General features: G+C 67.7%; 53 protein-coding genes, 1 pseudogene and 1 riboswitch (2 of these 55 cut by a window edge). Of the genes and pseudogenes, 24 read left to right on the forward strand and 30 right to left on the reverse strand.

Annotated features, from left to right (window positions below; genetic code table 11):
* A protein-coding gene (locus tag F5544_RS15665) for a VOC family protein (RefSeq protein ID WP_167473874.1) crosses the window boundary here: on the forward strand, nucleotides 1-63 show its 3' portion. 348 nt of this gene lie to the left of the window's left edge; only the last 63 of its 411 coding nucleotides appear in the window; its start codon lies beyond the left edge, outside the window; the stop codon is at nucleotides 61-63.
* 1 nt (nucleotide 64) lies between these two features.
* Here F5544_RS15665 and F5544_RS15670 read toward each other — a convergent pair whose 3' ends face one another.
* The 9 genes from F5544_RS15670 to F5544_RS15710 all read right to left on the reverse strand — a co-directional run bounded on the left by F5544_RS15670 (nucleotide 65) and on the right by F5544_RS15710 (nucleotide 9,718).
* Nucleotides 65-457 (reverse strand): DUF2076 family protein, encoded by a 393-nt coding sequence (locus F5544_RS15670; protein WP_167473875.1) that lies wholly within the window; start codon nucleotides 455-457, stop codon nucleotides 65-67.
* A 54-nt stretch (nucleotides 458-511) separates the two neighbouring features.
* Nucleotides 512-1,444: an extracellular catalytic domain type 1 short-chain-length polyhydroxyalkanoate depolymerase gene (locus F5544_RS15675; RefSeq protein ID WP_167473876.1), complete on the reverse strand. Its 933-nt coding sequence runs from the start codon at nucleotides 1,442-1,444 to the stop codon at nucleotides 512-514.
* Between the two features lie 90 nt (nucleotides 1,445-1,534).
* Complete coding sequence (gene acs, locus F5544_RS15680) at nucleotides 1,535-3,460, reverse strand: acetate--CoA ligase (RefSeq protein WP_167473877.1); 1,926 nt, start codon at nucleotides 3,458-3,460, stop codon at nucleotides 1,535-1,537.
* A 57-nt stretch (nucleotides 3,461-3,517) separates the two neighbouring features.
* Entirely contained in the window at nucleotides 3,518-5,155 is a 1,638-nt protein-coding gene (locus F5544_RS15685; RefSeq protein WP_167473878.1) for a solute symporter family protein, read from the reverse strand.
* Nucleotides 5,152-5,496, reverse strand: a complete 345-nt coding sequence (locus F5544_RS15690) for a DUF485 domain-containing protein (RefSeq protein WP_167473879.1) — start codon at nucleotides 5,494-5,496, stop codon at nucleotides 5,152-5,154. Before F5544_RS15690 ends, F5544_RS15685 begins: the two co-directional genes overlap by 4 nt.
* 149 nt (nucleotides 5,497-5,645) lie before the next feature.
* A complete protein-coding gene (locus F5544_RS15695; RefSeq protein WP_167473880.1) occupies nucleotides 5,646-7,394 on the reverse strand; it encodes a cation acetate symporter in 1,749 nt (582 codons plus the stop codon).
* A 1-nt stretch (nucleotide 7,395) separates the two neighbouring features.
* The gene (locus F5544_RS15700) at nucleotides 7,396-7,764 is read right to left on the reverse strand and encodes a hypothetical protein (protein ID WP_238847261.1); all 369 of its coding nucleotides are present in this window, start codon (nucleotides 7,762-7,764) and stop codon (nucleotides 7,396-7,398) included.
* Nucleotides 7,761-8,537 (reverse strand): LytR/AlgR family response regulator transcription factor, encoded by a 777-nt coding sequence (locus F5544_RS15705; protein ID WP_167473881.1) that lies wholly within the window; start codon nucleotides 8,535-8,537, stop codon nucleotides 7,761-7,763. The genes F5544_RS15700 and F5544_RS15705 overlap by 4 nt, the downstream gene beginning before the upstream one ends.
* A 20-nt stretch (nucleotides 8,538-8,557) precedes the next feature.
* Nucleotides 8,558-9,718: a sensor histidine kinase gene (locus F5544_RS15710; RefSeq protein WP_167473882.1), complete on the reverse strand. Its 1,161-nt coding sequence runs from the start codon at nucleotides 9,716-9,718 to the stop codon at nucleotides 8,558-8,560.
* A gap of 276 nt (nucleotides 9,719-9,994) precedes the next feature.
* On the opposite strand from F5544_RS15710, the gene dnaE reads away from it, so the two are divergent.
* Nucleotides 9,995-13,546, forward strand: coding sequence for a DNA polymerase III subunit alpha (dnaE, locus tag F5544_RS15720; protein WP_167473883.1), 3,552 nt, complete (start codon nucleotides 9,995-9,997; stop codon nucleotides 13,544-13,546).
* Nucleotides 13,547-13,606: 60 nt separating this feature from the next.
* On the opposite strand, the gene F5544_RS15725 is transcribed toward dnaE, so the two are convergent.
* The 3 genes from F5544_RS15725 to F5544_RS15735 all read right to left on the reverse strand — a co-directional run bounded on the left by F5544_RS15725 (nucleotide 13,607) and on the right by F5544_RS15735 (nucleotide 16,103).
* Nucleotides 13,607-14,785 carry a Cmx/CmrA family chloramphenicol efflux MFS transporter gene (locus tag F5544_RS15725; protein WP_167473884.1) on the reverse strand — a complete coding sequence of 393 codons (1,179 nt, stop codon included), beginning with the start codon at nucleotides 14,783-14,785 and terminating at the stop codon, nucleotides 13,607-13,609.
* 84 nt (nucleotides 14,786-14,869) lie between these two features.
* Nucleotides 14,870-15,442, reverse strand: a complete 573-nt coding sequence (locus F5544_RS15730) for a TetR/AcrR family transcriptional regulator (protein WP_167473885.1) — start codon at nucleotides 15,440-15,442, stop codon at nucleotides 14,870-14,872.
* 43 nt (nucleotides 15,443-15,485) lie between these two features.
* A complete protein-coding gene (locus tag F5544_RS15735) occupies nucleotides 15,486-16,103 on the reverse strand; it encodes a class I SAM-dependent methyltransferase (protein ID WP_167479230.1) in 618 nt (205 codons plus the stop codon).
* Between the two features lie 26 nt (nucleotides 16,104-16,129).
* Between F5544_RS15735 and treZ the strand changes: the two genes are divergently transcribed.
* Entirely contained in the window at nucleotides 16,130-17,869 is a 1,740-nt protein-coding gene (gene treZ / locus F5544_RS15740; protein ID WP_167473886.1) for a malto-oligosyltrehalose trehalohydrolase, read from the forward strand.
* Between the two features lie 122 nt (nucleotides 17,870-17,991).
* Nucleotides 17,992-19,212 (forward strand): serine hydrolase domain-containing protein, encoded by a 1,221-nt coding sequence (locus F5544_RS15745; protein WP_167473887.1) that lies wholly within the window; start codon nucleotides 17,992-17,994, stop codon nucleotides 19,210-19,212.
* 1 nt (nucleotide 19,213) lies between these two features.
* Here F5544_RS15745 and ilvA read toward each other — a convergent pair whose 3' ends face one another.
* Together ilvA and F5544_RS15755 are read right to left on the reverse strand one after the other, a co-directional pair.
* A complete protein-coding gene (ilvA, locus tag F5544_RS15750; RefSeq protein WP_167473888.1) occupies nucleotides 19,214-20,569 on the reverse strand; it encodes a threonine ammonia-lyase IlvA in 1,356 nt (451 codons plus the stop codon).
* Nucleotides 20,570-20,620: 51 nt separating this feature from the next.
* Nucleotides 20,621-21,055 carry a nitroreductase family deazaflavin-dependent oxidoreductase gene (locus F5544_RS15755; protein ID WP_167473889.1) on the reverse strand — a complete coding sequence of 145 codons (435 nt, stop codon included), beginning with the start codon at nucleotides 21,053-21,055 and terminating at the stop codon, nucleotides 20,621-20,623.
* A gap of 83 nt (nucleotides 21,056-21,138) precedes the next feature.
* On the opposite strand from F5544_RS15755, the gene F5544_RS15760 reads away from it, so the two are divergent.
* Entirely contained in the window at nucleotides 21,139-21,336 is a 198-nt protein-coding gene (locus F5544_RS15760; protein ID WP_167473890.1) for a hypothetical protein, read from the forward strand.
* Between the two features lie 153 nt (nucleotides 21,337-21,489).
* On the opposite strand, the gene F5544_RS15765 is transcribed toward F5544_RS15760, so the two are convergent.
* Entirely contained in the window at nucleotides 21,490-24,180 is a 2,691-nt protein-coding gene (locus F5544_RS15765; RefSeq protein WP_167473891.1) for an ATP-binding protein, read from the reverse strand.
* A gap of 19 nt (nucleotides 24,181-24,199) precedes the next feature.
* Entirely contained in the window at nucleotides 24,200-24,367 is a 168-nt protein-coding gene (locus F5544_RS45960) for a hypothetical protein (RefSeq protein WP_203217728.1), read from the reverse strand.
* Here F5544_RS45960 and F5544_RS15770 point away from each other — a divergent pair.
* The 3 genes from F5544_RS15770 (at nucleotide 24,357) to F5544_RS15780 (ending at nucleotide 26,512) form a co-directional block, all read left to right on the forward strand.
* Entirely contained in the window at nucleotides 24,357-24,605 is a 249-nt protein-coding gene (locus F5544_RS15770; protein WP_238847262.1) for an inositol monophosphatase family protein, read from the forward strand. The two genes, F5544_RS45960 and F5544_RS15770, sit on opposite strands and share 11 nt — an antisense overlap.
* Before the next feature lie 77 nt (nucleotides 24,606-24,682).
* Nucleotides 24,683-25,291 carry an MspA family porin gene (locus tag F5544_RS15775; protein ID WP_238847263.1) on the forward strand — a complete coding sequence of 203 codons (609 nt, stop codon included), beginning with the start codon at nucleotides 24,683-24,685 and terminating at the stop codon, nucleotides 25,289-25,291.
* Between the two features lie 96 nt (nucleotides 25,292-25,387).
* Nucleotides 25,388-26,512, forward strand: coding sequence for a DUF2235 domain-containing protein (locus F5544_RS15780; protein WP_167473892.1), 1,125 nt, complete (start codon nucleotides 25,388-25,390; stop codon nucleotides 26,510-26,512).
* On the opposite strand, the gene F5544_RS15785 is transcribed toward F5544_RS15780, so the two are convergent.
* Both F5544_RS15785 and F5544_RS15790 read right to left on the reverse strand, forming a co-directional pair.
* Nucleotides 26,425-27,663, reverse strand: coding sequence for a M20 family metallopeptidase (locus F5544_RS15785; RefSeq protein WP_203217566.1), 1,239 nt, complete (start codon nucleotides 27,661-27,663; stop codon nucleotides 26,425-26,427). The two genes, F5544_RS15780 and F5544_RS15785, sit on opposite strands and share 88 nt — an antisense overlap.
* A 30-nt stretch (nucleotides 27,664-27,693) precedes the next feature.
* Entirely contained in the window at nucleotides 27,694-29,262 is a 1,569-nt protein-coding gene (locus tag F5544_RS15790; RefSeq protein ID WP_203217567.1) for an AbgT family transporter, read from the reverse strand.
* Between the two features lie 220 nt (nucleotides 29,263-29,482).
* Here F5544_RS15790 and F5544_RS15795 point away from each other — a divergent pair, with 220 nt between their 5' ends.
* Nucleotides 29,483-30,538: an Lrp/AsnC family transcriptional regulator gene (locus F5544_RS15795; protein WP_167473893.1), complete on the forward strand. Its 1,056-nt coding sequence runs from the start codon at nucleotides 29,483-29,485 to the stop codon at nucleotides 30,536-30,538.
* Between the two features lie 3 nt (nucleotides 30,539-30,541).
* Here the strand turns inward: F5544_RS15795 and treY are convergent, their stop codons facing one another.
* Genes treY through F5544_RS15810 form a run of 3 tightly spaced genes read right to left on the reverse strand, consistent with a single transcriptional unit; the run spans nucleotide 30,542 to nucleotide 36,103 of the window.
* On the reverse strand, nucleotides 30,542-32,959 hold the full coding sequence (gene treY, locus F5544_RS15800) for a malto-oligosyltrehalose synthase (protein WP_238847264.1): 2,418 nt from the start codon (nucleotides 32,957-32,959) through the stop codon (nucleotides 30,542-30,544).
* Nucleotides 32,960-32,970: 11 nt separating this feature from the next.
* Nucleotides 32,971-35,094 carry a glycogen debranching protein GlgX gene (gene glgX / locus F5544_RS15805; protein ID WP_167473895.1) on the reverse strand — a complete coding sequence of 708 codons (2,124 nt, stop codon included), beginning with the start codon at nucleotides 35,092-35,094 and terminating at the stop codon, nucleotides 32,971-32,973.
* A 58-nt stretch (nucleotides 35,095-35,152) separates the two neighbouring features.
* Complete coding sequence (locus tag F5544_RS15810; protein ID WP_167473896.1) at nucleotides 35,153-36,103, reverse strand: bifunctional helix-turn-helix transcriptional regulator/GNAT family N-acetyltransferase; 951 nt, start codon at nucleotides 36,101-36,103, stop codon at nucleotides 35,153-35,155.
* A gap of 128 nt (nucleotides 36,104-36,231) precedes the next feature.
* On the opposite strand from F5544_RS15810, the gene F5544_RS15815 reads away from it, so the two are divergent.
* From F5544_RS15815 to bioD, 3 genes are read left to right on the forward strand one after another with little or no spacing between them, the layout of a single operon-like run.
* Nucleotides 36,232-37,515 (forward strand): adenosylmethionine--8-amino-7-oxononanoate transaminase, encoded by a 1,284-nt coding sequence (locus F5544_RS15815; protein ID WP_167473897.1) that lies wholly within the window; start codon nucleotides 36,232-36,234, stop codon nucleotides 37,513-37,515.
* A 32-nt stretch (nucleotides 37,516-37,547) separates the two neighbouring features.
* Entirely contained in the window at nucleotides 37,548-38,696 is a 1,149-nt protein-coding gene (locus F5544_RS15820) for an 8-amino-7-oxononanoate synthase (RefSeq protein ID WP_167479235.1), read from the forward strand.
* On the forward strand, nucleotides 38,693-39,361 hold the full coding sequence (bioD, locus tag F5544_RS15825; protein WP_167473898.1) for a dethiobiotin synthase: 669 nt from the start codon (nucleotides 38,693-38,695) through the stop codon (nucleotides 39,359-39,361). Before F5544_RS15820 ends, bioD begins: the two co-directional genes overlap by 4 nt.
* A gap of 9 nt (nucleotides 39,362-39,370) precedes the next feature.
* Here the strand turns inward: bioD and F5544_RS15830 are convergent, their stop codons facing one another.
* The gene (locus F5544_RS15830; protein WP_167473899.1) at nucleotides 39,371-39,799 is read right to left on the reverse strand and encodes a tautomerase family protein; all 429 of its coding nucleotides are present in this window, start codon (nucleotides 39,797-39,799) and stop codon (nucleotides 39,371-39,373) included.
* A 203-nt stretch (nucleotides 39,800-40,002) separates the two neighbouring features.
* Between F5544_RS15830 and F5544_RS47560 the strand changes: the two are divergent.
* Nucleotides 40,003-40,095: pseudogene (locus F5544_RS47560) on the forward strand (helix-turn-helix domain-containing protein); the annotation flags it as partial.
* A gap of 71 nt (nucleotides 40,096-40,166) precedes the next feature.
* The gene (locus tag F5544_RS45965) at nucleotides 40,167-40,886 is read left to right on the forward strand and encodes a LysR family transcriptional regulator substrate-binding protein (protein ID WP_238847265.1); all 720 of its coding nucleotides are present in this window, start codon (nucleotides 40,167-40,169) and stop codon (nucleotides 40,884-40,886) included.
* A gap of 25 nt (nucleotides 40,887-40,911) precedes the next feature.
* On the opposite strand, the gene F5544_RS15840 is transcribed toward F5544_RS45965, so the two are convergent.
* The gene (locus F5544_RS15840; RefSeq protein ID WP_167473900.1) at nucleotides 40,912-41,517 is read right to left on the reverse strand and encodes a TetR/AcrR family transcriptional regulator; all 606 of its coding nucleotides are present in this window, start codon (nucleotides 41,515-41,517) and stop codon (nucleotides 40,912-40,914) included.
* Between the two features lie 148 nt (nucleotides 41,518-41,665).
* On the opposite strand from F5544_RS15840, the gene F5544_RS15845 reads away from it, so the two are divergent.
* From F5544_RS15845 to F5544_RS15870, 6 genes are all read left to right on the forward strand, one after another.
* Complete coding sequence (locus tag F5544_RS15845) at nucleotides 41,666-43,489, forward strand: FAD-dependent monooxygenase (RefSeq protein WP_167473901.1); 1,824 nt, start codon at nucleotides 41,666-41,668, stop codon at nucleotides 43,487-43,489.
* Nucleotides 43,489-43,863 carry a DoxX family protein gene (locus F5544_RS15850; protein ID WP_167473902.1) on the forward strand — a complete coding sequence of 125 codons (375 nt, stop codon included), beginning with the start codon at nucleotides 43,489-43,491 and terminating at the stop codon, nucleotides 43,861-43,863. Before F5544_RS15845 ends, F5544_RS15850 begins: the two co-directional genes overlap by 1 nt.
* A 22-nt stretch (nucleotides 43,864-43,885) precedes the next feature.
* Nucleotides 43,886-45,013 carry a VOC family protein gene (locus F5544_RS15855; RefSeq protein ID WP_167473903.1) on the forward strand — a complete coding sequence of 376 codons (1,128 nt, stop codon included), beginning with the start codon at nucleotides 43,886-43,888 and terminating at the stop codon, nucleotides 45,011-45,013.
* Nucleotides 45,010-45,945: a fumarylacetoacetate hydrolase family protein gene (locus F5544_RS15860; protein WP_167473904.1), complete on the forward strand. Its 936-nt coding sequence runs from the start codon at nucleotides 45,010-45,012 to the stop codon at nucleotides 45,943-45,945. The genes F5544_RS15855 and F5544_RS15860 overlap by 4 nt, the downstream gene beginning before the upstream one ends.
* Before the next feature lie 107 nt (nucleotides 45,946-46,052).
* On the forward strand, nucleotides 46,053-46,601 hold the full coding sequence (locus F5544_RS15865; protein WP_167473905.1) for a carboxymuconolactone decarboxylase family protein: 549 nt from the start codon (nucleotides 46,053-46,055) through the stop codon (nucleotides 46,599-46,601).
* A 430-nt stretch (nucleotides 46,602-47,031) separates the two neighbouring features.
* Entirely contained in the window at nucleotides 47,032-47,928 is an 897-nt protein-coding gene (locus F5544_RS15870; RefSeq protein WP_167473906.1) for a S1 family peptidase, read from the forward strand.
* A gap of 20 nt (nucleotides 47,929-47,948) precedes the next feature.
* Here F5544_RS15870 and F5544_RS15875 read toward each other — a convergent pair whose 3' ends face one another.
* Genes F5544_RS15875 through F5544_RS15895 form a run of 5 tightly spaced genes read right to left on the reverse strand, consistent with a single transcriptional unit; the run spans nucleotide 47,949 to nucleotide 52,635 of the window.
* Entirely contained in the window at nucleotides 47,949-48,980 is a 1,032-nt protein-coding gene (locus F5544_RS15875) for a GNAT family N-acetyltransferase (protein WP_167473907.1), read from the reverse strand.
* 52 nt (nucleotides 48,981-49,032) lie between these two features.
* A complete protein-coding gene (locus tag F5544_RS15880; RefSeq protein ID WP_238847266.1) occupies nucleotides 49,033-49,743 on the reverse strand; it encodes a class I SAM-dependent methyltransferase in 711 nt (236 codons plus the stop codon).
* 50 nt (nucleotides 49,744-49,793) lie between these two features.
* Nucleotides 49,794-50,807 carry an ABC transporter substrate-binding protein gene (locus F5544_RS15885; protein ID WP_167473908.1) on the reverse strand — a complete coding sequence of 338 codons (1,014 nt, stop codon included), beginning with the start codon at nucleotides 50,805-50,807 and terminating at the stop codon, nucleotides 49,794-49,796.
* Nucleotides 50,804-51,607: an ABC transporter ATP-binding protein gene (locus F5544_RS15890; protein ID WP_167473909.1), complete on the reverse strand. Its 804-nt coding sequence runs from the start codon at nucleotides 51,605-51,607 to the stop codon at nucleotides 50,804-50,806. The genes F5544_RS15885 and F5544_RS15890 overlap by 4 nt, the downstream gene beginning before the upstream one ends.
* Nucleotides 51,604-52,635, reverse strand: coding sequence for a FecCD family ABC transporter permease (locus F5544_RS15895; protein ID WP_167473910.1), 1,032 nt, complete (start codon nucleotides 52,633-52,635; stop codon nucleotides 51,604-51,606). The genes F5544_RS15890 and F5544_RS15895 overlap by 4 nt, the downstream gene beginning before the upstream one ends.
* Before the next feature lie 16 nt (nucleotides 52,636-52,651).
* Nucleotides 52,652-52,775, reverse strand: a riboswitch (adenosylcobalamin (AdoCbl) riboswitch).
* A gap of 76 nt (nucleotides 52,776-52,851) precedes the next feature.
* Between F5544_RS15895 and F5544_RS15900 the strand changes: the two genes are divergently transcribed.
* Nucleotides 52,852-54,021, forward strand: coding sequence for an alpha/beta fold hydrolase (locus tag F5544_RS15900; RefSeq protein WP_167473911.1), 1,170 nt, complete (start codon nucleotides 52,852-52,854; stop codon nucleotides 54,019-54,021).
* Nucleotides 54,022-54,023: 2 nt separating this feature from the next.
* Here F5544_RS15900 and F5544_RS15905 read toward each other — a convergent pair whose 3' ends face one another.
* Nucleotides 54,024-54,608, reverse strand: a complete 585-nt coding sequence (locus tag F5544_RS15905) for a TetR/AcrR family transcriptional regulator C-terminal domain-containing protein (RefSeq protein WP_167473912.1) — start codon at nucleotides 54,606-54,608, stop codon at nucleotides 54,024-54,026.
* Between the two features lie 134 nt (nucleotides 54,609-54,742).
* Here F5544_RS15905 and bioB point away from each other — a divergent pair, with 134 nt between their 5' ends.
* Genes bioB through F5544_RS15920 form a run of 3 tightly spaced genes read left to right on the forward strand, consistent with a single transcriptional unit; the run spans nucleotide 54,743 to nucleotide 56,612 of the window.
* Nucleotides 54,743-55,756, forward strand: coding sequence for a biotin synthase BioB (gene bioB / locus F5544_RS15910; RefSeq protein ID WP_167473913.1), 1,014 nt, complete (start codon nucleotides 54,743-54,745; stop codon nucleotides 55,754-55,756).
* Between the two features lie 11 nt (nucleotides 55,757-55,767).
* On the forward strand, nucleotides 55,768-55,995 hold the full coding sequence (locus F5544_RS15915) for a hypothetical protein (protein ID WP_167473914.1): 228 nt from the start codon (nucleotides 55,768-55,770) through the stop codon (nucleotides 55,993-55,995).
* Nucleotides 55,995-56,612, forward strand: coding sequence for a DUF2567 domain-containing protein (locus tag F5544_RS15920; RefSeq protein ID WP_238847267.1), 618 nt, complete (start codon nucleotides 55,995-55,997; stop codon nucleotides 56,610-56,612). The genes F5544_RS15915 and F5544_RS15920 overlap by 1 nt, the downstream gene beginning before the upstream one ends.
* A 16-nt stretch (nucleotides 56,613-56,628) precedes the next feature.
* Here the strand turns inward: F5544_RS15920 and F5544_RS15925 are convergent, their stop codons facing one another.
* Nucleotides 56,629-56,871 carry the 3' end of an AMP nucleosidase gene (locus tag F5544_RS15925; RefSeq protein ID WP_167473916.1) on the reverse strand. Its footprint extends 1,191 nt past the window's final position, so only the last 243 of its 1,434 coding nucleotides appear in the window; its start codon lies off the right edge, out of view; its stop codon occupies nucleotides 56,629-56,631.

Consider the following 56,871-nt stretch of genomic DNA (forward strand, 5'->3'; position numbering starts at 1 on the left):
GACGAGCCGCTACGCGTGTACGCCGATCCGGCGGGCCATCCGTTCTGTCTCTTCGTCGGCTGACTCACCAACTGTCGTCATCATCGTCATCGTCGAACAGGTCGCCCGCGATGTCCTCGATGGCGCCCGCCGCGAGCATGCCGCCGCCGACACCGAGCGCGATTTGGGCTGCGCCGGTGAGGAAGTCGCCGCCGGAGCGACGGGGCGGAGCGGCGGCGGGTGCGGGCTGGCGCTGCGCGGACTGCTGTAGCTGGGCCACCTGCTGCTGGAGCTGGCCGATCGCCTGCTCCTGCCCGATCAACAGCTGCGCCATCGCGTAGAGCGCCCCAGGCGTCTGCTGGACTCGCTGCTGAATCAGCGCCTCCACCTGTGGGTTTCGCGGGCCGGACTGCGCGGCGTGCTGGGCGACCTTCTGGAAAAGCGCATCGATAGCCTGTTGCTCTTGTGGGTTCGTCATACAGCCGTTTATACCGCCGGATCCGCTCGGCGTCCTGGCCGCAGGACAGCACGGCTAGCACGCGCGATGTGGTTCGGTCATCCGGTGTGCGAGCAGGAAACGCATGAGGTCGCGCTGGATTTCGATACCGATCTCGTCCTGTACCAACCGAGCTCCGTACACGTGTTCGGCGAGTATCGGCGTGGTGAATTCCGCTATAGCGCAACCTTTTCGGCTGTCGTAATGCTCGATCTGCAACGGCTGCGGGCTGCCCGGCGCCAGCGGGCGGGTTTCGGTGCCGGTCGGCTGGGTCGGTGCGGAGCCCGGATCGGCGAGATTGTCGGCGGCAAGCCACTGTTCGATATTCACCCGCCCGATGACGTAGTTGCTCATCTCGTCGAACAGGGTTTGCAGAAAGTATGCGGGGACCGGTCGTGCGCGCTCGCCCATGGCGTCGACGACGACCTGACCGCCGCCCTGTTTCAGGAAGGGAGCACCCGCCATCGGTGCGATCGCCGCGTACAGGTCGGGATAGAGCGCGCCCATATTGGTGGTCATGGCCCCGCCCGCGGAGTATCCGCCCAGGTAGATTCGGGTTCGGTCGAGCCGCAATTCGTCGGCGAGCGCGGTGGTGATTCCAGCGATGATCGCCGGTTCGCCCTGATCGCGCCGCGTGTTCTCCGGTTTGTCCCAACCCCAGCAGCCGTTCTCGGCCACCGCGTTGTCCTGAAGCGGGTAGGCGAGGACGAAACCCATTTCGTCGGCGACGCGGGTGAGCGAGAATCCGCTGGGCTCCGGGGCGGAGAGGGGATCGTCGCAGCCGTGCAGATAGACCATCAAGGGTTTGCCCGCGGTGTCGCCGGGCGGTAGATAGAGGTGGTAGCACCTGGTGCCCGCGGCGTTGGTGAAGCAGCGCTTGTCCACTCGGGCATCGGCCGTCGGCGCCCAGACCGTGATGGTGACGAGGGCGGCGACGACGGCGAGCACGCGCCCCGGGTTGATTCGCACGGGTCGAATGCTAGCGATTCTCAGCGTATTTCGATGCGATGAACCCGGCCCGGTATCGCCATTCGGGCCGGGTTCATCGCGGGTGCGGGATCACCCGCGGGCGATGGCCTCGAAAACCTTGGGGTCCACCAGGGTTGAGGTGTCGCCGAGTTCGCGTCCTTCGGCGACGTCGCGCAGTAGGCGGCGCATGATTTTGCCGCTGCGGGTTTTGGGGAGTTCGGGGACGATGTGGATTTCGCGGGGTTTGGCGATGGGGCTGATGTCGCGGGAGACCTGTGCTTTGAGTTCGTCGATGAGTGCGGTGCCGGTGTTGGTGGTTTCGGCGGTGAGGATGACGAAGGCGACGATGCCCTGTCCGGTGGTGGGGTCGCTGGCGCCGACGACGGCGGCTTCGGCGACGCCGGTGTGTCCGACGAGTGCGGATTCGACCTCGGCGGTGGAGATGCGGTGGCCGGATACGTTCATCACGTCGTCCACCCGGCCCAGCAGCCAGAGTGCGCCATCCGTATCGAGTTTCGCGCCGTCGCCCGCGAAATACCAACCGGTGGCGGCGAAGCGCTCCCAGTAGGTCTCGTGGAAGCGGCGCATATCGCCCCAGATGCCGCGCAGCATCGACGGCCACGGCCGGTCGAGTACGAGCAGACCCGAACCGCCGGCGGGGAGTTCGCCGCCGTCCTCGTCGACTATCCGGGCCGAGATGCCGGGCAGCGGTGCCATGGCCGCGCCGGGTTTGGCGGCGGTGACGCCGGGCAGCGGGGAGATCATGATCGCGCCGGTCTCGGTCTGCCACCAGGTGTCCACGATCGGGGTTCGGTTGCCGCCGATCACCTCCCGGTACCAGCGCCAGGCTTCAGGGTTGATCGGCTCGCCGACCGAGCCGAGGAGACGCAGCGAGGACAGGTCGTGTGCGTCCGGAATCTCCCTGCCCCACTTCATGAACGTTCGGACGAGCGTCGGCGCGGTGTAATAGATTGTGACGCCGTACTTTTCGATGATCTCGAAATGCCGGTGCTCATTCGGGGAATTAGGTGTCCCCTCGTAGACCACCTGCGTCGTCCGGTTGGCCAGCGGTCCGTAGACGATGTAGCTGTGCCCGGTGACCCAGCCGATATCGGCGGTGCACCAGTAGACATCTTGTCCCGCTTTGTGATCGAAGACGTAGTGATGGGTGTAAGCGGCCTGGGTCAGGTAACCACCCGAGGTGTGCAGGATGCCCTTCGGCTTACCGGTGGTCCCGGAGGTATAGAGGATGAACAGCGGGTGTTCGGCATCGAATGCCTCGGCCTCGTGCGTAGCGGAGGCCTCGGCCACCGTCTCGTGCCACCACAGATCGCGGCCCTCGGTCCATGGCACCTCGATACCGGTGCGCCGCACCACGAGAACGTGCTCTACCGGCGAACCGGGTTCTCGCAGTGCGGCATCCACTGCGGCTTTCAGTGGTGCGGGGGTGCCGCGTCGCCATTGGCCGTCGGTGGTGATGACCAGGCGGGCCTGGGCGTCGTCGACGCGTTGGCGCAGGGCGGTGGGGGAGAATCCGGCGAAGACCACCGAATGGGTCAGTCCCAGTCGGGCGCAGGCCAGCATCGCCACGATCGCCTCGGGCACCATCGGCATATAGATCGCGACCCGGTCGCCGGCGTGCAGGCCGAGTTCGGTCAGGTAGTTCGCCGCCCGCGAAACCTCGTGCAGCAGTTGGGTGTAGGTGATGTCGCGGGAATCGCCGGGTTCGCCCTCCCAGTGGATGGCGACCTGATCGCCGTGCCCGTCGAGCACGTGCCGGTCCACACAGTTGTAGGCGACGTTGAGTTTGCCGTCGACGAACCACCGCGCCACCGGCGCCCCGGACCAGTCCAGCACCCGCGACCACGGCTGATGCCAATGCAACCGGCCCGCCTGCTCTGCCCAGAACGCATCACGATCGGCGGCCGCGCGATCGTACAGCGCCGCATCGGCATTGGCGTGCGCGGCGAATTCGGCGCTCGGCGGATAGGTGGCCGGGGCGGTGGTGCTGGTCAACGCGATTTCCTCCTGCTATCGAAAGGTCAAGGGTGACAACTTGTTACCGCGAACAGGTCAGTGCGCCACCGCCTTCTCGGCGCCCACGCCGGTGAGCGCGCGCACCTCCATTTCGGCCTCCCGGTCCGGATCGCCGGCCTTGCCGCCGAGGTAGGTGCCGATAATGCCGAGTACGAAAGCCAATGGGATGGAGACGATTCCGGGGTTCGACAGCGGGAACCAGTCGAACTTCGCATGCGGCAGCATGGCGGTGGCGTTGCCGGAGACGGCGGGGGAGAAGACGATGAGCACGATTGTCGAGATCAGGCCGCCGTACATGCTCCACAGCGCGCCGGTGGTGTTGAACCGCCGCCAGAACAGCGAGTACAGGATGGTCGGCAGGTTCGCCGATGCCGCGACCGCGAAGGCGAGCGCCACCAGGAAGGCGACATTCTGCCCGTTGGCCAGGATGCCGAGCGCGATGGCGAGCACGCCGATGATCACCGCGGTGATCCGGGATACCCGGACCTGTTCGCGCTCACCGGCATTGCCGCGCTTGACCACATTGGCGTAGATATCGTGCGCGAACGAGGTGGCCGCGGTGATGGTGAGCCCGGCGACGACGGCGAGGATGGTGGCGAACGCGACGGCGGAGATGATGCCGAGCAGTACGACGCCGCCCAGTTCGAAGGCGAGCAGCGGGGCCGCCGAGTTCTGGCCGCCCGCGGCGGCGAGGATGCGATCCGGGCCGACGATGGCCGCGGCGCCGTAGCCGAGCACGAGGGTGAACAGGTAGAACGCGCCGATCAGGCCGATGGCCCAAACCACCGAGCGCCGAGCCTCTTTCGCGGTGGGCACGGTGTAGAAGCGCATCAGCACATGCGGCAGGCCCGCGGTGCCGAGCACCAGGGCGATGCCGAGCGAGACGAAGTTCAGTTTCGAGGTGCCGTTGGCGCCGTACTGGGCGCCCGGCGCGAGCACGTCGCGGGCGGCCACGCCCTTGGTCTTCGCGCCGTGCACGGCGTCCTGGGCCGAGCCGAGGATGTCGGAGAAGTTGAAGCCGTACTTGGCCAGCACCAGCACCGTCATCAGGGCGGCGCCGGTGATCAGCAGCGCGGCCTTGATGATCTGCACCCACGTGGTGCCCTTCATGCCGCCGACCAGCACGTACACGATCATCAGCACGCCGACGACGGCGATGACGACGGCCTGCCCGGACTTGCTGGACACGTCGAGCAGCAGCGCGACCAGACCGCCCGCGCCCGCCATCTGCGCCAGCAGGTAGAACAGGCAGACGGCCAGGGTGCTGAAGGCGGCCGCGGTGCGCACCGGACCCTCTTTCAGCCGGAAGCTCAGCACGTCGGCCATGGTGAATTTGCCGGTGTTCCTGAGCATTTCGGCCACCAGCAGCAGGGCTACCAGCCAGGCGACGAGGAAGCCGATGGAGTAGAGGAAGCCGTCGTAGCCGTATACCGCGATCGCCCCGGCGATGCCGAGAAAGCTTGCGGCGGAAAGGTAATCGCCCGAGATGGCGATGCCGTTCTGCGGCCCGGAGAAGCCGCGCCCGCCGGTGAAGTAATCGGCGGCGCTGGCATTGCTGCGGCTGGCCCGGATCACCACCACCAGGGTGAGCGCGACGAACAGCGCGAAGATCGCGATATTCGCCACCGGATTGCCGACTTTGGTCGCGGCGGCGAGGTATTCGGTATGGCTCATGCCCGGCCCCCTTCGATTTCGGCGCGGATGGCCGCGGCTCGCGGATCGAGCTCCCGGTTCGCGAAACGGACGTAGAGCCCGGTGATGACGAAGGTGGAAACGAACTGCCCGAGGCCGAGCAGCAATCCGGCATTCACGTCGCCGAACACCTTGGTGGCCATGAAGTCGTGCGCGTACGCGCCGAGCAGCACGTAGCTCAGGTACCAGACCAGGAACAGCGCGGTCATCGGGAATACGAAGCGGCGCAGTCGATCGCGCAGCTGCTGGAATTCCGGGCTCGCCTGCACGGCGCGGAAATCCTCTGGTCGGGTCGGGGTGCCGCCGACATCGGTACTGGTCATGCTGAGTCCTAGCGTGTTACTTGGCTCTGTCCGGGCCGACGGTAACCAGCCTCCTATGAGGAATTGGTGATGTGGCGCGGGTCACTCCGCCGAAGGCGCCGGTTCTGCGGTGAACGGTCGGTGGGCGGCGACGAACGGTCGGTCCGAGATCACCGGGAGCGCAGGCCGCGTTCCCGGTCCGCGCCGAGGCCGAGCCGTTCCGGGGCGTGCATGCGCACGAAGACGCGGCGCACCGTGCGCGCGCCCTGTCGCCTGGTCACCAGGCTGACCAGCACCATTGTCGCGAAGGCGAGTGGAACGGTGATCGCGGCGGGATAGCCGAGCAGCGCGGCGGGCCAGCCGTCACCCACCTCGGAGGCGAAGCCGCCCGCCACCGACACCGCCGTCGCGCCGCCGGCCGTGAGCCCGCCCGCCGCCATTCCGGCCGCCGCACCCGCCGCGGTGAGCCCGCGCCACCAGATGCCGAGCACCAGTAGCGGACACAGCGTCGACGCGGCGACGGCGAAGGCCAGCCCGACCGTGCGGGACAGGTCGAGCGAGACGACGGTGACCGAAAGACCCAGCGGCACAACGCCCGCGGCGATGGCGGCCAGCCGGAAGTCGCGGATCCGGCCGCGCAGCACATCGGTGCTGAGCACGCCCGCGATGCTGACGAGCAGTCCGGACGAGGTGGACAGGAATGCGGCGATCGCGCCCGCCGCGACCAGCGCGGCGAGCAGTTGACCGGGCAGTCCGCCGAGCACCGAGCCCGGCAGCAGTACGACGGCGGCGTCGGAGGTGCCGGTGATGAGCAGTTGCGGCACATACAGTCTGGCGAATACGCCCAACAGGATCGGGAAGAGATAGAACAGCCCGACCAGCGAGATCACCGCGAGCGCGGTGGTGCGGGCCGCGCGCCCATCGGGATTGGTATAGAACCGCACCAGCACATGCGGCAGCCCCATCGTGCCGAGGAAGGTCGCGATGATCAGCGAATACACCTGGTACATAGGGTGTTTGCCGCCGAAGCCGTTGCCGGGGGCGAGCCAGCTCGCGCCGTCGGCCGGTGCGCCCGCGACCACCGGGACGGTCGCGCCCGCGTCCAGCGTGAGACGGGTGCCCGCCGCGAGCTCGTGCCGTCCGGGGGTGAGCAGTTCCGGCCCGTCGACGGCGCGGTGGTCGAGTGTTCCGGTGATCGAAACCGGTTGTGCCGCACCGACCCGCACGACCACGTCGGTGGTGACATCCACCGTGGTGCGCGCGGTGACCACGGGCGGCGCCGGCGCGCCGAGGTCGCGGTCGGCGGCCAGGAAATAGCCGAGCAGCACCAGTGCGGGCACCGCGACCGCGGTGAGCTTCAGCCAGTACTGGAACGCCTGCACCAGCGTGATCGAGCGCATGCCGCCGCCGGCCACATTGCCGATCACGATCGCGCCGACCGCGGCCGCGCCGACCCACTTCGGCAGGCCGAGCAGTATGTGCAGCGTCAAACCGGCGCCCTGGAACTGCGGAATCAGGTACACACCGCAGATCAGCACCACGACGACCGCCGCGACCCTGCGCAAACGCGTTGAGCCCAAGCGGAATTCGGTGAAATCGGGCACCGTGTACGCGCCGGACCTGCGCAGCGGGGCCGCGACGAACAGCAGCAGTCCGAGATAGCCCGCGGTGAAGCCGAGCGGATACCACAGCGCGTCGGCGCCGTATTTCGCGATCAGCCCGGCGACGCCGAGAAATGATGCGGCCGAAAGGTATTCACCCGAGATGGCGGCGGCGTTCCAGCGCGGACCGACGCTGCGCGACGCGACGAGGAAATCGGAGGTGGTGCGCGCCAACCGAACCCCGTACGCGCCGATCGCCACGGTGGCCAGCGCCGCGACCACCGATCCCGCGACGGTGAAGGCGGGCGCCGCGCTCATCTCAATCCTCGGCCAGCTCTAGGAAATCCTGCTCGTTGCGCTCGGCCAGCCGCACGTACAGGAGCCCGGCCAGCGCGAGCACCGGATAGGCCGCGAACCCGAGCGCCAACCACGGCAACCGAATCCCGAACAGCGCAACCGAACCGAGCCCGCCCAATGCGAAAACAACTGGCAGCGAGCACAGTACGAACACAATCAGCAGGCCGAGCCGTAGCGCGAGCCCGAGTTGCGCGCGAATCAGCCCGCTCAGCAACGCCTCGCCGATCTCGGTCTGCTCGGCGACCTCGGCCCTGGTCCGCACCCGCCGCGCGCCGCGCCGCTCGGCGAGCACCACCCGCTGCCGCGCCGGGCGCTGCTGCGGGCCGGTCACCGCTGCGTCCAGGTTTGCCGAGGTCCGTGCACCAGACGCTGTTTCAGCTCGCGCACCTGCCGCCTGCTCACCGGCAGCTCCACCGGCCCGGCCGAACCCTCGCCGCGCAGGCACACCACCGTCCCGGTGCCGACCGTGCGCAGCCCGGTGACCAACCGCAACGCGACCAGGTACGACCGGTGCACGCGCAGGAATCCCGCGTCCTGCCAGCGGGATTCCAAGGCGGACAGCGGGATCCGCACCAGATGTGAGCCTGCCGCGGTGTGCAGCCTGGCGTAGTCGCCGTCGGCCTCCACCCAGCCGACGCTGGACCGGTGCACCAGCGTGGTGACCCCGCCCAGTTCGACCGGGATCACCTCGTTCGAATCGGACTGCGATGCAACGACATTTGGCGGTAGGGCGGTGGCGATGCGGCGCACCGCCTCGGCCAATCGCCGCTCCCGCAATGGTTTCAGCAGGTAGTCGACCGCGCCGAGATCGAAGGCGGTCACCGCGTGGTCGTCGTGCGCGGTGACGAACACCACCGCGGGCGGATTCGCGAATTCGGACAGGATTCCGGCCAGCTCCATACCGTCGAGGCCCGGCATGTTGATATCGAGGAATACCGCGTCCACCGGATGCGCCCGGAGCAGTCGCAGCGCGCTGGTGGCATCGCCGGCCGCGTGGATCTCGCCGACGCCGGCCTGTGCGCGCAACAGGTAGACCAGCTCGTCCAGAGCGGGTTTCTCGTCGTCGACGGCCAGCACGCGCAGGCCCGATTTGCCGGTATCCACAGCCGGTTCATCGTACGGCGTCAGGCCCGAATACCCGCACGGAACTTGGGGACTCGCATACTCACCTTGGTGCCCGCGCCCGGCGCGGTCTCGACAACCAGCCCGTAATCGTTGCCGAATGCTGCGCGCAGCCGGTCGTCCACATTGGCCAGCCCGATATGCGCCGACTCCGCCGCGTCCAACGCGCCGGAGCGCAGCAGCTCCGGATCCATGCCCACGCCGTCGTCCTCGACGCTGATCAGGCAGTCGGTGCCGGCGTCGGTGGCGATGATGCTCACCGTCCCGCCGCGCGCCGCCCCCGCCAGCCCGTGCCGAACCGCGTTCTCCACCAACGGTTGCAGCGCGAGGAACGGCAAGACTACGCCGAGCACCTCCGGCGCGATCCGCAGCCGCACGTGCAGCGCATCGCCGAAACGGGCCTGCTCCAGCGCGAGATACCGTTCGATATTGCGCAATTCGTCGGCGAGCACGGTGAATTCGCCTGCCGCCCGGAAGGAATACCTGGTGAAATCGGCGAATTCGAGGATGAGCTCGCGGGCCCGGTCCGGATCGGTGCGCACGAACGAGGCGATGGTGTTCAGCGCGTTGTAGATGAAATGCGGGCTGATCTGTGCCCGCAGCGCCCGCACCTCGGCCCGGTCCAGCCTGGCTCGCGACGCGTCGAGTTCCGCTAATTCCAGCTGGCCGCAGGCGTATCGGGCCACCTCGGCCACCGCGCCCAGCCGGCCCGGACCCGGCCGCCCGGTGGTCACCACACCCAGAACACCTGATACGCCGCCATTTTCGATGAGCAGCGGTTGGGCTATCACGGTGCGGACGCGTTCGCCAGGCCCGGACACCAGCACCGGGCGGCCGCCGGCGATGGCCCGCGCGGCGGCGTCGGTGAAGTATTCGGTCAATTCCGCGTGCGGTCCGTCCCAGGCGAGCAGCGTCGCGTCCGGATCGGCGATGCCGAGCGCCTCGGCCCCGGTGAGCGCGCGCAGATGCGGTGCGGCCTGCCCGGCGGAATCCGCGGTGAGCCCGCGCCGCAGCGGCACCGCCGCCAGCGACGCGGTGTGCAGGGTGGCGTGCACCGCGCGCTCGGCCGGTGTCGTCACCACGCGCCGGGTCCGCCGCCACATGAACAGGGCGCCCGCCAACAGCGCCGCCGCCGCGGCCGCGGCGAGCGCGGTCGCCGTCATCGGCGGTCCAGCGGCGCGTGCATGGGTGGCATTATCGCGTGCTGCTGCCGATCGGCGTCGTCGACGTGAAAGTGGCGGCGCTGGACGATGATTGGTCGGCCCTGAAATTCCTGTGGCGCAAACGGAAATAGCCGACCGTCGCGACGCGCCGGTGATCTTCGCCACCGACACGCCGGGCACCTGTGCCACCGCCGCGCGCCTGGCGAAAGCAGTCGGTGCGGCCCCCTAGAATCGGTCCAGCCAACCCCCGTCGCGACCTTGGGAGGAAGGACAGTCTTGGCAGCCTCGTCCGGATCGTTCGTTCACCTGCACAACCACACCGAGTACTCGATGCTCGACGGCGCTGCGAAGATCACGCCCCTGTTCAAGGAGGCGAATCGGCTCGGCATGACCGCCGTCGGCATGACCGACCACGGCAATATGTACGGCGCGTCGGAGTTCTACAACTCGGCCAAGAAGCAGGGCATCAAACCGATCATCGGCATCGAGGCCTACATCGCGCCGGAATCCCGCTTCAACACCAAACGCGTCCTGTGGGGCGATCCGAGCCAGAAGGGTGACGACGTCTCGGGTTCGGGCGCCTACACCCATATGACGATGGTCGCCGAGACCGCGACCGGACTGCGCAACCTGTTCAAGCTGTCGAGCCTGGCCTCCATCGAGGGTCAGCTCGGCAAGTGGGCCCGCATGGACGAGGAGATCATCGCCCAATACGCCGAGGGCATCATCGCGACGACGGGCTGCCCATCGGGTGAGGTGCAGACCCGCCTGCGGCTGGGGCACGAGCGTGAGGCGCTGGAGGCCGCGGCCAAGTGGCAGGAGATCTTCGGCAAGGAGAACTTCTTCCTCGAGGTGATGGATCACGGGCTGTCCATCGAGCGCCGGGTGCGCGAGGGGCTGCTGGAGATCGGCCGCAAACTCGATATTCCGGCGTTGGCCACCAACGACTGTCACTACGTGCACGAATCCGAGGCGGCGAACCACGAGGCGCTGCTGTGCGTGCAGACCGGCAAGACGCTGTCCGATCCCACCCGCTTCAAATTCGACGGCTCCGGCTACTACCTGAAGTCCGCCGAGGAGATGCGGGCGATCTGGGATGCGGAGGTGCCGGGCGCCTGCGACAACACGGTGCGCATCGGCGAGCGGGTGCAGTCCTACGACGATGTGTGGAAGCACCACGACCGGATGCCGATCTTCCCGGTGCCGGAGGGCGAGACGCAGGCCACCTGGCTGCGCAAGGAGGTTTTGCGCGGGCTGGACCGGCGGTTCCCGGACGGCCCGCCGCGCGAATACCTGGATCGCGCCGACTACGAGCTCGGCGTCATCATCGAAATGGGTTTTCCCGCCTACTTCCTCGTGGTCGGTGACCTGATCAGCCATGCGCGCGAGGTCGGCATCAGCGTCGGACCCGGTCGCGGTTCGGCGGCCGGTTCGCTGGTCGCCTACGCCATGGGCATCACCAATATCGACCCGATTCCGCACGGCCTGCTGTTCGAGCGATTCCTGAACCCGGAACGCGTCTCGATGCCCGATATCGATATCGACTTCGACGATCGCCGCCGCGGTGAGATGGTCCGCTACGCCACCGAGAAGTGGGGCAGCGACCGAGTGGCCCAGGTGATCACCTTCGGCACCATTAAAACCAAGGCGGCGCTGAAGGATTCGGCGCGCGTCCAGTTCGGCCAGCCGGGTTTCGCGATCGCCGACCAGATTTCCAAGGCGCTGCCGCCGCCGATCATGGCCAAGGACATTCCGCTCTCGGGCATCATGGATCCCGAGCACGAGCGGTACAAGGAGGCCGCCGAGGTCCGCGAGCTCATCAATACGAACCCGGACGTCAACAAGATCTACGAGACCGCGCGCGGACTGGAGGGCCTGATTCGCAACGCCGGTGTGCACGCCTGCGCGGTGATCATGTCCTCCGAACCGCTGATGGACGCGATCCCGGTGTGGAAGCGGGCGCAGGACGGCGCGATCATCACCGGCTGGGACTACCCGTCGTGTGAGGCCATCGGCCTGTTGAAGATGGACTTCCTCGGCCTGCGCAACCTCACCGTCATCGGTGACGCGCTGGTCAACATCAAGGCGAACCGCGGCATCGATCTGGACCTGGACCACCTGCCGCTGGACGATAAGCCGACCTACGAATTGCTTTCCCGCGGTGACACTCTCGGCGTCTTCCAGCTCGACGGTGGCGCCATGCGCGATCTGCTGCGGCGCATGCAGCCCACCGGCTTCGAGGATATCGTCGCCGTGCTCGCGCTGTACCGCCCCGGTCCGATGGGCATGAACGCGCACAACGACTACGCCGACCGCAAGAACGGGCGGCAAGAGGTCAAGCCGATCCATCCGGAGCTCGAGGTACCGCTGAAGGAGATCCTGGCCGACACCTTCGGCTTGATCGTGTACCAGGAGCAGATCATGCAGATCGCGCAGAAGGTGGCCGGGTACTCGCTCGGTCGAGCCGATATTCTGCGCCGCGCCATGGGTAAGAAGAAGGCCGAGGTCCTGGAGGCCGAATTCGAGGGCTTCGAGAAGGGCATGCTGGAGAACGGTTTCTCCAAGCCCGCGATCAAGGCGCTGTGGGACACGATTCTCCCGTTCGCCGGTTACGCGTTCAACAAATCGCATGCCGCCGGCTACGGTCTGGTGTCGTTCTGGACCGCCTACCTCAAGGCCAACTATCCGGCCGAATATATGGCGGGCCTGCTCACCTCGGTCGGTGACGACAAGGACAAGGCCGCACAGTATCTGGCCGACTGCCGCCGCCTCGGCATCACCGTGCTGCCGCCGGACGTCAACGAATCCGAGCAGAACTTCGCCTCGGTGGGCGACGACATCCGGTTCGGGCTCGGCGCGGTGCGCAATGTCGGCGCGAACGTGGTGTCCTCGATCATCGCCGCGCGCAAGGAGAAATCGAAGTTCACCGACTTCTCCGACTATCTGAACAAGATCGACGCGCTGGCCTGCTCCAAGAAGGTCACCGAATCCCTCATCAAGGCAGGCGGATTCGATTCGCTCGGGCATCCCCGCAAGGGGCTGATGCTGGTGCACTCCGACGCCATCGATGCGGTGATGTCCACCAAGAAGGCCGAGGCGATGGGTCAGTTCGACCTGTTCGGCGGGTTGGACGACGCCGACGACTCGATCACCTCGGTGTTCAACGTCAAGGTGCCCGATGACGAGTGGGAGGCCAAGCACAAGCTGGCGCTGGAACGGGAGATGCTGGGCCTGTACGTATCCGGGCATCCGCTCAACGGTGTCGAACACGTACTCGCGGCGCAGTCCGACACCCAGATCCCGGCCATCCTGGAAGGCGATATCAAGGACGGCACCCAGGTGACCGTCGGCGGCATCCTCGCCGCGGTGAACCGGCGCATCAACAAGAACGGATTGGCTTGGGCGTCGGCGCAATTGGAGGATCTGTCCGGCGGTATCGAGGTGCTGTTCTTCCCGCAGGCCTATTCGGTGTACGGCATGGACGTGGTCGAGGATGCGGTGGTGCTGGTGAAGGCGCGCGTCTCGGTGCGCGACGACCGCATCTCGCTGATCGCCAACGACCTTGCGGTGCCGGATCTTTCGGCCATCGGCGTGGCCAAGCCGCTGGCCGTCACCATGCCGACCCGCATGTGCACCCCCGACAAGGTGAGCGCCCTCAAACGCGTCCTGACCAGCCACCCGGGCACCTCCGACGTGCACCTGCGCCTCGTCGGCGCCGGTGAGAAGACCCACCTGCTGAAACTCGATGACCGCCTGCGCGTTTCGCCGTCCTCCGCCCTGATGGGCGACCTCAAGGCGCTGCTCGGCCCCGGCTGCCTGGCCAGCTAGCCGCGATTCGGCAACGGCCCCCCCATCCATGGATGGGGGGCCGTTGTGGCACAGGGCGATCTAGTTGGCGAGAGCGGGTTCCGGGGCCGCCGGGGCCGAATTCCGGTGCAGCGCTTGGCTCCACCTGAGGGTGCCGATCGCGGCGATGCCGAGGACCACACCGATCCAGGCGGTGGCGGGGTAGCCGAGGCCCGCGCCGATGGCCAGTCCGCCGAGCCAGGGGCCGACGGTGATGCCGACGTTGAACGCGGAGGTGTTGAAGGCGGTGCCCAGGGTCGGTCCGTCGGCGGCCAGCGCGAAGATGCGGCTGTTCAGGGTCGGGTTGACGCCGAAACCGAAGGCGCCCAGCAGGAATGCCGCCAGCACGGCGGTCACGGCGTACTGCCCGGTGAGCGCGAGCAGCACCGAAGTGCCGATCAGGCCGGCGAATCCGAGGTAGAGGGTGCGGACGGGATGTGTGTCCGCGGTTCGCCCGCCGATGGCGATGCCGAGCACCGCGCCGACACCGTAGATCGTGAGCACCACGGGTACCCAACCGGCGGCGAGCCCCGTCGTCTCGGTGAGCAGCGCGCCGAGATAGGTGAAGGTGACCATCAGGCTCGCGATCTGCAGCGCGGTGGTTCCGTAGTGCAGCCACACCCGCGGATTCACCAAGCTACGCAATTCCCTGCGCAGATCCGGGATTTCGGCGGCGCGGGCGGCCGGGATCCTGGCCAGCACACCCAGCATGGCCAGCGCGGACAGCGCGGCGACGGCCCAGAACGCGGCGCGCCAACCCCAGTGCTGGCCGATGACCGTACCCGCGGGCAATCCGATGATGGTGGCGACCGTCAGCCCGCCCGCCACAATGCCCATGGCCCGTCCGCGCTTGTTCGGCGGCGTCAGGCTGATGGCCGTGGCGGCGCCTACCGCCCAGAACCCGGCATAGACGAAGGCGGCGATCACCCTGGTACCGAACAGCACCCAGTAACTGGAGGTCAGCGCGCCGATGACATGGGCGATGACGAATACCGCGAGAAATCCCAGCAGTGCGGTGCGGCGCGACAGCCGCAGCGTCGTCGCGGCGAGGACCGGCGCGCCGACCAGCATGCCCAGCGCGAACGCCGAGACCAGCAGTCCGGCCTGTGGTACGGAAACGCCCAGGTCGCTTGACATTTCGGTGAGGATCCCGGCGAGCATGAGCTCGGATGTGCCCTGGGCGAAGATGGCCAGGCCCAGGACGTAGACGGCGACGGGCATCGAATACCTCTCTATTTTGGACAGATTGGTTCAAAATGAACCGATGGGAAAGCGGCGGCGCTGCCGCATCTCGTCAGGGAGTGATCAGAGGCACCGCAGTGCGGTATCGGCGATGGCGGCCAACGTCTTTCGATCGGCGCCACCGCGCGCGGCGACCCGCAGGCCGCTGATCGTCGCGATCACGAAGTGCGCGAGATCCCTTGCGGGCCTGCTTTTGTCGATTTCACCGAGGCGCTGGCCCGCGGTGATCGCCGCGGTGAGCGCGGTGAGCCTGCGCTCGTGGTCGTCGCGCAGCGCGGCGGCGATATCGTCGTCGCGCGGGCCGAGTTCGACGATGGAATTGACAACGAAGCAGCCCATCGGATCGTCTTCCGGCGCCTCGACGGCCCAGTGCAGGATGGTCCGGATTTTGTCCTTGGCCGGTTCGGGGCCGTCGAGCAGTTCGAAGGTTCTCGCGTTCTTGCTGTCCATATACCGGCGCAGCGCCCGCGTGAACAGCTCGTGCTTGCTGACGAAGGTGTTGTAGATGCTGCTGCGGCCCAATCCGGTCGCGGCGCAGAGATCCTGCGTCGAGGTGCCCTCGTAACCCGCGGTCCAGAACGCGCGCATCGCCGCATCGACCGCTCGGTCCTCGTCGAATGCCTTCGGGCGTGCCATGGGTGACACGCTAACACGTTTTGGATTGATCAGTCCAAAAATGCTAATTCGCGACCGCGACACCCTGGGTCTGCGCGCCGAAGACGCGCGGCGAGCCCTCGCCGTAGAACTGCTCGACCTCGCGCAATTCGAATCCGGCCGCCTCGATCATCACGCGGATCCGACGATTGAGGTGGCAGCCGCCCGCGATCGTCTTCTGCACCGGGTTCAGCCGGTTCTGCCAGACCTGCACCGAATGATCCGGCGCCAGGCCGTGCTCGATGAAATGCAGCGTGCCGCCGGGCTTCAGCACCCGCCGGACCTCGGCGAGCGCGGCCCCGGCATCCGGGATGGTGCACAGGGTCCAGGTGGACAGCGCGCAGTCGAAACTGTTATCCGGAAACGGCAGTCGCTGTCCGTCCAGGCCGGACCGCTCGACCGGAACGCGTGACGCCGCGACGCGCTCGGCCGCGAGCCGCCAGCCCAGATCGGCCGGTTCCACCGCGCTCACCGATTCGACGGCGGCCGGGTAGAACGGGACGTTGAGTCCGGAGCCGAAGCCGATCTCGACCACCTTGCCGTGCAGACCGGCGCAGACCTGCGCGCGCAGCGGTTCGTGATATTTCGCCCCGCAGCACAGTTCGACGAGGCGGGGGACAACATGGTCGTCGTAGAGGCCCATGCCGTCCACTGTGACATGCTGGCCCGGTGACTGTCTTCGAGGTTTGGGCGCCGCGGGCGGACCGGGTCCGGATCGAACTCGACGGTGTCGTCCATCCGATGACATGTCACGGCGAGTGGTGGCGGGCCGAACTCCCGGCCGCGCCCGGCGCCCGCTACGGCTATCTGCTCGACGACGATCCGGCCGTGCTGCCCGATCCGCGCTCGCCCCGGCAACCCGACGGCGTACACGGCCGGTCCGCGGTGCACGCGCTCGATCCGGCGGGCTGGACCGACGCCGGGTGGACCGGGCGCCCGCTGGCCGGATCGGTCTACTACGAGCTGCACATCGGAACCTTCACGCGGGCGGGCACTTTCGACGCGGCCGTGGAAAAGCTGGACCATCTCGTCGAATTGGGCGTGACGACGGTCGAACTCATGCCGGTGAACGCGTTCAACGGCGCATGGAACTGGGGTTACGACGGCGTGCTCTGGTACGCGGTGCACGAGGCGTACGGCGGTCCGGATGGCCTGCAGCGCTTCGTGAATGCCTGCCACGCGAAGGGTTTGGCGGTGGCGCTGGACGTGGTCTACAACCACCTCGGGCCGTCCGGGAACTACCTGCCCCGCTTCGGGCCCTACCTCAGCGATGGCCGGAATACCTGGGGGCAGAGCGTCAACCTCGACGGGCCGGGTTCGGATACCGTGCGCCGCTTCATCATCGACAACGCGCTGCGCTGGTTCCGCGACTTCCACGTGGACGCGCTGCGGCTCGACGCCGTGCACGCACTCGCCGACCACCGCGCCATCCACCTGCTCGAACAGCTGTCCACCGAAACCGACCGGCTGGCAGCGCAACTCGGCCGCCCGCTGACCTTGATCGCGGAGAGCGACCTGAACGATCCGCGGCTGATCACCCCGCGCGCCGCGGGCGGCTACGGCCTGGCCGGACAGTGGAACGACGATATGCACCACGCCGTGCACACCGCCGTCTCCGGTGAAAGGCAGGGCTACTATGCCGATTTCGGCTCGCTGGACTGCCTGGCCACCACGCTGACGCGCGGATATTTCCATGCCGCAACGTATTCCAGTTTCCGCGGGCGCATCCATGGACGGCCGTTGAACACCAGCGCGATACCCGGCAGCGCCCTGCTGGCCTACACGTGCAATCACGACCAGATCGGCAACCGGGCACAGGGTGATCGTCCCAGCGCCTACCTCACCGACGGTCAGCTGGCGGTCAAGGCGGCGCTGGTGCTGCTGTCGCCGTATACGCCGATGCTGTTCATGGGGGAGGAGTGGGGTGCGCGAACGCCGTTCCAGTTCTTCACCGCGCATCCGGAACCCGAATTGGCCGCCGCGGTCGCCGAGGGGCGCAGGGCCGAATTCGCCGAACACGGTTGGCCGCCGGGCGATGTGCCGGATCCGCAGGACCCGGCGACCTTTCGGCGATCGAAACTGGTGTGGTCCGAACCGGCCGATCCGCGCGGCGCGCGGCTGCTCGCCTGCTATCGCGCGCTGATCGCATTGCGGCGCAACAGGTTCGAGATCACCGATCCGTGGCTGCCCGATGTCCGCGTCGAATACGACGATGCCGCGCGCTGGGTGGTGCTGTATCGCGGGCCGCTGCGATTGGTCTGCAATCTGTCGGCCGAATCGGTGGTCGTGCCGGTGGCCGGCCGCGTCCTGCTCGCCTGGGATTCGGTCGTTACCGAATCAGACAGTGAGGTCAAGCTGGCTGGGCATAGTTTCGCGGTGCTGGACACCGGCGAGCTTCCGATCGGCTAACGGCGTACCGCACTGTCGGTAATATGAAGCGGTGCAATATATCTCGGTCGGATAACGTTGTATTATCAACTGTCCGGGACAGGTTCATTGCCCGATCTCGCGTCCGCGATTACCGTGGAGAGATGAGCAATGACGCTGTGCCAGGGGTCGGCGGGTACGCCGCCGCCGAATTCGCCCCGCTGGTCCGCGCTTTCGCACGGGCCTTCGGTCATCGCCGCGGTGCGGGCGGCGCGCTGGCCGTGCACCGGCACGGGGTGCCGCTCGTGCATATCTGGACCGGTAGCGCGGGCGCCGGGCCGTGGACCGCCGACACGGGGGCCATCATCTTCTCCGCGACGAAGGGCGTCACCGCGACCGTCATCCACCGGCTGGCCGACCGCGGGCTGCTCGACTACGCCGCACCGGTGGCCGAGTACTGGCCGGAGTTCGCGGCCAACGGTAAGGCGCGAATCACGGTGCGGCAGATCATGACCCACAGTGCCGGGCTCGGCTCGGTCGGCGCGCTGGCGACGAGCGCGGCCGAGGTGCTCGACCACCGGCTCATGGAGGAGCGCCTGGCCGCCGCGAAACCGGATCGCCTGCTCGGCACGCCGTCCTATCACGCGCTCACCTACGGCTGGCTGCTCGCGGGCCTGGCCCGCGCCATCACCGGGCGAGGCATGGCCGAACTCTTTCGCACCGAGATCGCCGAACCGCTCGGCACAGACGGCATCCACCTCGGCCGTCCGCCCGCCGCCTCCGCCACCACCTATGCCCCGCTGGCCGGAACGCAGCTGAGCTCGATCCGGAATCCGCTGGTCGCGCAGGTGCTCGGCCGGACGCACCTGGTGCCCGGCGCGGCGGGCGCGGCCACCAGGGCGCTGTTCCTACCCGGCCTGGAGGCGATCCTGGAGAGCGCCGAACCGGCGATCCTGGACACCGAACTCGGCGCGGGCAACGGCGTCTGCACCGCGGACGGTCTGGCCACCATGTACGGCGCGGTCGCGACCGGTATGTACGAGGGCAGGCAGTACCTGAGCCCGGCGACGCTGCGGGCGATCGGCAAGGTCGAGACCTATCGCCTCGACCGGGCGCTGTTCTACACGCCGATGATGTGGCGTCTCGGCTACCACTCGTTGCCGATTCCGGGCGCCCGCACCGGATTCGGGCATGTCGGCCTCGGCGGATCGTTCGGCTGGGCCGACCCGCGGCTCGGTCTGTCGGTCGGATTCGTGCACAACCGGCTCTCGGTCGGGCTGCTGCCGTTGGATATGTCCGCGGCCGCGTGGATCCTGCCGCTCGCGGTGCGCGGGTTGCGCAGCGCGCGCCGGGCCGAGGCCACCGAGGCGCGCCGCGCGGCCTGACTCAGGTCAGGTAGCGGTACGCGGGCGAGCCCGGCTCCAACCGTTCGCACTGGATCGGGGACGCGTCGATCCGTTGCAGCAGCGCGGCGAGCCCGTCCGGGGCGCCGAGTTCGATACCCACCAGCGCCGCACCGGTTTCCCGGTTGTTGCGCTTGACGTACTCGAACATGGTGATGTCGTCGTCCGGGCCCAGCACCTCGTCCAGGAAGCGCCGCAGCGCGCCCGGCTCCTGCGGGAAGTCGACCAGGAAATAGTGCTTGAGCCCCTTGTGTACCAGCGAGCGCTCGATGATCTCGCCGTAGCGGGACACGTCGTTATTGCCGCCGGAAACCAGGCACACCACCGTCGAACCGGGTTCGACCCGGATCTCCGCGAGCGCGGCGGTGGCCAGCGCGCCCGCCGGTTCGGCGATGATGCCCTCGTTCTGGTAGAGCTCGAGCATGGTGGTGCAGATGGCGCCCTCGTCCACCTGCATCATTCGGAAAGCGCCTGCGCCGCTGGGTGATTCGGTGGCGGTGAGCAGCGGCAGCGAGGCGTGCGAGACCACTCGGCCGCCGAAGCGGGACACCGCGGCGTAGGGCACCGCGCCGATCCGGCGCACCGCGGCGCCGTCGACGAACGGATCGATCTCCGGCAGCGTCACCGGGCCGCCCGCGACCAGCGCCGCCGTCATCGAGGCCGCGCCGGCCGGCTCGACGCCGAGAATGCCGGTGTGCGGGGCCCTTTCGCGCAGATAGGTGCCGATGCCCGCGAGGCAGCCGCCACCGCCGACCGGGACGACCACCAGATCCGGTGCGGCGCCGAGCTGTTCCAGGATTTCGGCGGCGATGGTGCCCTGGCCCGCGGCGGTGCGGACATCGTCGAACGGCGGCACCATGGTGGCCCCGGTGCGCTCGACATCGGCGGCCGCCGCGGCCGCCGCGGCATCGTAGGTTTCGCCGACCGCGATGAGCTCGACGAATTCACCGCCGTGCACCCGGATGCGGTCGCGCTTCTGCTTGGGTGTCGTGGCCGGGACGTAGATGCGGCCCTTGATCCGCATCGCGTGGCAGGCGAAGGCGACGCCCTGCGCGTGATTGCCCGCGCTGGCCGTCACCACGCCCGCGGCCCGTTCCTGCTCGGTGAGCTGGACCACCAGGTTGTACGCGCCGCGCAGCTTGTAGGAGCGGACTACGCCGAGATCCTCGCGTTTGAGATAGATTTCGGCGCCGGTCAGCTTCGAGAGCCGGTCGCTGCGCTGTAGCGGGGTCGGCTCGATAATGTCGGCGATTCGCTTGGCGGCAGCATCGATCTCGTCCGCGCTCAGCGCGGGACGGGATGTGGACAGTGCGTCGAGGAGATCAAGCGGATCGGACACCCGAAATATGCTGCCACCCGCCGCGCGGCCGGGGCGCGGCGGGTGGGCCGGTCAGCGCGGGGTGAGTACGAAAACCGGGATCTGGCGATCGGTCTTCGTCTGGTAGTTCGCGTAGTCGGGCCAGGCCTCGACGGCGCGCTCCCACCACAGCGCCTTCTCCTCGCCGAATACCTCGCGGGCGGTGTAATCCCTGGTCACCGCGCCGTCCTGGAGTTCGACGTGCGGTTCTTTCTTGATGTTGTAGTACCAGACCGGATTCTTCGGTGCGCCGCCGAGCGAGGCGACGACGGCGTATTCGCCGCCGTGTTCCACCCGCATGAGCGCGGTCTTGCGCAATTTGCCGGTCTTCGCGCCGACCGTGGTCAGCACGATCACCGGCTTGCCCTCGTGTGTCCCGCCCTCCGCGCCGCCGGAGTTCTCGATGGCCTCCGCCTGCTCACGGGCCCAATCCGACGGCGACGGTGCGTACTCTCCTTTAAGTGGCATGGACGCCGTAACGTTGCCGGAATCACAGATATTCCCGGCAAAGTTGGGTGGACCGAACTTTTCCGTCCGCATATCCTCTATTGATGGCAGTGGTTCACCCAGAAACGGTTGACATCGCGGGCACCGCGTGGCCGACATACAAGCTCGAGGCATTGGCCGCGGGCGTGGTGAGCTGCCTTGTTCTCGCGCTGATCACCGGGTCGATGGAGATAGCGGTGCTGGCCGCGGCCGGGGTCGCCGCAGTGCGGTGGATTGTCGGGGCGGTGGCGCGGCGTCGTTAGGGCGTTGGGCTTTCGGGGGATCGGCGGGGTGGGTCGGTGGTAGGTGAAATGAGGCTGCCGCACCCCGTCTTCGAACCGTGCATTGGGTGTACGGGGTGTCCACTTTCGAGCCGGGGTGCGGCGTTATCGACCAACCGGTAGCGGCGGATGCGTTCACTCCGCTTCGAGCGGTAGATCGCTGAGTTCGCCGCGCGACACCACACCCAGCTTCGGGTACGCCTTGTAAAGGTGATGCCCCACCGTTCGCGGGCTCAAGAACAACTGCGCCGCGATATCCCGGTTCGACAGGCCCTGTGCGGCCAGCCGGACGATCTGCAACTCCTGCGGTGTGAGCTTGGCCAGCACGCCGTTCGCCGGTTTGGGGGTGGCGCCGACGCCGAGGGCGGCGAGTTCGGTGCGGGCGCGGTCGGCCCACGGGGCGGCGTCCAGGCGGTCGAAAGTTTCCATGGCGAGCTGTAATTGGACCCTGGCGTCGGTTTTGCGTTTCGCCCTGCGCAGCCATTCGCCGTACAGCAGTTGCGTTCTGGCCTGTTCGAACGGGCGGCCGCCGAGCCGCAGCGCCTCCTGGAAATGGGTATCAGCCGCGCTGTCGGGTGCGGTGAGCGCGCGGCAGCGGGCTGCCGTGGCGGCTATCCAATCCTGTTGTGCCGCTTCGGCCCACGCCGACAAGCGGATGAGCGCGTCGCCCGCGCGGGCGGAATCGCCGAGGCGCACCGCGGATTCGACGAGATCGGGCAGTGTCCGCGCGCCGATGACGTGGTGGCGGGCCGGTTCGACGGTGAGCGGTGCGAAGCGGGACAGCGCGCTTTCCACCCGGCCGTAGCCGAGGTCGAGCAGGCCGAGCGCGGCGTGCGCCCACGGTGCGCCCGCGGCGGCGGTACCGCCGAATTCCTCGGCCAGCGCGCGGCCTGCCAGGTCGTGGCAGTCGGTTTCGCGGCCTTCGAGCGCGGCGAGATAGGCCAGGAAGCTGCACAGCTGACTGACCCACTGTCCCTGTCCGAGGTCCTCGGCGATGCGCAGACCCTCCGCCGCGGCGATCCCGGCCTCGCAGGGGCGGCCGAGGAACAGTTCGGCCTCGGCCCGGAAGAACAGCAGCGTCGGCAGCGGCGAAAGTCTGCCCTGCGCACGGCATTCCGCGAGCAGCGCGCGGGTCAGCTCGGCGACCTGATCGTCCTGGCCGACGGCGAGGCCGATACCGCACATCTGCACCAGATCGCGCGGGCTGTCGGCGCCGTTGGCGCGGGCCGCCGCGGCGGCGTCGCGCAGGTCGGTGACGAAGCGGGCCTCGATGCCCGCGACCAGGTAGCGGGCGATCGGCGTCATCGGATCGGATTGGGGCAGCGGCAATTCGGTGAGCCGGCCGGTCACCTCGGCGAGTTCGGTCGCGCCCAGATACCAGGCGGCGTGCGCGGCTTGGACGAGCATGCGTGCAGCCCTTGCCGGATCGCTTTCGCGCACCGACTCGGCGCCGGCCAGCAGCAGTCGGTGTGCCGAAAGGTGTTTGCCCGCTGCGAATTCCGCGGTCGCCATGACCACATCGAGCCGGGCGGTGACGGCCGGGTCGGCGGTTTGCGCGGCGGTTCGTTCGGCCAGCTCCCTGGCTCGCTCCAATTGTCCGGCCTCGCCCGCGGTTTCGGCGGCGAGCAGCAGCCTGCGCACCCGGGCCGCCGGATCGGTGCTGAGGCTGGCGGCGCGCTCGTATGCGGCGACGGCGCCGGAGTAGCCGCTGCGACCGCGGGCCCGGTCGGCGGTGTCTTCCAGTGCGGCGGCGGCGTTTTCGTCCGGGCCGGTGGCCGCCGAGGCCAGCTGCCAGGCGCGCAGGTCGGCGTCGGCGGGCGCGGTGAGCGCGTCGGCGAGTGCGCGATGTGCCGAAATCCGTTGGGCCAGTGGCGCGCCCTGATAGATCGCGGAGCGCAGCAGCGGATGCCGGAAAGTCAAGGTGCGTCCGTCGGTGCGCACCAGCCCCGCCGACTGCGCCGGTTCGAGATCGGCGAGCAGGACTCCCATTTCGGCGCCCGCCAGCAGCGTCGGGCCGAGCTCGTCGGTGCCCGCCGCGGCGGCCAGCACCAGCAGCGTTCGGGTGGCGGCGGGCAGGCGGCCGACCTGACCGTTGAACGCGACGAGCAGACGCTGGGTCAGCGGCAGCGGATTCGGGCCGGAGTTCGGCGCCTCCGCCGCCAGCAGCGCCGGAAGTTCGAGCAGCGCAAGGGGATTGCCCGCGGCCTCGACCAACAGCCGGTAACGCAGCGCGGGCGCGAGATCGGGTGCGCGCTCGTCGACCAGCGCCGCCGCCGACTCCTGGCTCAACCCGCCGACGCGCAGTTCGGGCAGTCCCGGCGCGGGGAAATCGGTGGCCCCGGCGCGGGTCGCGAACAACATCACCACACCCTCGTCGGCCAGCCTGCGCGCCACGAACAGCAGCGTTTCCGCAGTGGCCCGGTCCAGCCAGTGCGCGTCGTCGATCACGCACAGCAGCGGACCCGCCGCCGTCTCCTCGGCGAGCAGCGAGAGCACCGCGAGCCCGACCAACATCCGGTCCCCGGGGTCCCGGTGGGCCAGGCCGAACGCGCCGCGCAGCGCGTCCCGCTGCGGGCCGGGCAGCGAGTCGAGCAGGTGCAGTCCGGGTCGCAGCAGCAGATGCAGTGCGGCGAAGGGCAATTCGGCCTCGGATTCGATCCCGGTGCTGCGTACGGTCGGGAAGCCCTGTGCGGCGGCGTATTCCAGCAGCGCGGTCTTGCCGACACCCGGCTCGCCGCGCAGTACGAGCACCCCGCTGCGCCCCTCCTTCGCTCCCTCGAGCAGGCGATCGATTCGTTCTTGTTCGGCCTGTCTTCCGTGGAGCATGTCCCCAACCGTAACGGGATCAGGACCGGCCCGCGCGCTTGACCGCGGTCGCGACCACGGTGACCTCGGCCGCCGGAATGTCGTACGCGCCGAGCCCGGTGACGAACCAGTACAACTCGGCGTTGTCCCGGCAGAACACGGCCACCGACAGGTTCGTCACACCGGTGGTCGCGAGCGTGCCGTGCACCAGCAACCTCGGCCCGACCGCTTGGCAGATCGCCGACGTGGCGGCGGGGCGGCTGGATCTGTTCTGGCAGTTCGGCGTGGATCCGGCCAATCTGCTCGGCCCGGCGCTGGTGGCTCGCGAGGCGGGCGCCTCGGTGCGCACCTGCGCCGGTGCGCCGTGGACGCCGGATGCGGACAGTTTCCTCGTCGGACCGTCCGGTCTGGTTTCGCTCGCCGTACGCGCTCTCGCACCGGCGTGAGACGGCTTGTGCCATAAGCCCGTTTCGGCGCGTGTCATTTACTGGATGAATAGCTAGCGGCTACTAAAGTTCACGGCATGCCGTCCAATCGCATGAGGGCGATCCTGGTCACCGCGTGTGCCGCCGTCGCCGGTGCGTGCGCGGTGGTGGCCGCGGTACCGGCGCGCGCGGAGATCATCACCATGCCGCCGCACGAGCGCAGCTTCGTCTCGCCGAACAACGCGATGCACTTCATCGTCGGGGCCAAGGGGGAGAAGATCAACCGGATCGCGCCGCTGAACCAGGTCGGCACCAGCCGGGAGGCGCTGGTCACGGTGATCGGCTACAGCATCGCCCAGGGTGCGTCCGGCGGCAAGCTGCGGGTGGGCTACCACGTCGGCTGCGCGGTGACCATCGGCGCGGGCACGCTCGGCGCGACGCCCGACCTGGTCATCGGCCAGCAGCCCAGCTTCAATCCGAATCCCGTCGCGACGATCAACCTCACCCCCGGTGAGATCAAGGAGATCGCGCTGATGGACAAGGATCTGGTACCCGGCAAGCTGACCCAGCTGAGCGTGCGCGATTTCCATATCGTCGTCAACGCGTGTACCGGCCCCGTCACCCTGCGGGAGTACACGTATGCCGACGTCAAATCCCCCGAGGTGGACGACTCCGCCGCGGTATTCGGCGACCCGACCTGGCTCTGAGGACCGGAATCCCGATTAACACCCGGCGTCCCCGTGCGATGAATCGAGTAGTTCGGTACGCACGTCACGCGGTGTGTCCTGCGGGAGGATGGGCTCATGAAACGCCTGGTTGTTTGCTGTGACGGCACCTGGAAAGCGGAGTCGAGCACAACGGTTTCCAACATCATCAAGATCGCCGAGACGGTCGCCTTCGACGCGAAGGGGCCGTTGGGGCAGCGCATTCAGCAATGGGTCAGCTATGTGTCGGGGCCGGGTGCGCGCGGATTCCTGGCCGATCGGTTGATGGGTGGCGCGTTCGGGCTCGGGTTGGATGCCAATCTTTCCGCGGCCTACTGGCATCTGGCGTTGAACTGGGAGCCCGGCGACGAGATCTACATCTTCGGTTTCAGCCGCGGCGCGTACACCGCGCGCAGCCTGGCCGGGTTGATCCACCGGGTCGGGCTGCTGACGCCCGCGGCCATGATCGGCGGCGAATATCCGAACGCGCTGCGGATCTACCGCTGGCCATTACCCGCCGACGGCGTGGAACCCGCAGCGTGGCGGGATTTCCGTGAGCGCCACTGCCAGCATCCGATCAAGATCGACTTTCTCGGTGTCTTCGACACTGTCGGCGCGCTCGGGGTGCCGGGCCTCGGCGCGTTCCGGCGCGGCTTCCACGACGTGCGACTCACCCCCAATGTGCACTGCGCGCGCCAAGCCCTGGCCATCGATGAGCGCCGCCGCATCTTCGAGCCCTGCCTGTGGGAGGTGCCGGTGGTGCCGAATATCAAGTACAGCAAGCGAATCGAGCGGGTCAAGCAGGTCTGGTTCGAGGGCGTGCACAGCGATATCGGCGGCGGCTACCGCGAATGCGGGCTCTCGGATATCACGCTGCGCTGGATGATTCGGGAGGCCGAGGAGGTCGGGCTGGTCTTCGACGTGGACCGGCTGAACCATCTGGCCGCCGAATGCCGAGCCAAGGACCGCCACCTACATCTGCACAACTCGCTCTCGGCGGCCTACCGGGTGCTCAACCTCATGCGCGCCATGCGGCATCCGAGAAACCGGCGCTTCCAACGGGATTCGTGGCGGCGGCTGTGCCTGCCGACCGATCGGTGCGTCCGCATCGCCTCCAGTACCCAGGATGTGCGCGACTACGCCCCGCCCAACGTGCGCAGCTGGCGCGACGAATTGGACGGCGCATTCCCCGAAGAACTCATCGAGAAGACCGAACTGGCCTGAGCCGCAAGGCGATTGATCGACCCAGCGAGCAGCGCGGTGCGATCGGTGACATCGGCCAGCGCGATATGCTCGTCACGGGCGTGCGCACCGCCGCCGGTGGCGCCCATGCCGCAGATCACCGGGCGCCCGAGCGCCGCGATCAGGTTGGCGTCGCTGGCGCCGCCGACCGGCGGGTGGGTGAGCGGCCCGCGCAACCGCCGCGCGACGGCGTCGACGAGCTCGAACAACTCGCGGCTCGCCGGAGTCGTCACCATGGGCGGGCGCCGCCAGCCGCCGGAGATATCCAGCCGCACGCGCGGATCCGGCGGTTGCAGCCGCGCGAAAACCCGGTCCATGCGCGGTATTTCGGCCGGATCGGCGATTCTGACGTCCACCTGGCATTCGGCGTGGCCGGCGACCACGTTGCGGGCCGAGCCGCCGCCGATCAGCCCGACATTGACGGTGGTGCCCCGCTGCGGATCCGCGGCGTCGAGCAGTTGCCGGATGACATCGGCGAGCGCGTGGATCGCGCTGGCGCCGCGGGTCGGCTCCAGCCCGGCGTGCGCCTCCACGCCCGTCGCCGAAATCGTAAAGTCGCCGGTGCCTTTGCGTTCCGTCTTCACCGCCCAGCCGGCGCCGCCCGGTTCGGTCACGAAGGTCGCGATCGCGTCGGTGGCGGCCCGTTCGATATGGGGCCGGGACGCGGGCGAGCCGATCTCTTCGTCGCCGGTGAGCAGCAATCGCACTGTCGGCCGCGGCAATTCGAGGCTTTGCAGCGCCCGCACCGCCCAAACGCTTTGGGCGATACCGAATTTCATATCGAAGATGCCGGGGCCGGTGGCCCGGTCGTCTTCGACGGAGAACGGTCGCGCGGCCAGGGTGCCCACCGGCCAGACGGTGTCGTAGTGGCAGACGATGAGCACGACGTTCGTGCCGTCGCCGGGCACGATCACGTCCAGGGCATCGCCGTATCGCGCGAGCCGGTGGCGGGTCGTGTAGACGGGGCCGAGTCGTTCGGGCAGCCAGGCGGTGAGCTGGTCCGCCATCGCGTCGAGCAATGCCTTGTCGCCGCTCGGTGTTTCGGATTCGACCAGGGTGCGCAGGTCGGCGATGAGTTCGCTGTTGTGCTCGTCGATCCAGGACACGAGGTCGGGTAGCGGATCGGAGGTCACGTTCGGTTCTCCTTGATAGTTCGGGTGCGGCTACGAGACGGGTGCCCCGGGTCCGAGCGGAATACCCAGCCAGTACCAGGCCAGGAAGATCAGCAGCCAGACCACTAGGTCGACCACGGCGAGCGGCAATACCAGCGACATCAGGGTGCCGATCCCGGCCGTCGGCCGGTAGCGGCGGATGAAGCCGAGCGCCATCACGAAGTACGGGCTCATCGGCGTGATGCTGTGCACCGGCGCGTTGGCGATGCGGAACAGCGCCATCGTCGTCTCGGGGTGGATGTGCAGCAGCATCAGCATCGGCACCAGGATCGGCGCGACCAGCGCCCACATGGCCGAGCCGCTGGTCAGCAGCAGGGTCATCGCGCTGACCAGCAGCACGACGCCGATGAAGATCAGCACCGGGCTCGCGCCGATATTCTTCAGCAGTTCGGCGCCGTGGATCGAGATGACCGAGCCGAGGTTGGTCCACTGGAAATAGGCCAGGAACTGCGAAATGGTGAAGAACAGCACCAGCACGGGCGCCAGTTCCTTCAGGCCGCCGACCATCATGTCCGGCAGATCCCGCGAGGTGCGGATCTTGCCGATGACGATGCCGTACACCGTGCCGATCACGATGAAGAAGAACATCAGGAAGACCGCGACACCCTCCATCAGCGGCGAGTTCACGATCGCGCCGCCCTTGCCGCGCAACGGCGAACCGTACGGCAGCACCGCCAGCGCCAGTGCGACCAGGAAGATCGCCCCCGAGGCCAGCGCCCAGCGCATCCCCTTGATCTCGAGCGCGGACACGGACATGTCCGGCAACTCCTCGGCGTCGGTCGATTCCGGTTCCTCGGCGTTCATCACCGCGACCCGCCGCGCGACCACCAATTCGGTGACGACGGCGATGGTCACCGCGAGCACCAGCGAGGACACCACGGAGAAGTAGTAATTGGAGGTCGGCGTGACCACATAGGACGGATCGATGGTGTGCGCCGCCGAGGTGGCGATGCCCGCGAACACCGGATCCGCGGGGATCAGCACCGGGCTGATGTTGTGCGCGCCGCCGACCGCGACGAAGGCGACGACCGCACCGAGCACCGGACTCCGGCCGACCGCGCGAAAGGCGACCATCGCGAGCGGGATCATCACCACGAATGCCGCATCGGCCGCGACCTGGGCGAACATACAGACCACCGCGACCGCGAGGCTGACGTACCGGGCGGGCACCCTGGCCAGCGACGCGCGCATCAGCGCGGCGAGCAGCCCGGTCTTATCCGCGACCGCGACGCCGAGCATGACGACGACGATCAGGCCGAGCGGCGGGAAGTTGACGTAGTTCTTGATCAGGTCGCCGATCATCATGTGCAGGCCGTCGCCGGAGATCAGATTCCTGACCTCGACGCGTTTGCCGCTGCCCGGCGTGATGGCGGAGACATTGAAGGTCGCGAGCAGCCAACTGGCCAGGACCACCACCGCGGTCAGGATCACGAACAGCCAGAACGGATGTGGCAGTTTGTTGCCGACCCGCTCGATCGAGGCCAGCGCGCGCTGCAGCACCGAGGTCTGACGGTTGGTTGGTGTGTCGATCGTCGGTGTGCCGACGGCGGGTTCAGTCATGCCGTGTGTCCACTCTCTTCTGGTCCGGTCGTACTGCTCGACCTGACCGGCACCCGGGTCGGCGAACCCCGGAATTATCCCGAGGCGGCGGACCCGCCCACCGCGATGGCGATGCGGTGGTTGTTTGTGCCACAAATTAGTTTGATGATGATGACATGTGTCATCTGGTAGGTCAACGACGGTGGTTTAGACCGGAATTATTGCGGTCTATGATCGACCGATGCCGAATAACCTGGTGCCCGCGGCGGAGCTGCCGCTCGACGATGTCGATCTCGACCTGGTCGCGGCGCTGCAACTCGCGCCCCGGGCGCCGGTCAATGTGCTCGCCGAGGTGATCGGCAGCTCCCCGAGCACCATCACCCGCCGGATGACCCGGCTGCGCGAGGAAAATCTGCTGCGCGTCATCGGCCGCCTCGACTGGCCGCTGTTCGCCACCGCCTACCCGCGCCTGGTATGGCTGCGCTGCCTGCCGGGGCAGGTGCACGAGGTGGCCGCCCGCATCGCCGAGCTGCCGCAGGTGCAGACCATCATCGTCACCACCGGCAGCGCCGATCTGTATTGCTCGGTGTATCCGCTGATCGGCACCGACGTCCTCGACCTGCTCACCAGGCGGCTGCCCGGCCTGCCCGGCCTGGTCTCGGTCGAGTCGCAGTTGGTGCTGCGCGCCGAAAAGGTCGGGCACTCATGGCGATTGCCTCGGCTCACCCGGGCGCAGGAGACGCAGTTGAGCGCGCACGGCGTGCGGATCACCGAGCCGCGCGCCACCCGGTTGAGCGAACTCGGTGAGCTGGAGTTGCGCGCGGTGGAACTGCTCGCCGCCGACGGCAGGGTCTCGGCTGCCGAGGTGGCTCGCGAACTCGATATCAGCAGGTCCGCCGCCTACCGGCTGACCCAGTCGCTACTGGAGAGCGGAACGGTATCGCCGCGCGTCGAGATCGAACCCGCCGCGCTCGGCCACCGCCTGGAGGCGATATTCGCGCTGACCGCCGAGCCGAGCGCGATCCCGGAAATCCTCGACCGGCTCGGCCGTCACCCCTCGGCTCGCCTGGTCGCGATGGTCGCGGGTTCGGCCTCCGTCGTGCACACGGCGGTCTTCCGCGACGAGCAGGAACTCGCCGAATTCATCACCGCAGAACTCGGCGGCTATCCCGGCATCACCGCGGTGGACACCCGCATCGCGGTGCAGGTGGTCCGCCGCTACTGGATGACCCGCGACGGCGCCTACCTGGGCGCACCCGTGCCGGGTTTCCCGACCCGGCTGCTGCGGCCCGCCTGAGCGTCAGCGCACCAGCAGGGCGACCGGCAGCCGGGCGAACAGCTTCTCCAGCCGGGCCCGGCCCTGGAAGGTGTGGCCGGTGAGCCGGTCGGTCCAGTTGCCCTCGGGCAGATCCAAAGTCGTATCGCCCCAACCGGATTCGCCCAGCCCGACGCTGTGCCTGGTGGCCGCCACCAGCACCTCCGGCTCCGAGCCGACCCGGCCGCGGGCATAGGCGACCAACCTGCCCGCGTGCTCGCCCGACGCGAACAGCGGCAGGTAGCTGCCGCCGACGAAGCAGTCGGGCCGCTCGCGGCGCAACCACAGCGCGTACGCGACGATCCACATCTTGGCCGCGCCCGTGGTATCCAAAGCCGGTGTGCCGGTGAGGGATTGCAGCAGACCCGCACGAGCCGCGAAATCCACCGGGCGGCGATTGTCCGGGTCCACCAGCGAATCCTCCCAGAGCTCGCAACCCTGGTAGATATCCGGGATACCGGGACCGCAGAGCTGAAGTAGCTTCTGCGCCAAGGCATCCGACCAGGCGTGCGGGGCCAGCTCGTGCACCAGGTCGCCGATCTCGATGCCGACCGGGCCGTCGATCACCGCGTCCAGCCAGGCGTGCACGGCCGACTCGAACTCCGAATCCGGCTCCTCCCAAGAGGTGTGCACGCCGGCCTCGCGAATCGCCTTCTCCGCGAACATATGCAGTCGCTCACGCAGACCCGGCACCGAGGAGGCGGGGCGGCCGTCGGCGGGCCAGACGCCGAACATGTTCTGCAACAAGAACAGCGAGGTCGCGCCGTCCGGGCTCGGCAGGGTCTCGTGCCAGGATTCCACCGCGCGCGCCCAGGTCTCGGCGACCTGCGACAGCACGCCGATGCGGGCGCGCACATCCTCGCCACGCTTGGTGTCGTGGGTGGACAGCGTGGTCATGGTGGCGGGCCAGCGCTGCGCGCGCTCACTGTTGGCGAGGTGGAATTCGTTGAGCGAGTGGCCGAATCGGGCCGGATTGCCGCCGACCTCCTGCAGTGAGACCAACCTGGCCGCCTGATAGAACATGGTGTCCTCGACGGACTTCGCGGTGATCGCGCCGCAGACCTGGCTGAACCGCATCGCGGTCTCGCCCTCCGCGGCCAGCGCGGCCACCAGCACGCTCAGCGGTGCGGTGAGTTCGCTGTTGCGCTTCTCCACCTCCGCGATCACCGCGCCGGTCATCCCGGCCAGCGGCGCGTAGTCGACGCGATAGACCGGCATGAAGGCGAGCACCTCGATGGTCGCGTTGGTGAGCGCCATCGTGTCGAAACTCTCCGCGCCCGCATCGCGTTTGATCGCGGCCACCAGCCGCCTGATCTCCGGGGCCAGCAGGTTCTCCGCGACCGCCCGCTTGATCCGGTGCTCGGTCTCGCCGATCCAGGCGCGGTCGCTGCCGTGTCCGGCGAAGCGGCGGGACAGTTCGGTGAGCGTCTGCTCACCGGCCGGATCGATCAGCACGCCGCCGACGTCGGCGAGCGCGTCGTATCCGGTGGTGCCGTCGACCGGCAGGGTCGCGTCCAGCGGTTCCCGGTTGGCCAGGATCTTCTCGACAAGTAGTAGCCGGTGCGGGCCGATGATCCGGCGCAGCCGTGCCAGATAGGTTGCGGGATAAGACAATCCGTCCGGATGATCGATCCGCACGCCGTCGATCAAGTCATGTTCGCACCAGGCGGCCAGCTCGCGATGGGTGATGTCGAAGACCTCGGGATCCTCCTGACGGATCGCCGCGAGGCTGCTCACCGCGAAGAACCGGCGGTAGGTGCACACGCCGGCCTTCCAGCTCACCAGGCGGTAATGCTGCTTGTCGTGTATGCGCAGCGCGTTGTCGCCGTCGGTGCCCGGCGCGATCGGGAAGCGCAGATCGTGCAGCGCCAGCATGGGTTCCGGGCCGCTGCGGTCCACCGTCAGCGCGGCGGGATCGTTCTCGCCCTGCAACACCGGCAGCGCCAGCCTGCCGCCCGCGCCGTTGCCCGGGCTCCAGTCGATATCGAAGTAGTGCGCGAACGCCGACTCCTTGCCGTTGCGCAAAACGTCCCACCACCAAGGGTTCTGGCGCGGATCGGCGACCCCGACATGGTTGGGCACCAGGTCCACGATCAGGCCCATACCGCGGCTGCGCACCTCGTCGGCCAGCGCCTTCAACCCGAGCGGCCCGCCGAGCGCGGCCGCGACCGTTGTCGGATCGGTGACGTCGTAGCCATGCGTCGAACCGCGCGCCGCGGTGAGGATCGGCGACAGGTACAGATGCGAAATGCCCAGCTGCTGCAGGTATTCCGCGATCGCGCGGGCCTCGGTGAAGGTCAGCGCGTCGGGGCGCAATTGCAGCCGGTAGGTGCTGCGCACGGTGGTCGGCCGGGCCGGCTTGCGGCGCAGGGACATGGCTTCGGTGAGATGTGTCTCGTTCATAGTCGTGTCGGTCATGCGGTCCGGCGGAGGACGAGCAGGCAGCGGTCGGGGACGGTGACGGTGGCCGCCGCGGCGTACTCCGCGTCGGCCCGGCCGGTGGGTGACGAACAGTCGAGTGCGACAGACCATCTTGCGCCGTAATCCCGGCCGGGTAGCGCGAAATCGATGGCGGCGTCGTGCGCGTTGAAACACAGCAGGAACGAGTCGTCGGTGATGCGTTCGCCGCGGGGGCCCTTTTCGTGGATGCCGTCGCCGTCGAGGTAGACCGTCAGCGACCGGCCGAATCCGTTGTCCCAGTCCGCGAGCGTCATCTCCGCGCCGGTCGGGGTGAGCCAGGCGATATCGCGGGTGAAATGGTCCTCGGCGCGGATCGGGCGGCCCTCCAGGAAACGCCTGCGCCGGAAGATCGGATGCGCGGTGCGCAGCGCGATCACCGCGCGGGTGAACTCGACCAGATCCGCATTGGTCTCCCGCAGCGACCAATCCATCCAGGCCAGCGGCGAATCCTGGCAGTAGGCATTGTTGTTGCCCTGTTGGGTGCGGCCCATCTCGTCGCCGTGCAGCAGCATCGGCGTGCCCTGGCTGAGGATCAGCGTCGCGAGCAGATTGCGGCTCTGCCGCTCCCGCAGGGCGTTGATCGCCGGATCGTCGGTCGGCCCCTCGGCACCGCAGTTCCACGACCGGTTGTAGCTCTCGCCGTCCCGGTTGTCCTCGCCGTTGGCCTGGTTGTGTTTTTCGTTGTAGGACACCAGATCTCGCAGCGTGAACCCGTCGTGCGCGGTGACGAAGTTGATGCTGGCGCTCGGGCGGCGCCCGGTGGCCTCGTACAGATCCGAGGATCCGGTGAGCCGGGAGGCGAACTCGCCCAACGTCGCGGGCTGACCCCGCCAGTAATCGCGCACCGTGTCACGGTATTTGCCGTTCCACTCGGTCCACAGACCCGGAAAATTGCCGACCTGGTAGCCGCCCTCGCCGACGTCCCACGGCTCGGCGATCAGCTTCACCTGGCTCACCACCGGATCCTGTTGCACCAGATCGAAGAACGTGGACAGCCGGTCCACGTCGTGCAGCTCCCTGGCCAGGGTCGCGGCCAGATCGAAGCGGAAGCCGTCGACGCGCATGTCCAGGATCCAGTACCGCAGCGAATCCATGATCAGCTGCAGCGTATGCGGGTGGCGCACGTTGAGGCTGTTGCCGGTGCCCGTGTAATCCATGTAGTGCGAAGGGTCTTCGTCGACGAGGCGGTAGTAGGCCGCGTTATCGATGCCGCGGAAGGCGATGGTCGGGCCGCGGTGATTGCCCTCGGCGGTGTGGTTGTACACCACGTCGAGGATCACCTCGATGCCCGCGGCGTGCAGATCCCGCACCATCGCCTTGAATTCGGTCACCGCCGAGCCCGCGCGCTTGACCGCCGCGTACTCGTTGTGCGGGGCCAGGTAGCCGAAGCTGTTGTAGCCCCAGTAGTTTCGGAGACCCTGGTCCAGCAGCATCCGGTCGTGCAGGAACTGGTGCACCGGCATCAGTTCGATCGCGGTGACGCCGAGGCCGCGCAGATGGTCGACGATCGCCGGATGCGCGAGACCGCCGTAGGTGCCGCGCAATTCGTCCGGCACCTCGGGATGGGTGATGGTCATCCCCTTGACGTGCGCCTCGTAGATCACCGTCTCGTGATAGGGGCGGTTCGGCGAACGGTCGGCGCCCCAGTCGAAGAACGGGTTGATCACCACCCCGGCCATGGTGTGGCCGAGCGAATCCAGGCCGTTGGTGTAGAGCGCCGGATTGTCGTCGAAATCGCCGTCGAACGCCTTGCCGTACGGGTCGAGCAGCAATTTGCTTGGGTCGCAACGGAATCCGCGCGCCGGATCGTACGGGCCGTGCACCCGGTAGCCGTAGCGCTGGCCGGGGCCGATGCCGGGTAGGTAGGCATGCCAGACATAGCCGTCCACCTCGTCGAGCGCGATCCTGGATTCGGTGCCGTCCGCGCCGATCAGGCACAGCTCGACCGCGTCGGCGACCTCCGAGAACACCGAGAAATTGGTGCCGGCGCCGTCATAGGTCGCGCCCAATGGATATGCGGTGCCCGGCCAGACACCGAGGGGTGTCACATCACCGGGCGCTACGTCGGGCTGGGCCATGCTACGACAGTAGCGGCAGCGGCGGTCCGGCTCGTGCGGGTGGTTGTGGACGGGCGCGTCAGCTGGGCTCCGGTACCCGGATCAAGGACTTTCGCCAGGTCTGGCCGATCAGGTCGACGCCCCAGCTGTGATGCGGGGTGGACTCCACCAGTTCGAATCCGGCGCGCTGGTAGATGTGCCGGGCCGAGGCGAGCACGTCGTTGGTCCACAGGACCATATCGCGGTAGCCGACCTCGGTCGCGAAGTCCAGGCAGGCGTCGACCAGCGCCGAGCCGACGCCGAGGCCGCGGGCGCTCGGTTCGACCAGCAGCAGGCGCAGGCGTGCGGTGGTGTCATCCTCGCGGACGCAGAAGACGCTGCCCGCGGGACGGCCGCCCACCTCGGCGATCCAGGCGCGCTCCAGCGCCGGATCGCGATTGTCGAGGTAGTCGGCCAGGATGCGCGCGATGAGTGCCTCATATGTTGCGTCCCAACCATATTCGGCCGCGTAGAGGGCGGCGTGGCGCTGCAGCACCCAGCCGTACTCGCCCGCCTGCGGCTCGCGCAGGGTGAACGCGGGCGCGGACGCGGCGGCGGGACGGTCCAGGATGTCCTGGATGGTCCGCATGGCGGCGAGGAGTTCGGTGCGGTCCGCGGGCGGGTGCGCCCCGAGTAGTTTCCCGACGTCGGCGCTGGAACGCCGGTTCAACAGGGCGAATTCGGCGCGGCCACGACTGGTGAGGCGCACCTCCTGCCGGCGCGCGTCGGTGCTGGAGCGGCCGCTCTCGATCAGGCCGCGCTGTTTGAACCGGGTGAGAATGCGGCTGAGATAGCCGGGATCGAGGCCGAGTTCCTGGCGCAGCCGGATGGTTTCGGTGGATCCGGAACTGGCCAGCTCGAACAGGATTCGGGCCTCGGTGAGCGAGTAATCGGTATCCACCAGACCCGCGCCGAGCACCCCGATGACGCGGGTGTATCGGCGGTTGAAGGCGCGGACGGCGGCGATATCGGTGGCGGCGACGGCAGTCACGGCGACTCCTATTGTTTGACTGAGTCAAAGGATATGCCGCGGCGGCGCATCTTGGTGGAAATTCGCCCGCCGCGCAGCTCGACTGGTAACTTGAACGCCGTTCAAGCGGCGCTACCACGAGGATTCCTGTGGCATTGACTCCGGACGAAATCTCCGCCATCGACGCCAAACACGTCTGGCACCCATACGGTGGATTTCCCGCAAGTACCGAACCGCTGGTCGTCGCGAGCGCGGCGGGCACCAGGCTCACCCTCGCCGACGGTCGCGAGCTGGTGGACGGCATGAGCTCCTGGTGGGCGGCCATCCACGGCTACCGCCACCCCGTGCTGGACGCGGCGCTGGCCGAACAGGCGAAGAAGATGAGCCACGTGATGTTCGGCGGGCTCACCCACGAACCGGCGGCCCGGCTCACCGAACTGCTCGTCGAGCTCACGCCCGCCGGACTGGACAAGGTCTTCCTCTGCGACTCGGGTTCGGTCTCGGTCGAGGTCGCGGTGAAAATGTGCCTGCAATATTGGCGTTCGCTCGGCGAGTCCGGCAAGCGGCGGATGCTCACCTGGCGCGGCGGCTACCACGGCGACACCTTCACCCCGATGAGCGTCTGCGATCCGCAGGGCGGCATGCACTCGCTGTGGACCGACATCCTGGCCGAACAGGTTTTCGTGCCGCGGCCGCCGCGCGATTTCGACGAGGCGTATGTCGCGGAGCTGGAGCGGGCCTTCGCGGCGCACGCGCACGAACTCGCGGGCGTCATCGTCGAGCCGATCGTGCAGGGCGCGGGCGGAATGCGCTGGCATCACCCGCATTACCTGAACGAGCTGCGCAGGCTGTGCGACGAGCACCGGGTGCTGCTGGTATTCGACGAGATCGCCACCGGATTCGGCCGCACCGGAACGCTTTTCGCGGCCGACAGCGCCCGGGTGAGTCCGGACGTGATGTGTGTCGGCAAGGCCATCACGGGCGGATATCTGTCGCTGGCCGCCGCGCTGTGCACATCGCGGATCGCCGAAACCATCAGCGCCGGGCACGGCGGCCTGATGCACGGGCCGACGTTCATGGGTAATCCGCTCGCCTGCGCGGTCGCCGTCGCCTCGATAGAGCTACTGCGACAACGGGATTGGCGCGCCGAGGTGGCGCGCATCGAATCGGAGCTCACCGTGGGGCTCGAGCCGGTGCGCGACCTACCCGGCGTGGCGGACGTGCGGGTGCTCAGCGCGATCGGGGTGGTGGAGCTGGACCGTCCCGTCGATATGCGGGTGGCCACCGAAGCCCTTGTCGCCGAAGGGGTTTGGCTGCGGCCCTTCCGGAATCTGATCTACACGATGCCGCCGTTCGTCAGCGATTCGGCGGATATCGCCACCATCGCCCGCGGCATATCCGCGGCGGTCCGAGCAGTGGGGATGTCATCTTGAACGATGTTCAAGTAGGCTGCCGAGCTGTGACTATGGATCCGCTGAGCTGGTTGGATGAGCGCGCGGCCGAGCGCAGGACCGCCGGGCTGCGCCGGGAACTGCGGCCGCGCCGCGCCGAAACGCCGTCGATCGACCTGGCCTCCAACGACTATCTGGGGCTGGTGCGGCATCCGGAGGTGATCGCGGGCGCGATCGCCGCCGTACACCGCTGGGGTGTGGGTTCGACGGGATCGCGCCTGGTCACCGGCACCACCACCGAACACGAACTGCTCGAGCGCGAACTCGCCGATTTCGTCGGGGCCGAGGCCGGGCTGGTCTTCGCCTCCGGCTACGCCGCCAACCTCGGCGCGGTGACCGCGCTGGCCGGGCGCGGCGCGCTGGTCGTATCCGATGCGGGCAGCCATGCCTCGCTGGTGGACGCCTGCCGGTTGTCCAGGGCGCGGGTCGAGATCGCGCCGCACCGCGATGTCGCGGCCGTCGACCGGATGCTGGCCGCGCGCACCGAGGAGCGGGCGCTGGTGTTGACCGATTCGGTATTCAGCGCCGACGGCGACCTGGCGCCGCTGGCCGACCTGCACCGGGTGGTGCGGGCGAACGGCGCGGTGCTCGTCGTCGACGAGGCACACGGGCTCGGCGTGCGCGGCAGCGGCGGGCGCGGGCTGGTGCACGAGGCGGGCCTGGCCGGTGAACCGGACTTGGTGATCACCGCGACACTGTCGAAAGCCCTTGCCGCACAAGGCGGTGTCGTGCTGGCGGATGCCCGGGTGCGTGCGCACCTGATCGACGCGGCCCGCACCTTCATCTTCGACACCGGTCTGGCCCCGGCCGCGGTCGGCGCGGCGCGGGCGGCGCTGCGGCTGCTGCGCCGAGACCCGGGCATGGCGGGGCGGGTGCTGGACAGGGCGGCCGAGATCGCGCGCATCGCCGGTGTGGCACAGCCGGATTCGGCGGTGGTCTCGGTGGTGCTCGGCGAGGCGCAGGTCGCCTACGATGCCGCGCAGGCCTGCCGGGCCAAGGGTCTGGACGTCGGCTGTTTCCGGCCGCCGTCGGTGCCCGAAGGCACGTCGCGGCTGCGGCTCACCGCGCGGGCGAATCTCACCGACAGTGAAATCGACACCATCGCAACGGTTTTGAATGAAGTGCTGGCCTCGGCCCGCGGATTGGATGTGGTGCACGCATGAGTTTGCTGTTCGTCACCGGAACCTCGACCGAGGTCGGCAAGACGGTGGTCACCGCGGCGGTGGCGGCCGCCGCGCGCGCGGCCGGGCGATCCGTCGCCGTCTGCAAACCCGCGCAAACCGGTGTCGCGCCCGGAGAACCCGGCGATCTGGCGGAGATCGAACGGCTCACCGGGATCGGCGGCGGCTTGGAACTCGCCCGGTATCCCGAACCGCTCGCGCCGGACACCGCAGCGCGTCGCGCGGGGATGCGCGAGCTGACCTTGGCCGAAACAGCCTCGGCCATCGCGGAATTCGATACCTTCGACCTGACCCTGGTCGAGGGCGCGGGTGGGTTGCTGGTGCGACTGGGCGATTTCACGCTGCTGGATCTGGCACGCAAGCTCGACGCGCCAGTGCTTTTGGTGGTCGCCTCCGGTCTCGGGACGTTGAATAACAGTGAGTTGACCACACGGGCACTGGAATTCGCGGGGGTGCGGTGCGCGGGGCTGGTGATCGGGTCTTGGCCTGCCGCACCGGATCTGGCATCGGAATGCAACCGGGACGATCTGCCGCGGGTTACCGGGGTGCCGGTTGTCGGGTCCATTCCGGAGGGCGTCGGGGCGTGGGACCGGGAGCGGTTCACCGCCGCCGCACCGGGATGGATCGCACCCGGTTGGCTGCCGTAGGGGCTCGATCTACCTCGCCGAGAGCCGTTCGCCGAGTTTGGCGCTGTTGAGCTCGATCCAGGCTTGTTCATCGCCGGGGGCGGGCAGGATCACCCCCGCCTCCATAACGGAGGTCGGGTCGACCTCGTTCAGCCCGACGATGAGCGTCGTCGGATCTTGGCCCGTCAGGGAAGTCCATGCCTCGGATAATTTCGTGAGCAGTTCGGTACGCACTTTATGATCACGGCCCGCTCGAATTGTGCCGTTGATCACGGTGCATCTGTTCGGCTTACCGGCGGTGAAATAGGCTTCCGGATCGTACTCGACAAACAGGACGTTGACGAATCCGCGCGGGGCGTCGGTCAGGGAAGTGTGCACGTCGGTAATGGCTTCCGCCAGCTCGGTCCGTGTGTCGGCATCCAGTGATCCCGCGGGAACCAGGCATTGATAGAACGGCATTTCAATCCTCCTCTATTAGTTCGCTGTTCGTGTGCGTCCTCGTCGGCCGCCGCGGCGAGGGACCTGAACCTGTTACTGAATCCACGGTATGACGGGCCGGTGCGGCGTGGAATGTCCAATCGGATCCGACAGCATGACCAGCGTGATAACACCGAGCTACGCTGGCGGATGTGGAGATTCATCACCTACGCTACTTCCTTGCGGTGGCACGGGAACTAAACTTCACGAGGGCGGCGCAGGAATTCCATATGGCGGTGCCCCCGCTGAGTCAACGCATCAAAGCGTTGGAAGCGGAGCTGGGACAACAACTTTTCGATCGATCCACCCATCATGTCCGGCTGACGCCGGCGGGCGAACGGTTGCTTCCGTGGGCGAGGCAGCTCATTGCCGACTTCGATGCCCTGCCCTGCCCTCCCGCGCCGCCCCCGACCCGGCGACGGATATCGCACGCCTGGCCATACCGGAGGTTGTCGACGGCGCGCTGCGCCGCAAGCTGGCGGCCGCCGCGACCGATGCCGGTGTCGACATCGACGTATCCCAGATGACTTCGGCGGACATGTCACACCAGCTGACGGACGGCAAAATCGACTTGGCGCTCTCCTATTCGGACGCCGCGGATCAGCCACAGCTCACCGCCGTAACCGTGGCAACGCAACGACTGGGCATCGTGACAGACGTCAATAATTTCCCCGGGCGCAGCACGCTGACGCTGGCCGATCTACGCGATTATCTCTACATACGCGGACCGGCCCATTGGGAATTCCCCCAGGTTCGGGCCGCCATCGAAACGCTGCGACGAGCCGGAGTACGCGATAAACCCGGCCGGCGATTCAACGGTATAACCAGTATCCTCGTCGGCTTGCGTCAGACCCGGGGAATCACGCTCTGCCCGATATCCGCCGATCTGCTCAATGTCGGCGATCCACCCGAATTCGTAATAATTCCGATCGAAGATCTCGTGGTCGACCTCGAGGTGTTTCTTTTATGGCGAACCGATAATTCACACGGTGAGTCCGTGGCACGCAGACTGCTGCGGAATATGAATTCGATCGAGAATCGACCCGATGACCGGACATTCCGCACCTGAGACGATTGTGCTCCGGGCCGTCGGGTCAGTCGGTCGGCAGATCGGGTAGTTCGACGGTGCTGAGTTGTCGTGCTTCGGCAGGGTCGATTCCCGTGGCGCGCAGGACGAGTTCGGCGGTGGCGGATCCGGCGGTGCGCCAGGTTTGGTGGCCGTCCAGGACCATCCACATCGCGCTGATGGTGGCGCCGAGGACGAGCGAGATGACGGTGGGGATTTCCGCGGCCGTGATGGCGTAGCGGCCTGCCTCGACGCCGGCGTGAATGTCTGCGGCGGGCGGGCCCGTCATCATAATGCGCAGCGATTCGGCGGTGAGTCCGAATTTCACGGCGAATCGGCCCAATTGCGGGTGGTCGTGGGCGTAACGCACCCAGAGCCGGATGCCGGTGGCCAGCCGTGCAGCCGGATCGTCGATATCGGCGAAGGTTTTGGCGACGCGACGATGCATGTTCTCGCCGAGGTCGGCGACGACGCGTTCGAACAGCGTGTCCATCGAGCCGATATTGCGGTAGAGGGTGCCTCGCGCGACGTTGGCTTCCTGGGCCAGTTCGCTCAGAGTGACGCTGTCGGTGCCTTTTTCGGTGAATAGGCGCACTGCGGCGGCACGTATCCGTTGGTCGGTCGGAGTTGTCATCACCGTCCCTGTCTGCCCGTCATGACCGTACCCCGTGAAGGTACAACCATGTCCAATTTCCGGCTGAAACATACCTCATTGGACACGTTTGACTTATATTGAACATAGATGTTCAATCGATGTGGGTACCGCGATGGAAGGACATCGGATGAGTACTGTGACCACGGACATCGAGCAGGTACCGGTGCTGATCGCCGGTGGGGGTCCGGTCGGACTCGTGCTCGCGTTGACCCTGGCGCGACACGGGGTGGCGGCGATGCTGGTGGAGCGCAATCCGTCGACGACAACCCATCCGAAGATGGACATCACCAACGGCCGCAGCATGGAGTTGTTCCGTCAGTTGGGCGTGGCCGATGAAATACGCGAAGTCGCTGTGCCGGAGGATCATTCGTTCGATGTGTCATGGGTGACCAAGCTGAGCGGATGGGAGCTGGCGCGGTTTCGTTATCCGACGGTCGCCGAGCGGCGCGCGCTCATTCGTGAGCGTAACGACGGCACCATGGCCCTGGAGCCACCGATGCGGGCCTCGCAGGCGCTGCTCGAACCGGCATTGAAGGCGATTCTGCAAACCCGCGCCGGGATCGATATCCGCTACGGCTGGGGGCTGCGGTCGTTTATCCAGGACGCCGATGGTGTCGATGCGGTCATCGGCTGCTCGGCGACCGGGCGGACCCGCCGGGTCCGCGCGCAGTATCTGGCGGGTTGTGACGGCGCGGGAAGCGTTGTGCGTCGCGAACTCGGTATCGGGCTCGATGACATCGAGCTGCGTCTGCTCGCGGTGCGCGAGCTCGGGCTGCGGCATCTGGTGCCCGCGGCGATCCGCGCGTTCGTCGGCGAGCGGAAGCCACCGATGGACGGACGGGTATATCTGATTCATTTCACCTCACCGGACAGAGCTCTGCTCGAGCGATTCGGCCAGGTCTGGCGCACCCAGTCGCCGGAGGGTTGGACACTGATCTCACAGAACGACCGCGACACCTGGACGCTGCACACCCCGATCGGTGCCGGTGTGAACGCCGAGGGGATCGATCCCGAGCAGTTCTTGTTCGCGCGGCTGGGTATGCGGTTCGACTGCAGGATAATCCTGGCCAACGCGTGGCGGCCGCGGTTGTCGCTGGCCGATAGTTACGGGCGCGGGCGGGTGTGGCTGGCCGGTGACGCCGCGCACCAGGTGGTGCCCGCCGGCGGGTATGGCATGAACACCGGTGTCGGTGATGCAGCAGGTTTGGGTTGGGCGCTGGCCGCGGTCCTACAGGGCTGGGGTGGCCGGGATCTGTTGCCGGCCTACGGGATCGAGCGTCGTGCGGTCGCGATACGTAATCGGAAGGCATCGGCGCGGCACACCCTGGTGCGGCTGGCGATCGGAACCGCGTACCGCCGGGCGGTTCACGATCAGGGCTGGTCCGGTGACCGGTCCCGCCACCGCCTCGGCCGCGAGATCCTCGACCTGGGCAACCTCGAAAACGAGGCAGACGGTATCGAATTCGGCTATCGCTACGACAGCTCGCCGATCATCTGCACCGAACCGCAACCACCCACCGTAGACCTTCCGCACCGCTACACCCCCGGCACACGGCCGGGGGCGCGGCCACCGAGTGTGTTCCTGCCCGACGGCACGGCGCTGTTCGACATGTTCGGGCTGGGTTTCACCCTGCTGCGATTCAACGACAACCTGGATGTGCGGGCTTGGGTGACCGCGGCCGCCGACCGTGGCATGCCGCTGACCGTCCGCGATGTCCGCGACGAGCACACTCGCCGCCTCTACGAACGCGACCTGGTCCTCATCCGGCCCGATCACCATGTCGCCTGGCGCGGCACTGCCTCCCCGGAGCGGCCCGACCGGATTCTCGACCGCGTCCGCGGCGCCGACCCCGCAGGGACGAAGGGCCTGCGCCTGGTCGAGTCCGTGAGCCGAATTCGCAAGTCGGGCACCGTCATACCGATCACCCGCACCATGGAGGGCTCGCCGTGATGAATATCTGGCTCTGGGTACTGCAAAGCGTGCTCGCAGCCGTCTTCGCGGCCGCCGGACTGTACAAACTCCTCGCGCCGCGCGCCGCGCTCGCCGACAATCTCGGCGACTGGGTGAACGCGGTGCCCGCCCCGGTCGTCAAATCGCTGGGGCTGGTGGAAGCGCTCGGCGCGATCGGGTTGATCGCGCCCGCCATCACCGGGATCGCGCCGATCCTCACGCCGATCGCTGCCGTCGGCGTCGGTGTTGTCATGATGGGTGCGATCGCCGTGCACGCCCGCCGCGGCGAGTACGTCCAGATAGAGGGCAACTTTGTGCTGGCCGTGATGGCGGTGGCCGTGGCCTGGGGGCGGTTCGGCCCTTATGCGTTCTGATCGCTGGAAGGAAGGCGCACAGATGAGTGATATCGCCGGAGCCCACACCGATCTGCACAGCGAGCAGGGCGCGCGCAAGGGTGAACACCCGGGCCGGTCCCGCAATCCGGTGATCAAGGTGCGTGACATCGCGTGGCTGGAATTCGACAAGCCCGACCTCGCGCGGGCCGAGGCGTTCGCCAACGCCTTCGGTTTCGCCACCGCCGCACGAACCGACAGCGAACTGCGGTTGCGGGGCGCCGATCCCGGCGCACCCTGTGCGATCGTCCATCGCGGCGATACCCGCTTCCGCGGAGTGGCCTTCACCGCCGCCGCGGACTCCGACCTGTTGCGGCTGGCCGATGCCACCGGCGGCCGGACCCGGCGGCTGCCGGAGTCGATCGGCGGGATGAGCGTCGATCTCGTGGACCCGAGCGGCATGCCGGTGCGTGTCGTCGCCGGAACACACCCGTTGCCAGCGCTGACGGCGCAGCGAGCGCACACCTTCAACGCAGGTCACGACGTGAGCCGTATCAACACCACACAGCGGCCGCCACGAGTACCGACCACGGTGCAGCGGCTCGGGCACGTGGTGCTGCAGAGCACCCGATACCTCGCGGCGCTCAACTGGTATCTCGACACCCTCGGGATGATCGTCAGCGACTTCCTGTTCTTTCCCGGCCAGCGCGACCGCGGCCCGGCGATGAGTTTCCTGCGCTGCGACCGCGGCGCCACCCCGGCCGATCACCACACCCTCGCCCTTGCCCTGGGGCCGGCGAACCGGTATCTGCATTCGGCCTATCAGGTGTCCGACATCGACGCGCTGGCCGCGGGCGGTGAATACCTGAAAGACCATGGCTACCAACGCTCCTGGGGCATCGGCCGCCATATTCAGGGCAGCCAGATCTTCGATTACTGGCGCGACCCCGACGGCCTGCTCGTCGAGCACTTCACCGACGGCGACATGTTCGACAACACCCTCGAACCCGGCTGGGCGCCGTTCACCGCTTCCGGTCTGGCCCAGTGGGGTCCACCCGCCACCCGTGACTTCCTCGGCACCACCCCCCACCATCTGCGCGACGAAGCCCGTTCGGTGCTCACGGCGCTGACCGCGAACAACGAATTCGACCTGTATCGCCTCCGCGGATTGTTGAAAGTCGCCACCTCATGACCATCTCCATCCTGCGCACCGCCGACGCCTGGTGGGTCGATACGCCCGCGGGCGCACTCGAAATCGACACCACCGCGACGACAACCGCCGACCTGCTGGCCGATCGCGCCGCGATCGCCGCCGCCCGCACCGCCGACCCCGTGCCCGTGGCCGGCCTCGAGTGGCGGTCACCGGTCACCACGCCGTGCCGGGTAGTCGCCCAGATGACGAATTACACCTCGCATGTCATCGACGCCGGGATGAACCCGAAAACCGTGCCACTGACCTTCTTTCGCAAGTCCTCGGCATCGATCACCGGTCCGTTCGACCGGATCGTCAAACCTCCGCACGTCCGGCTGCTCGACTACGAGGTCGAGATCGGGCTGGTCATCGGCCGCGACATCCCCGTCGGCACAACGATCACCGAATCGAATTTGGCCGACTACGTCGCCGGCCTCGTGGTCACCAATGACATCTCCGCCCGCGACATTCAGCTACCCCAGACCCAGTTCTACGAAGCGAAGTCCTATCCCAGCTTCACGCCGGTCGGACCGGCGCTGGTCCTGCTGTCCGGTGATGAGTTCGAACGGTTCGACGATCTGCGGCTACAACTGCGCGTCAACGGCGAACTGCGCCAAAACTCCCTTGTCGGCGCCGACATCATTTACCACCCGCTACAGGCATTGCAGTCACTCAGCCGTTTCCAAGACCTCGCCGCCGGTGACTTGATCCTTACCGGCACACCCGCAGGCACTGCGCTGAGCGCGCCCCCCAAACCGGTCGAAATCCTCGCCGCCCTCATGCCACCGGCGGTGAAATGGAAAGCGTTCGTCAAGCGCCAGGCCCGCAAGCTCGATTACCTGCAGCACGGTGATGTCGTGGAATCCCGGATCGGCACCGACGATGGTGCCATCGACCTCGGCACCCAACGCAACACCGTCACCTACACATGAGCACGTGCCCGGCGCGCGCCTGAGTTTCCCGAAGTCTCTACTACAGACTGTCGTTACGTCGTAGGATCGGGGAGACGATACCGCGAGAAGTAAAGGGGAGCGCGGAAGTGAGAGCGCTGAAAAGGCTTTGGCACTATCTGAAGGCGTTCGGGAGTGCGCGGCGCAACCGAACCGATCTGGCCGGATGGTTGATTCGCAGGCCGCAGGTGTTGATCGGCACCATGGTGTACGAAACCGTGCTGATGTTTTCCAACCGGCTCGAGCCGCGGCTCAAGGAGTTGGCCGAGCTGAAGGTGGCCGGGTTGGTGAATTGCGAATTCTGCCTGGATATCGGTTCGGCCCTGGCGAATTCGGCCGGGCTGTCCGAGCGCCAGATCACCGACCTGCCGAAATACAAATCCAGCGACGCATACAGCGAGCTCGAGAAACTGGTGCTCGCCTACGCCGAAGCGGCCACCGCCACCCCACCACCCCTCGATATCGCGGACCTGCGCACCGAACTGCTCACCCACCTGTCCAAGGGCCAACTCGCCGAGCTGGCCGCCACCATCGCCTGGGAGAATCAGCGAGCCCGCCTGAACCAGGCTCTCGGCGTCCGCCCCACCGGCATGGCCGACGGTATGGCCTGCGCCCTCCCGGAACCACGCAGCGCTTAATCCGTAACGGGCGCAGCGTCCATCGATCCGGTTATCGGGAAATTACCCGAAACTGATGGCGGGCCAACCGATTTCGGTGGTCGGCGACCATACGCTTGTGTGCGGAATCTGCACCCGCAGCCATTCCATACCCGTACCGGAGGGTCAGGCGATGGGTCGGTCCGTTGCGAAACGAGCGGTGATAGTCGGCTGCGCAACGCTTTTCGCGTTCGGTCCGGAAGCGATCCCGGTGGCGGCCGCGGGCCCGCCCGCCGGGATAGCACCGAATGATCTGGTGACGGCGCTGTCCCGCGATCTTGCGCTGACCTTTCCGGAATATTTGCAACGCGCCGACACCGCCCAGCGACTGGCCGAATTCGAAAGAACCGCGCGCGCAAGCTATCCGACGGTCGTGCGGGGCGTGCACCTCGACAAGGCCGGACGCCCGGTCGTGACGCTCACCGGCGGATCCTCGAGCGATGCGGCACGCGCTGCCACCGAGGCCGCGGGGTTCACCGTCGAAACAGCGTCCCAGAATTCGGCGGCAGGCGCGGACGCCACCCCGATCGCCGACGATGTCGCGGCGGCCAGCGACGAAATGCCAAGCCCCGTAGCGGCTTCCGAGCCCGAAGTGCTGGGCGGGACCTACTTCTACACCATCCGTGACCGGATAGTTTCCCGCTTCTGTGTGACGGCCTTCAACGGCACCGACCGAGACGGCAACGCCATCGCCATCACCGGCACCCATTGCGATCGGACCGGGCCGCCGGACCCGCCGGGCACCCCGTTCATCCCGATACCCGCACCACCCGATGCCCCTCCTGACCCCAATGTGGCCTGGGTATTACCGGCCACAGCCGGGCAGTTCGCCACCTCCCCGCTCGGTCCCCGGATCGGGATCCTGCGTACCCCACCGATCGATGTGCCGCTCGATTACGGGATCCTGCGCCTCGATGAAGCGGTCGGAAATCGCTTCCGCAACAACCTCATCGGAGTCGGCACGGGCACATCGATAGCGATCGACGGTATCGCGGACCCCGTAGTCGGCGCACCCATTTGCAGAGCCAGCCCGATCTCCGGATTCACCTGCGGCACAGTGACAAAGGTAGATGTCAATCCAGCGCGCCGCCGATCACCCGGGCGAAATCTCGAGCACGTAGCCGCTGCGACGGTCGGCTTTCTGACGCTGCCCGGCGATTTGGGCTCACCGGTCATCAGCGGAACCAAAGCGCTGGGTATCGTTTCCATAAACTCGGGGGCCACCAGCAACAATATCGTCATTCAGCCGATTCGTCCGGTGCTGGAGGCAAACCCCGGGCTGACATTGTTCACGCGCGAAGAACGTTGAGCCGGACCGAATCCCGCTGATCACGGCTTGCGGTTCTGGAGTTCCGATTCCAGTGTGGCAACGTCGTGTTCGACCGTGACGATATTCCGGACAGTCCGGTACCCGATCTGGTGGTTGACCCGGATCATCTGGCTGTTGGTGGTGGCCGACGAGGTGATGATCCACTTCAGCCGCGGTTTGTCGGCCACCACCCACCGCACCATCCGAGCCTTCATGCACCGGCCCAGCCCGTGCCCGCGGTGCTCGGCCAGCACTGCGGTATCGCCCTGGCGCGCCTGATCCGAATTATGCGGGTACAGCATCAATTCCGTGATGCCCGCCACCGCGCCGGTTTCCTCGGACACCGCGACGACCACCCGCGTCTCTATGCCCATCTCCCGAAGGTGGGCCTCCTCCTGGCGCACCCGCCCTGCCGTCCAATCCGGGATCTGATATCCCATCAGGTCCCAGCCCGGCAGGTCGAGGATCGCGCCCTTCGCGTGCGCATATGACGTCACCAACTTCTCGGGTGCGGCACCTATCCAGCGTTCCAGCCGGTATCCGGGAGGCGTGTCCACCTCCCATATCGACGAGTCCACCTCCGCGAACACCAGCCGCTGCGACACGGCGGAGTGCACTTGCCGGAATCCCAATGAGGCGGCCCAGAGAGCACCGGCACCACCCTGTGGCACCGCCCAGCCCTGTATCAGCCTCCGCCCGTCAGCGCGCAATGCCGACACGACGGTCGCCAGCAATCCGGTGCCGATTCTCCGGCGACGGAACTCGGGATGCACCATGATCTCGGTTATCCCGAGATGGGTATTCTCCGCGCCGAGGAATCCGACCCTGGCGAATCCGACCAGCCTGCCTGCCGCGTGCGCTGCCCAGTATCTCGGTGGCCGGTAGGCGGCCGGTGGATTCTGCAAATCCCCGACGGCGGTCGCGCGGTCCATGGGCGGCTGATCCGGCTTGTCCAGCGCAGAGCTGGCCAGCACGAGGCGGTGATAGTCGGCGAGATCCGCATCGCTCGCCTGGTTCGCGTCGAACTCGCTGATTTCCGCACTTGCCTTCACAAGGTCCCCCCATATTTCCGACCGACCCTGAATTTGAATGGTGGCCAAAGGATTACGGCTGCCATTCATAATACGACGCGACCGCGGGTTGGCCGGTGTAACCGGGTCCGGCCCGATCGTCGGCACCTAGGTAGGTGGCCGGGAAGCGTATGGATCGCGGGCCGCGGCTCGAAATGCGGTGGCGGCGGCGGTCATACGTCAGATCTGCCGCACGCAGTACGGCCAGTACCCGGCTGGCCGCCGAGGAACCGTCCGCGTGCCGGATGGTGTCCGGGTCGAAATCGGCGGTGAAAGTGCCATGTGGGGCAAGCCAACTCACCATGGCTGCGAGCAGTGCGAGTTTGTCGCCGATGTAATGCAATCCGTGTACGCAGGTGACCAGGTCGGCGGGCCCGTCCGGGTGCCAGGTCGTGGCTGGGGTCGTGCTGAAGCGAAGCCGGGACGTGCGCGGCGGGGCCAGGTAGTAGTCGACGAGATCGACTCCGAGCAACCGCACGTCGGCGTCGGGCAGTTCACTCGCGAAGCGCTCCTCGGCCGTCAGTAGTGCCCGCCCGGATCCGCAGCACACGTCGATCCAGGTCACTGTGGAAGCCGGTGCGGCGCAATTGGTTTCGACGAGCCGCTGATAAGGGTCGAAGCCGAGTTCCTTGGCGTAGCTGTTCGGTCCGGACAGCCCGCGGCCGCGGTTCATCGCGTTGTTCGCGACGACCGATGATCGTTCGAGCGCGGCATCGTCGAGCAGGCGGCGGGAATCGGGCGGCACCCCACCATCTTTGCGCCGATTCGACGGTGGCGGGCGGAATCGGAGCACCGTCAGCGGATGACGTCGTCGGCGCGGGGTTCGATGGTGGAGGGCGGCACCAGATTCCAGTGTTCGAGTTGTTTGCGGATCTGTTCGGCGGCGTCGATATTGAGTGGGCCGCTGGTCCACATGGCGTAGGGGAGGTTGAGGAAGCGGTTCTCGGTTACCGCGCGCAGTCGGTTGATACCCGGTTTGGCGCGCAGCAGTGCGACCTTCTCGGCGAAGGACTGGGGTGGGTAGTCGACGAACATGATGGCGTCGGGATCGGCCGCGGCAAGCCGTTCCCAGGATGTCTTCACCCAGGTGTCCGGCACGTCGGCGAGCACGTTGCGCCCGCCCGCGGCCTCCAGGATCGCCTGTGGCGCACCGTAATCGCCACTGGACATGATCGAATCGCTCGCGCTGTCGAACAGGAAGATGTTCGGGCGGCGCTCGGCCTGCGGCGCGGCGCGCAGCGCGGCCAGCCTGCGATCGAGGTCGGCGGTGAGTTCGCTGGCGCGTTCGGCGCGGCCGGTGATCGCGCCGAGGTTGGTCAGGTCGGTGCGCAGCGCGGTCCACGGCTCGACCAGCCCGCGCTGGCGCTCACCGGGGTGCTGACGGCAGCTCTCGGTAAGTACGTAGGCGGCGATTCCCTGCTTGCGCAATGTGTCCGGGGTCAGGTTCTTGGCCTCGTCGTATCCGTAGCTCCAGCCCGCGACCATGACATCCGGCCGCTGGGCAAGCACGGTCTCCAGCGACGGATACCCGGGGGCAACGGATTTCAACGCGTCGACGGCGGGACCGTAGTGCCTGCGCAGGGTTTCCGCATCGCGTTGCAGGCTCGACACCGCCGCCACGGAATCGGTCGCGCCCAGTGCGAGCGTCATCGAGATCAGGTTGCCGTCGTTGACGAACATCCGTTTGGCGACCGGAAAGCGTTGTTCCGCATCGCAATTGCGAACGGTCAGCGTGCCTGCCGCGGTCGATTGCCCGCCGCATGCGGTCAGGATCAGCGCGATGGCGAGCAGTACGGGTATGCGTTTCATGATCTGGCCTCCCGTGCCGTGATGATGAGATGGCTTGCGCCGGTATCCGGTTCGGGCACGCGCAGTGCGCGCACTCCGAAGACGGTGTCGAGCACCTCCGGTCGCAGCGCCGTCTCGGGTGGGGCGAGCGGATGGGCGGCGCCATTGTGCAGCACCAGGATCCGGTCGCAGTACCGGTCGGCCAGCGCCAGCTCGTGCAGCGCCATGACGACGGTGCGGTCGAGGTCGCGGGCCGCGGCGAGCAGTTCCAACCGGTGCGTGATGTCCAGGTGGTTGGTCGGCTCGTCCAGCAGCAGCACCGGCGTTTCCTGAATCAGGGCCCGCGCCAACAACACCCGCTGCCGCTCACCGCCGGAGAGCCGGTGCACCGGCCGGTCGGCGAAGCCGGCGAGATCGACCGCCGCCAGCGCCTCGGCCACCATCGCGCGCTCGCGCCGCGACCCCGCGCCCCACGGCGGCAGATACGGTGTGCGGCCGAGCGCGACGACCTCACCCGCGAGCAGGTCCGTCGGCGGCTGCTCGTCCTGCGCGACGAGTGCGACGGTGCGTGCCCGCTGTCTGCCCGAAAGGTCGTGCAGCACTTGACCGTTCACCAGCACTCGGCCGAGCGCCGGTTTCCGCACGCCCGCCAGGACGTGTAGCAACGTCGATTTGCCGGTGCCGTTGGGGCCGACGATGCCGATCGTCTCACCGGGCCGAATCGTGAACGACACCCCGGACAGCACGGTTCGCCGCCCGGCCGCGCAGGCCAGTCCATCCACCGTGATCTCGGCCGGTTCCGGTGCGGCACTGGAGATCATGCCGCGCCGAACCGGTACTGCCGCCGTCCCAGCAGCACCAGGAACGCGGGCGCACCGATCAACCCGGTCAGCACGCCCACCGGAATCTCGGTCGGCCGCACCAGGATTCGGGCGGCGGCATCGGCGATCACGAGGAACAACGCGCCGCAGAGCGCGCAGACCGGCAGCAGGCTCCGGTGTCGCGGCCCGACCAGCAGCCGGGTGGCGTGCGGCACCACCAACCCCACGAACCCGATGCCACCCGACACCGCGACGAGCACGCCGACCAGCACCGCGAGCAGCCCGAACAGTCCGATCCGCAGCTCACGCACCGGAACCCCCACCGCCGCAGCGGTATCCGCGCCGAGATGCAGCGCGTCGAGCCAGCCACCGGCCAGGCACAGCGTCGCCGCGCTCACCGCGACAACGCCGAGCGGCAGCGCGATCCGCGTCCAGTCCGCGCCCGACAGGCTGCCGAGCAGCCAGAACAGCACCGATTGCGCGGCGGCCGGATCGGCGCTGCGGAAAATCAGATAGCTGCTGAACGCCGCGAAGGCCGAGCCGAGGACGGTGCCGGTGAGCACCAGCCGCAGCGGCGTCAAACCGCCCTGCGCGACGGCGATCAGGAATACCAGCGCCGCCGCCGCGAACGCCCCCACCAGCGCGCCGCCGGACAGCGCCCACACCTCAGCGCTCGCGAACAAGCCGGTGGTGATCACCGCCGCCGCACCGACGCCGGCGCCGGAGGACACCCCGAGCAGATACGGATCGGCCAGCGGATTGCGCACCAGTGTCTGCATGGCCGCACCGGCCAGTGCCAGACCCGCGCCGACGATCGCCGCGAGCACGGTGCGCGGCACCCGCAGCTGCCACACGATGGTGTCCAGTCCGGGATCGGCGGGTGTGCGGCCGGTCAACCGATGCGCGAGCACGTCGACGACGGATCGGACGGGCAGGGTTTCGGCGCCGAATCCGGTGGCGGCCACCATCGCGGCGATCAGCAGCAGCGCCAGCACGGTCAGGGCGATCGATGTCCGGACGCGGATCATCGCGGCTCCACAGGCAAATCGCGGCCTTTCGAGTTCGTTTCGGCGGGGGAGGTCTGACTTTCGCCCGTGGGCGATCACAGTGGCGCGACCGTTCCGGATTCGAACCGGATTCCCGCACCCGCCGATAATGACGCCCGAACTCTACCGGCCGGTTGGATTTCCGCGACACACCGGGGGCTTTTGGCGAGCTCTCCGACCCATCCATACCCTGAAGACATGTTGCCGATGGACGAGCGGCACCCGTCCACCGTCAGCGATTGGGATGACGCGCGTCGCCGGGCCCGCCTGCGGGAAACCCGCATCGGACACGATTGGCACCGGTTGCGCCGCACCCGACTGGCACTACTGCGGGTTGCCGCGCTGATGCTGGCCGTGCTCATCGTGGTCGGCTACTACTGGACCGCCGACGTCAACCCGGAGCGGGAACGCCTGGCCCGCACCCGGCCGTCCATCATCGCCGTCAACACGCCCGCCGATCCGAAGAACTGGGATACGGTCGTCGTCGATATGGTCGGGCTCGGAAATCTCGACGCCACCAGTACGGCCGCGGCCCTGCCCGCACTCGACCAGATCGGGATGGTGTGGGCGATCCGCTACGACAATCAAGGTATCGACACCAAGGTCATCGCCGACCTGATCGTCCGTGCCGCCGAGCAGGCGGCGCTGAAAAACATTGTGCTGATGGGCCACAGCATGGGTGGGGTGATCGCGCTGGAGGTGGCCAAGCACATCCGCAACGAGAGCGATCGCAGGCTGGTCGGCGTCATGCTGGACTGCACGCCGGTGGACCTGAACGCGGTGCGCCCGGAGAGTCGCAGCGCGGGAGAGGATCTGGTGCGCTGGGCGGGTTGGCTGCCCGGCGCGCGGGAGAGCCGGCTGCTGCGGATACTCGCGGAAACCTATGCGCGCCGCGACCGTTTCCTGGGCGTGAGCCCGGAAGGCTTGCCCGACATCGGGTTTCGCGCGCTGCGCGATGTCGAGGTGGAGATACTGCGGGATAAGATCCTGTCCCGCGACGTGGCGAGCAACGGCCTGATCGAGGCCCAGTTCGCCGCCATCGTGGCGGGCGGCGCGGCGGACGACCTGCGCTCGCTCGCCCGCCCGCTGGACGGAAAGCCGCGCCCCGCAATCATTTTCATCCGCCCGCGGGATCCGGACCGGGATATGGTGGTGGACGACGAATACTCACACCGGGTGCTGATCGATATCTCCGGCGGGGTGAACGGCACCCTGCTCGTGGCATTCACCAGGACCGGGGGTCACGCCAACCCGATCTCGCGTCCGGTGGAGTACAACGACATCATCGAGAATCAGATCCTGCCGTTCGTCCAGCGGTATCAGCTGCAAATGCGGAACGCGAGCGGCAACGCGGCCGGACCGCACTGAATTCAGCGCACCCGCTCGCCGAGCAGATGCCGCACACCGGCGATGAACAGCTGCAACCCGAAATCGAAACGTGCGGTGGCATCGGGTGTTTCGTACAGCGGCGAGGCATCCTCGGTGAGGGCGCCCGCGGAGTCCATCTGCATCCGCGACTGCTCGTCGACCGTCTGGCCGAGCACGTAGTACAGCACCGTGAATCCGGCCAGCTCCGCCTCGTGGCGCGGCATTCCGGCGCGAATCGCCGCGCCCACCAAGCGTTCTCGGCCCTTGCTCGTGGTCAGCCTGGAGGCGTAGGTGGCCGAGACCAGTTCGGCGCCGTCGCGGTAGGCGAGCAGGCAGCCGCGCAGCCGATGTGCGAGTTCGCCGATCTGGCCGGACCATTCGGTCGCGGTGACCGGATCCTCCATCGGCGCGAGTATCTTGTCGGCCACCGCGCCGAGCAGCGCCTGTTTATTCGGGAAATGCCAATACAGCGCCCCCGGCTGCACCTGGAGCGATCCGGCGAGCCTGCGCATGGTCAGATCGGCGAGCCCGTACTGGTCGAGGATGGCGATGGCGCCGTCGACGACGTCGGCCCTGTGCAGCTGCACCCGAACTCCTCCGCTCCCTGATCGCCGCGTGCGCGATCGTGTTTTGACTCACTGTGGACGCTACCCTAGCCTGAACGCTGTTCAAGTTTCACGGCAGCGCTGTTGAATGAAACGGCCCAGAAGGGATTCGCGCAGTGACCCAGGCACCCGTCCACACCGACATTCTGGCGGTCGCCCGCGAGCAGGTGCTAGAGCAGGGCGTCGGATTGACCATGGAGCAGACCCTCGAGGTGCTCCGGCTCACCGACGACCGGCTGGCGGATCTGCTGGCGTTGGCGCACGAGGTGCGCATGAAGTGGTGCGGTCCCGAGGTCGAGGTCGAGGGCATCATCAGCCTCAAGACCGGCGGCTGCCCGGAGGACTGCCACTTCTGCTCGCAGTCCGGGTTGTTCCAGTCCCCGGTGCGCGCGGCCTGGCTCGATATCCCGAGTCTGGTGGAGGCGGCCAAGCAGACCGCCAAGACCGGCGCCACCGAATTCTGCATCGTCGCCGCCGTGCGCGGGCCGGACGAGCGGCTGATGGCTCAGGTCGCGGCGGGCGTCGAGGCGATTCGCAACGAGGTCGACATTCAGGTCGCCTGCTCGCTCGGCATGCTCACCCAGGAACAGGTCGACCAACTCGCCGCGATGGGCGTGCACCGCTACAACCACAACCTGGAAACCGCGAAATCGCATTTCCCGAATGTGGTCACCACGCACACCTGGGAGGAGCGCTGGGACACCCTGCGCATGGTGCGCGAGGCCGGTATGGAGGTGTGCTGCGGCGGCATCCTCGGCATGGGCGAGAGCCTGGAGCAGCGGGCCGAATTCGCTTCGCAGCTGGCCGAATTGGCGCCCGACGAGGTGCCGCTGAACTTCCTGAACCCGCGGCCGGGCACCCCCTTCGGCGATTTGGAGGTGCTGCCCGCGGCGGAGGCGTTGAAGGCCGTGGCCGCCTTCCGGCTCGCGCTGCCGCGGACCATTCTGCGCTTCGCGGGCGGGCGCGAGATCACCCTCGGCGACCTCGGCGCGAAGCAGGGCATCCTCGGCGGCATCAACGCCGTCATCGTCGGCAACTACCTGACGACGCTCGGCCGCCCCGCCGAAAAGGATCTGGATCTGCTCGGCGAACTGAAAATGCCGATCAAGGCGCTCAACGAAACGCTGTGAATTCCGGTGCCATGAGTACTGTCATGGGTATGGACGAGCGCTACAACCCGTTCACCGGCAAACGGATCGAGCAAGGGCTCGAGAATCCGGTCCCCACCGCCGCCGCGCTGGGACTGGAACCGCCGCGCTACTGCGAACACTGCGGCAGGCGGATGATCGTGCAGGTACACCCCGAGGGGTGGTGGGCCAAATGCTCCCGGCACGGCGTAATCGATTCGGCCGGACTGGAATTGCGCTAGTGGGGGCGCGCGAGGTACGAGCGGGAGTTTTCATCGTCGGCGCGATCCTGCTGGCCAGTGCGGTCGGCGGGGCGCTGTGGGGCTGGTTGGCGCCCGCCGAACAATTCCTCGTCGTCGAGCCGGGACGCGGCGCGGCGCTGACGGGGGAGAGCGTGCATCAATTCGACGCGGTGGCCGTCTTCCTGCTGATCGGCGCGGTCACCGGGTTCCTGTCCGCCGCGGCGGCGTGGCGCTGGCGCGGCGCGCGTGGGCCGGTCATGCAGCTCGCGCTGCTCGTCGGCTCGTTCGCGGGCGCGGTGGTGATGGGGAAATTCGGCGAGCAGGTGGCGCAGTGGCTGCATCAGCGGCCGCACGATCCGGCCGTCGGCCAGATCGTTTCGCTACCGCCGGAATTGGGCACATGGCCGGCGTATCTGATTCAGCCGCTGGTGGTCTCGCTGGTGGTGTTCTTCCTCGCCGTGCTCAGCCCGACCGAGGATCTGGGCACCGGGAACTACCGCTGGTTCGGCGACCCTGAAAGTCCGGACGCCGCAGGCACTTACGAACCTTATCCGGTGTACACCCCGTACGGCCCGGTGGGCGATGCCGGGGTGAACACCGGAACCGATTCTCGCTGAACCGCTTCGGTCGCGTTCAGCGGAACGGCGGTTCGTCGAAGGTGCGCAGCTTGCGGGAATGCAGCCGGTCGCCCTCCGCGCGAAGCAATTCCACCGCGTTGATGCCGATCTGGAGATGTTGCGAGATCGCGCCCTCATAGAACCGGTTGGCCTGACCGGGCAGTTTGATCTCGCCGTGCAATGGTTTGTCCGATACGCACAGCAGCGTCCCGTACGGCACCCGGAATCGGTAGCCCTGCGCGGCGACGGTGGCGCTCTC

The sequence above is a fragment of the Nocardia arthritidis genome, from assembly GCF_011801145.1.
Lineage (GTDB): Bacteria > Actinomycetota > Actinomycetes > Mycobacteriales > Mycobacteriaceae > Nocardia > Nocardia arthritidis_A.

What these genes read in the sequence shown, in the direction of transcription:
- F5544_RS15670 (WP_167473875.1), bottom strand. Translation starts at nt 457, where the DNA reads ATGACGAACCCACAAGAGCAACAGGCTATCGATGCGCTTTTCCAGAAG.
- F5544_RS15685 (WP_167473878.1), bottom strand. Translation starts at nt 5,155, where the DNA reads ATGAGCCATACCGAATACCTCGCCGCCGCGACCAAAGTCGGCAATCCG.
- F5544_RS15690 (WP_167473879.1), bottom strand. Translation starts at nt 5,496, where the DNA reads ATGACCAGTACCGATGTCGGCGGCACCCCGACCCGACCAGAGGATTTC.
- F5544_RS15695 (WP_167473880.1), bottom strand. Translation starts at nt 7,394, where the DNA reads ATGAGCGCGGCGCCCGCCTTCACCGTCGCGGGATCGGTGGTCGCGGCG.
- F5544_RS15710 (WP_167473882.1), bottom strand. Translation starts at nt 9,718, where the DNA reads ATGACGGCGACCGCGCTCGCCGCGGCCGCGGCGGCGGCGCTGTTGGCG.
- F5544_RS15725 (WP_167473884.1), bottom strand. Translation starts at nt 14,785, where the DNA reads ATGCCCGTCGCCGTCTACGTCCTGGGCCTGGCCATCTTCGCCCAGGGC.
- F5544_RS15730 (WP_167473885.1), bottom strand. Translation starts at nt 15,442, where the DNA reads ATGGCACGCCCGAAGGCATTCGACGAGGACCGAGCGGTCGATGCGGCG.
- F5544_RS15735 (WP_167479230.1), bottom strand. Translation starts at nt 16,103, where the DNA reads ATGGGCCTCTACGACGACCATGTTGTCCCCCGCCTCGTCGAACTGTGC.
- F5544_RS15745 (WP_167473887.1), top strand. Translation starts at nt 17,992, where the DNA reads ATGAGCAATGACGCTGTGCCAGGGGTCGGCGGGTACGCCGCCGCCGAA.
- F5544_RS15755 (WP_167473889.1), bottom strand. Translation starts at nt 21,055, where the DNA reads ATGCCACTTAAAGGAGAGTACGCACCGTCGCCGTCGGATTGGGCCCGT.
- F5544_RS15760 (WP_167473890.1), top strand. Translation starts at nt 21,139, where the DNA reads ATGGCAGTGGTTCACCCAGAAACGGTTGACATCGCGGGCACCGCGTGG.
- F5544_RS15765 (WP_167473891.1), bottom strand. Translation starts at nt 24,180, where the DNA reads ATGCTCCACGGAAGACAGGCCGAACAAGAACGAATCGATCGCCTGCTC.
- F5544_RS15775 (WP_238847263.1), top strand. Translation starts at nt 24,683, where the DNA reads ATGCCGTCCAATCGCATGAGGGCGATCCTGGTCACCGCGTGTGCCGCC.
- F5544_RS15780 (WP_167473892.1), top strand. Translation starts at nt 25,388, where the DNA reads ATGAAACGCCTGGTTGTTTGCTGTGACGGCACCTGGAAAGCGGAGTCG.
- F5544_RS15790 (WP_203217567.1), bottom strand. Translation starts at nt 29,262, where the DNA reads ATGACTGAACCCGCCGTCGGCACACCGACGATCGACACACCAACCAAC.
- F5544_RS15795 (WP_167473893.1), top strand. Translation starts at nt 29,483, where the DNA reads ATGCCGAATAACCTGGTGCCCGCGGCGGAGCTGCCGCTCGACGATGTC.
- treY (WP_238847264.1), bottom strand. Translation starts at nt 32,959, where the DNA reads ATGAACGAGACACATCTCACCGAAGCCATGTCCCTGCGCCGCAAGCCG.
- glgX (WP_167473895.1), bottom strand. Translation starts at nt 35,094, where the DNA reads ATGGCCCAGCCCGACGTAGCGCCCGGTGATGTGACACCCCTCGGTGTC.
- F5544_RS15820 (WP_167479235.1), top strand. Translation starts at nt 37,548, where the DNA reads ATGGATCCGCTGAGCTGGTTGGATGAGCGCGCGGCCGAGCGCAGGACC.
- bioD (WP_167473898.1), top strand. Translation starts at nt 38,693, where the DNA reads ATGAGTTTGCTGTTCGTCACCGGAACCTCGACCGAGGTCGGCAAGACG.
- F5544_RS15830 (WP_167473899.1), bottom strand. Translation starts at nt 39,799, where the DNA reads ATGCCGTTCTATCAATGCCTGGTTCCCGCGGGATCACTGGATGCCGAC.
- F5544_RS15840 (WP_167473900.1), bottom strand. Translation starts at nt 41,517, where the DNA reads ATGACAACTCCGACCGACCAACGGATACGTGCCGCCGCAGTGCGCCTA.
- F5544_RS15845 (WP_167473901.1), top strand. Translation starts at nt 41,666, where the DNA reads ATGAGTACTGTGACCACGGACATCGAGCAGGTACCGGTGCTGATCGCC.
- F5544_RS15850 (WP_167473902.1), top strand. Translation starts at nt 43,489, where the DNA reads ATGAATATCTGGCTCTGGGTACTGCAAAGCGTGCTCGCAGCCGTCTTC.
- F5544_RS15855 (WP_167473903.1), top strand. Translation starts at nt 43,886, where the DNA reads ATGAGTGATATCGCCGGAGCCCACACCGATCTGCACAGCGAGCAGGGC.
- F5544_RS15860 (WP_167473904.1), top strand. Translation starts at nt 45,010, where the DNA reads ATGACCATCTCCATCCTGCGCACCGCCGACGCCTGGTGGGTCGATACG.
- F5544_RS15885 (WP_167473908.1), bottom strand. Translation starts at nt 50,807, where the DNA reads ATGAAACGCATACCCGTACTGCTCGCCATCGCGCTGATCCTGACCGCA.
- F5544_RS15890 (WP_167473909.1), bottom strand. Translation starts at nt 51,607, where the DNA reads ATGATCTCCAGTGCCGCACCGGAACCGGCCGAGATCACGGTGGATGGA.
- F5544_RS15895 (WP_167473910.1), bottom strand. Translation starts at nt 52,635, where the DNA reads ATGATCCGCGTCCGGACATCGATCGCCCTGACCGTGCTGGCGCTGCTG.
- F5544_RS15900 (WP_167473911.1), top strand. Translation starts at nt 52,852, where the DNA reads ATGTTGCCGATGGACGAGCGGCACCCGTCCACCGTCAGCGATTGGGAT.
- F5544_RS15915 (WP_167473914.1), top strand. Translation starts at nt 55,768, where the DNA reads ATGAGTACTGTCATGGGTATGGACGAGCGCTACAACCCGTTCACCGGC.